Source organism: Paenibacillus sp. SRL342, from assembly GCF_984798905.1.
In genome coordinates this window covers 3,804,635-3,862,305 of sequence record NZ_OZ481790.1, presented here as the reverse complement: position 1 = coordinate 3,862,305, position 57,671 = coordinate 3,804,635, and the positions used below count along the sequence as shown (strand labels likewise).

Annotated in this window: 47 protein-coding genes, 2 pseudogenes and 1 riboswitch (2 of these 50 running past the window's edge); of the genes and pseudogenes, 11 read left to right on the top strand and 38 right to left on the bottom strand. The window is 42.7% G+C overall.

Annotated elements, in window-relative coordinates; translation table 11 throughout:
• A protein-coding gene (locus AC4E8D_RS16870; RefSeq protein WP_221821416.1) for a TetR/AcrR family transcriptional regulator crosses the window boundary here: on the bottom strand, window positions 1-489 show its 5' portion. The gene continues 147 nt to the left of window position 1, outside the view; 489 of the gene's 636 nt are visible here — the first part of the coding sequence; its start codon is at window positions 487-489; the stop codon falls past the left edge of the window.
• Between the two features lie 129 nt (window positions 490-618).
• On the opposite strand from AC4E8D_RS16870, the gene AC4E8D_RS16865 reads away from it, so the two are divergent.
• The gene (locus tag AC4E8D_RS16865; RefSeq protein ID WP_490204970.1) at window positions 619-2,211 is read left to right on the top strand and encodes an FAD-dependent monooxygenase; all 1,593 of its coding nucleotides are present in this window, start codon (window positions 619-621) and stop codon (window positions 2,209-2,211) included.
• An 82-nt stretch (window positions 2,212-2,293) separates the two neighbouring features.
• Here AC4E8D_RS16865 and AC4E8D_RS16860 read toward each other — a convergent pair whose 3' ends face one another.
• A complete protein-coding gene (locus AC4E8D_RS16860; protein WP_221821414.1) occupies window positions 2,294-2,752 on the bottom strand; it encodes a pentapeptide repeat-containing protein in 459 nt (152 codons plus the stop codon).
• A gap of 376 nt (window positions 2,753-3,128) precedes the next feature.
• Between AC4E8D_RS16860 and AC4E8D_RS16855 the strand changes: the two genes are divergently transcribed.
• The gene (locus tag AC4E8D_RS16855) at window positions 3,129-4,685 is read left to right on the top strand and encodes a glycine betaine uptake BCCT transporter (protein WP_221821413.1); all 1,557 of its coding nucleotides are present in this window, start codon (window positions 3,129-3,131) and stop codon (window positions 4,683-4,685) included.
• Between the two features lie 164 nt (window positions 4,686-4,849).
• Here the strand turns inward: AC4E8D_RS16855 and AC4E8D_RS16850 are convergent, their stop codons facing one another.
• From AC4E8D_RS16850 to AC4E8D_RS16840, 3 genes are all read right to left on the bottom strand, one after another.
• A complete protein-coding gene (locus AC4E8D_RS16850) occupies window positions 4,850-5,281 on the bottom strand; it encodes a universal stress protein (RefSeq protein WP_221821412.1) in 432 nt (143 codons plus the stop codon).
• A 5-nt stretch (window positions 5,282-5,286) separates the two neighbouring features.
• Complete coding sequence (locus AC4E8D_RS16845) at window positions 5,287-6,519, bottom strand: CynX/NimT family MFS transporter (protein WP_221821411.1); 1,233 nt, start codon at window positions 6,517-6,519, stop codon at window positions 5,287-5,289.
• A gap of 216 nt (window positions 6,520-6,735) precedes the next feature.
• Window positions 6,736-7,296 (bottom strand): helix-turn-helix domain-containing protein, encoded by a 561-nt coding sequence (locus AC4E8D_RS16840; RefSeq protein ID WP_221821410.1) that lies wholly within the window; start codon window positions 7,294-7,296, stop codon window positions 6,736-6,738.
• A 179-nt stretch (window positions 7,297-7,475) separates the two neighbouring features.
• On the opposite strand from AC4E8D_RS16840, the gene AC4E8D_RS16835 reads away from it, so the two are divergent.
• A complete protein-coding gene (locus tag AC4E8D_RS16835) occupies window positions 7,476-8,420 on the top strand; it encodes an NAD(P)-dependent oxidoreductase (protein WP_490204969.1) in 945 nt (314 codons plus the stop codon).
• A 31-nt stretch (window positions 8,421-8,451) separates the two neighbouring features.
• Here the strand turns inward: AC4E8D_RS16835 and AC4E8D_RS16830 are convergent, their stop codons facing one another.
• From AC4E8D_RS16830 to AC4E8D_RS16740, 19 genes and pseudogenes are all read right to left on the bottom strand, one after another.
• Entirely contained in the window at window positions 8,452-8,937 is a 486-nt protein-coding gene (locus AC4E8D_RS16830; RefSeq protein WP_221821408.1) for a nitroreductase family protein, read from the bottom strand.
• A gap of 16 nt (window positions 8,938-8,953) precedes the next feature.
• Window positions 8,954-9,538, bottom strand: coding sequence for a nitroreductase family protein (locus AC4E8D_RS16825; RefSeq protein WP_313771457.1), 585 nt, complete (start codon window positions 9,536-9,538; stop codon window positions 8,954-8,956).
• An 11-nt stretch (window positions 9,539-9,549) separates the two neighbouring features.
• Window positions 9,550-10,032, bottom strand: a complete 483-nt coding sequence (locus AC4E8D_RS16820; protein ID WP_221821406.1) for a MarR family transcriptional regulator — start codon at window positions 10,030-10,032, stop codon at window positions 9,550-9,552.
• 194 nt (window positions 10,033-10,226) lie between these two features.
• Window positions 10,227-10,416: pseudogene (gene tnpA, locus AC4E8D_RS16815) on the bottom strand (IS200/IS605 family transposase); the annotation flags it as partial.
• A 178-nt stretch (window positions 10,417-10,594) separates the two neighbouring features.
• Complete coding sequence (locus tag AC4E8D_RS16810; protein WP_221821405.1) at window positions 10,595-11,557, bottom strand: glycosyl hydrolase; 963 nt, start codon at window positions 11,555-11,557, stop codon at window positions 10,595-10,597.
• Window positions 11,558-11,592: 35 nt separating this feature from the next.
• Window positions 11,593-13,272: an ABC transporter substrate-binding protein gene (locus AC4E8D_RS16805; protein WP_221821404.1), complete on the bottom strand. Its 1,680-nt coding sequence runs from the start codon at window positions 13,270-13,272 to the stop codon at window positions 11,593-11,595.
• Window positions 13,273-13,337: 65 nt separating this feature from the next.
• Window positions 13,338-14,276 carry a carbohydrate ABC transporter permease gene (locus AC4E8D_RS16800; RefSeq protein ID WP_076210480.1) on the bottom strand — a complete coding sequence of 313 codons (939 nt, stop codon included), beginning with the start codon at window positions 14,274-14,276 and terminating at the stop codon, window positions 13,338-13,340.
• A 15-nt stretch (window positions 14,277-14,291) separates the two neighbouring features.
• Window positions 14,292-15,251, bottom strand: a complete 960-nt coding sequence (locus AC4E8D_RS16795) for an ABC transporter permease (protein WP_221821403.1) — start codon at window positions 15,249-15,251, stop codon at window positions 14,292-14,294.
• A 193-nt stretch (window positions 15,252-15,444) separates the two neighbouring features.
• Window positions 15,445-16,775, bottom strand: a protein-coding gene (locus AC4E8D_RS16790; RefSeq protein WP_490204968.1) for an IS3 family transposase whose coding sequence is annotated in 2 segments (ribosomal slippage) — window positions 15,445-16,394 and window positions 16,394-16,775 — 1,332 coding nt in all. Because the reading frame shifts where the segments join, the coding sequence is not laid out codon by codon here.
• A gap of 126 nt (window positions 16,776-16,901) precedes the next feature.
• On the bottom strand, window positions 16,902-19,073 hold the full coding sequence (locus AC4E8D_RS16785; protein WP_490204967.1) for an alpha-galactosidase: 2,172 nt from the start codon (window positions 19,071-19,073) through the stop codon (window positions 16,902-16,904).
• A gap of 65 nt (window positions 19,074-19,138) precedes the next feature.
• Window positions 19,139-20,710 carry a glycosyl hydrolase gene (locus AC4E8D_RS16780; RefSeq protein WP_260632758.1) on the bottom strand — a complete coding sequence of 524 codons (1,572 nt, stop codon included), beginning with the start codon at window positions 20,708-20,710 and terminating at the stop codon, window positions 19,139-19,141.
• 230 nt (window positions 20,711-20,940) lie between these two features.
• On the bottom strand, window positions 20,941-22,479 hold the full coding sequence (locus AC4E8D_RS16775) for a response regulator (protein WP_490204966.1): 1,539 nt from the start codon (window positions 22,477-22,479) through the stop codon (window positions 20,941-20,943).
• Window positions 22,466-24,268 (bottom strand): cache domain-containing sensor histidine kinase, encoded by a 1,803-nt coding sequence (locus AC4E8D_RS16770; protein WP_221821400.1) that lies wholly within the window; start codon window positions 24,266-24,268, stop codon window positions 22,466-22,468. The genes AC4E8D_RS16775 and AC4E8D_RS16770 overlap by 14 nt, the downstream gene beginning before the upstream one ends.
• 266 nt (window positions 24,269-24,534) lie before the next feature.
• Window positions 24,535-25,494 (bottom strand): NAD(P)H-dependent flavin oxidoreductase, encoded by a 960-nt coding sequence (locus AC4E8D_RS16765; RefSeq protein WP_221821398.1) that lies wholly within the window; start codon window positions 25,492-25,494, stop codon window positions 24,535-24,537.
• Between the two features lie 38 nt (window positions 25,495-25,532).
• A complete protein-coding gene (locus AC4E8D_RS16760) occupies window positions 25,533-26,660 on the bottom strand; it encodes an NtaA/DmoA family FMN-dependent monooxygenase (RefSeq protein ID WP_221821396.1) in 1,128 nt (375 codons plus the stop codon).
• 417 nt (window positions 26,661-27,077) lie between these two features.
• The gene (locus tag AC4E8D_RS16755; protein ID WP_221821395.1) at window positions 27,078-30,881 is read right to left on the bottom strand and encodes a GH32 C-terminal domain-containing protein; all 3,804 of its coding nucleotides are present in this window, start codon (window positions 30,879-30,881) and stop codon (window positions 27,078-27,080) included.
• Window positions 30,882-30,975: 94 nt separating this feature from the next.
• Window positions 30,976-32,568 carry a glycoside hydrolase family 32 protein gene (locus AC4E8D_RS16750; protein ID WP_221821392.1) on the bottom strand — a complete coding sequence of 531 codons (1,593 nt, stop codon included), beginning with the start codon at window positions 32,566-32,568 and terminating at the stop codon, window positions 30,976-30,978.
• A 392-nt stretch (window positions 32,569-32,960) separates the two neighbouring features.
• Window positions 32,961-33,110, bottom strand: coding sequence for a hypothetical protein (locus AC4E8D_RS16745; protein WP_221821389.1), 150 nt, complete (start codon window positions 33,108-33,110; stop codon window positions 32,961-32,963).
• 219 nt (window positions 33,111-33,329) lie between these two features.
• Complete coding sequence (locus AC4E8D_RS16740) at window positions 33,330-34,211, bottom strand: LysR family transcriptional regulator (RefSeq protein ID WP_221821387.1); 882 nt, start codon at window positions 34,209-34,211, stop codon at window positions 33,330-33,332.
• Between the two features lie 176 nt (window positions 34,212-34,387).
• Here AC4E8D_RS16740 and AC4E8D_RS16735 point away from each other — a divergent pair, with 176 nt between their 5' ends.
• Together AC4E8D_RS16735 and AC4E8D_RS16730 are read left to right on the top strand one after the other, a co-directional pair.
• Window positions 34,388-35,182 carry an SDR family oxidoreductase gene (locus AC4E8D_RS16735; RefSeq protein WP_221821386.1) on the top strand — a complete coding sequence of 265 codons (795 nt, stop codon included), beginning with the start codon at window positions 34,388-34,390 and terminating at the stop codon, window positions 35,180-35,182.
• Between the two features lie 28 nt (window positions 35,183-35,210).
• Window positions 35,211-35,552, top strand: coding sequence for a nuclear transport factor 2 family protein (locus AC4E8D_RS16730; RefSeq protein ID WP_221821385.1), 342 nt, complete (start codon window positions 35,211-35,213; stop codon window positions 35,550-35,552).
• Window positions 35,553-35,671: 119 nt separating this feature from the next.
• Here AC4E8D_RS16730 and AC4E8D_RS16725 read toward each other — a convergent pair whose 3' ends face one another.
• The 7 genes and pseudogenes from AC4E8D_RS16725 to AC4E8D_RS16695 form a co-directional block, all read right to left on the bottom strand.
• Window positions 35,672-36,766: a Ger(x)C family spore germination protein gene (locus AC4E8D_RS16725; RefSeq protein WP_221821384.1), complete on the bottom strand. Its 1,095-nt coding sequence runs from the start codon at window positions 36,764-36,766 to the stop codon at window positions 35,672-35,674.
• A complete protein-coding gene (locus AC4E8D_RS16720) occupies window positions 36,763-37,908 on the bottom strand; it encodes a GerAB/ArcD/ProY family transporter (RefSeq protein WP_260632757.1) in 1,146 nt (381 codons plus the stop codon). Before AC4E8D_RS16720 ends, AC4E8D_RS16725 begins: the two co-directional genes overlap by 4 nt.
• Window positions 37,881-39,341: pseudogene (locus AC4E8D_RS16715) on the bottom strand (spore germination protein). The gene AC4E8D_RS16720 and the pseudogene AC4E8D_RS16715 overlap by 28 nt, the downstream one beginning before the upstream one ends.
• A 449-nt stretch (window positions 39,342-39,790) precedes the next feature.
• The gene (locus AC4E8D_RS16710; RefSeq protein ID WP_221821382.1) at window positions 39,791-40,873 is read right to left on the bottom strand and encodes a nucleotidyltransferase domain-containing protein; all 1,083 of its coding nucleotides are present in this window, start codon (window positions 40,871-40,873) and stop codon (window positions 39,791-39,793) included.
• Window positions 40,874-41,029: 156 nt separating this feature from the next.
• Complete coding sequence (locus AC4E8D_RS16705) at window positions 41,030-41,296, bottom strand: CD3324 family protein (RefSeq protein ID WP_221821380.1); 267 nt, start codon at window positions 41,294-41,296, stop codon at window positions 41,030-41,032.
• A 294-nt stretch (window positions 41,297-41,590) separates the two neighbouring features.
• Entirely contained in the window at window positions 41,591-42,676 is a 1,086-nt protein-coding gene (locus tag AC4E8D_RS16700) for an L-dopachrome tautomerase-related protein (RefSeq protein WP_221821378.1), read from the bottom strand.
• Window positions 42,677-42,914: 238 nt separating this feature from the next.
• Window positions 42,915-43,196, bottom strand: a complete 282-nt coding sequence (locus tag AC4E8D_RS16695) for a hypothetical protein (protein ID WP_490204965.1) — start codon at window positions 43,194-43,196, stop codon at window positions 42,915-42,917.
• A gap of 187 nt (window positions 43,197-43,383) precedes the next feature.
• Here AC4E8D_RS16695 and AC4E8D_RS16690 point away from each other — a divergent pair, with 187 nt between their 5' ends.
• Genes AC4E8D_RS16690 through AC4E8D_RS16670 form a run of 5 tightly spaced genes read left to right on the top strand, consistent with a single transcriptional unit; the run spans window position 43,384 to window position 45,650 of the window.
• Window positions 43,384-43,626 (top strand): hypothetical protein, encoded by a 243-nt coding sequence (locus AC4E8D_RS16690; RefSeq protein ID WP_036615405.1) that lies wholly within the window; start codon window positions 43,384-43,386, stop codon window positions 43,624-43,626.
• 11 nt (window positions 43,627-43,637) lie between these two features.
• Window positions 43,638-44,024: a spore coat protein gene (locus AC4E8D_RS16685; protein ID WP_221821374.1), complete on the top strand. Its 387-nt coding sequence runs from the start codon at window positions 43,638-43,640 to the stop codon at window positions 44,022-44,024.
• Window positions 44,021-45,157 carry a zinc-dependent alcohol dehydrogenase gene (locus tag AC4E8D_RS16680; protein WP_221821372.1) on the top strand — a complete coding sequence of 379 codons (1,137 nt, stop codon included), beginning with the start codon at window positions 44,021-44,023 and terminating at the stop codon, window positions 45,155-45,157. Before AC4E8D_RS16685 ends, AC4E8D_RS16680 begins: the two co-directional genes overlap by 4 nt.
• 35 nt (window positions 45,158-45,192) lie before the next feature.
• Complete coding sequence (locus AC4E8D_RS16675) at window positions 45,193-45,342, top strand: hypothetical protein (protein WP_490206490.1); 150 nt, start codon at window positions 45,193-45,195, stop codon at window positions 45,340-45,342.
• Between the two features lie 11 nt (window positions 45,343-45,353).
• Window positions 45,354-45,650 (top strand): spore coat protein, encoded by a 297-nt coding sequence (locus AC4E8D_RS16670; RefSeq protein ID WP_047843175.1) that lies wholly within the window; start codon window positions 45,354-45,356, stop codon window positions 45,648-45,650.
• 164 nt (window positions 45,651-45,814) lie between these two features.
• Here AC4E8D_RS16670 and tenA read toward each other — a convergent pair whose 3' ends face one another.
• The 5 genes from tenA to AC4E8D_RS16645 form a co-directional block, all read right to left on the bottom strand.
• Entirely contained in the window at window positions 45,815-46,477 is a 663-nt protein-coding gene (gene tenA, locus AC4E8D_RS16665) for a thiaminase II (protein ID WP_221821368.1), read from the bottom strand.
• A 113-nt stretch (window positions 46,478-46,590) separates the two neighbouring features.
• Window positions 46,591-46,688: riboswitch (TPP riboswitch) on the bottom strand.
• Between the two features lie 207 nt (window positions 46,689-46,895).
• Window positions 46,896-49,568 (bottom strand): endo-1,4-beta-xylanase, encoded by a 2,673-nt coding sequence (locus AC4E8D_RS16660; RefSeq protein WP_221821367.1) that lies wholly within the window; start codon window positions 49,566-49,568, stop codon window positions 46,896-46,898.
• 298 nt (window positions 49,569-49,866) lie between these two features.
• Entirely contained in the window at window positions 49,867-50,718 is an 852-nt protein-coding gene (locus AC4E8D_RS16655; protein WP_221821364.1) for a PRD domain-containing protein, read from the bottom strand.
• Between the two features lie 17 nt (window positions 50,719-50,735).
• The gene (locus tag AC4E8D_RS16650) at window positions 50,736-52,178 is read right to left on the bottom strand and encodes a glycoside hydrolase family 1 protein (protein ID WP_221821362.1); all 1,443 of its coding nucleotides are present in this window, start codon (window positions 52,176-52,178) and stop codon (window positions 50,736-50,738) included.
• Window positions 52,179-52,237: 59 nt separating this feature from the next.
• The gene (locus AC4E8D_RS16645) at window positions 52,238-54,196 is read right to left on the bottom strand and encodes a beta-glucoside-specific PTS transporter subunit IIABC (RefSeq protein WP_221821361.1); all 1,959 of its coding nucleotides are present in this window, start codon (window positions 54,194-54,196) and stop codon (window positions 52,238-52,240) included.
• Window positions 54,197-54,601: 405 nt separating this feature from the next.
• On the opposite strand from AC4E8D_RS16645, the gene AC4E8D_RS16640 reads away from it, so the two are divergent.
• Window positions 54,602-55,822, top strand: a complete 1,221-nt coding sequence (locus tag AC4E8D_RS16640) for a cytochrome P450 (protein WP_221821359.1) — start codon at window positions 54,602-54,604, stop codon at window positions 55,820-55,822.
• 71 nt (window positions 55,823-55,893) lie between these two features.
• Here the strand turns inward: AC4E8D_RS16640 and AC4E8D_RS16635 are convergent, their stop codons facing one another.
• Entirely contained in the window at window positions 55,894-57,288 is a 1,395-nt protein-coding gene (locus tag AC4E8D_RS16635; RefSeq protein ID WP_490204964.1) for an MFS transporter, read from the bottom strand.
• A 289-nt stretch (window positions 57,289-57,577) separates the two neighbouring features.
• Window positions 57,578-57,671: the end of an SDR family NAD(P)-dependent oxidoreductase gene (locus AC4E8D_RS16630; protein ID WP_313771463.1), read on the bottom strand. 680 nt of this gene lie beyond the right edge of the window; 94 of the gene's 774 nt are visible here — the last part of the coding sequence; the start codon falls outside the window, past its right edge; the stop codon is at window positions 57,578-57,580.

The window sequence follows — 57,671 nt, the reverse complement described above, 5'->3', positions numbered from 1 at the left end:
CATTTCAGGATCGGGCACATGGAGCAATCCGGTTTGTCCAAACTCTGTAAACCTCCTGATAATCCCCTCTTCAGTTGCGTTATCCAGCCTATCAAAAAACGAGTCTGGCAGGTTGGCGGCTTCCACCATAACCAGACGGATCAAAGCCATGTAATCGGACGAACCGTTCGCAGAAGCTACGATTTGTTCGCAAAATAAGATGAGCGCCTGCTTCAGATCCTCGAATTCCAAGAGGTGATCTGAAATCCCTTGCTCAATCATGTCAAGAACCGCCAAACTGGATTCTTCAACAACGGCAAGCAGTAGATTCTGTTTGTCGCCATAATAATCATAAACTGTCCGTTTGGAAACTCCCGCTTTAGCTGCGACCGCATCAACGCTGGATCGATCAAACCCATCGGAAAGAAACAGGTCTCGTGCTGCCGCCATAATTTTAGCTCTTTTGTCTGAAGAGCCTTTGCGGATTTTCTTGTTTTCCGTATGATCCATTCTTACGTGCCCCCTTATAGGTATACCATCAGAAATTAATTAGAGTTCCGTTCTGTTTACAAATTACACTGCACGGTGTAGTATAGCAAATGTAGCATATCAAATCAATGAACAAGGAGGATTCTATTCATGAATAGCAAGCCGTCTTTTGTTGATGTTCTTATTGTCGGGGCAGGACCTACAGGGCTTACACTTGCCTGTGATCTCGCCCGTCGAAACATCAACCATCGTATTATTGAACGAAGCTCCTTATTTAACGTTGCTTCTCGCGCCAAAGGAATACAGCCTCGCTCGCTTGAAGTCGTCGATGATTTGGAGGCCGTCCACTACATTATTGACACAGGTGTTGTGGATTTGCCTGTTCGTTATTATACCGCAGATGGCAGGAGTGTGGACAAGCCGGCTATTACCGTTGCATCCAGCCCCGAACTTGAAACACCCTATCGTGATCCGGTTTGGATTGCTCAATATGATGTGGAAAAAGCATTGCGCGACCGATATGCAGTGCTTGACGGTCAAGTTGAGTTGGGCATGGAAGCCATAAGTCTTGTTCAGGATGAGGATGGTGTAACGATAACCGTGAATACACCACAAGGAGAAGAGCAAATTCGCGCTCGTTATGTAGTCGGCGCTGACGGAGGCAAAAGCAATATCCGCAAATTTATTCACTTACCGTTGGTTGGGGAAACACACGATCATGAGCGATGGTATCTTGGCGATGTACGATTGGAAGGGTTAGATCGTGACCATATCCATATCTGGACTTCTTCGGAGGGGATGGTCGGGGTGACGCCGCTGCCAAAATCCGATATTTGGCAACTGCAGGCTACAATTCCGGAAGACATCGAAGAACCAGAGCAGCCGTCGCTAGAGGCGTATCAAGCCATGTTTGACCGTCGCGCCGGGGCCGACCGTGTTCGGCTCACAGATGCTTCTTGGCTGTCCATCTATCGGGTCAACGTTCGTATGGTCGAATGTTACCGCAACGGCCGGGTCTTCCTTGCCGGCGATGCTGCTCATGTTCATTCGCCGGCCGGTGGTCAAGGCATGAATACGGGGATGCAGGACGCGTACAATCTCGGCTGGAAGCTGGCGGCTGTGATGCGGGGAGCGGACACCGCCTTACTCGACACGTACGATGAGGAGCGCCGCCCAGTGGCTCAATCTGTTCTTGAGGACAGCACGAAGAAGATGGGAGTGGTCATAGGAACGGCGACTGAAGGCGGAGGGTTGTCCCAAACTTTGAGCACCATATCCGACGATCTGACGAGCGGGCTACTCATTTCCTATCGCTCAAGTTCGCTTATCCGTCGTTCTGCTCGAACAAATGCTACCCGTTCATTTCCTGGGGATCGTGCTCCTAATGCTACGGGCCTGCAAGGCACCGGATTTGCAGGAAGTCTCTTTGACCTATTGCGAGGCCCACACTGGACGCTTTTGGCTTTTGCAAGCAGCATCGATCCTTCGCTGAAGAACTTCACCAACAATGAACTCCATATGCATTATATCCTGCCATCCCACGTGGAGGGGGCGGCGGAAGGTATAATAGACACAGCAGGTAATGCCTATCGAATTTACGATGTAACAAATAAAGAACTCATATTGATTCGTCCCGACGGTTACATTGCAATGCGTACCTCCATTGATGATATTTCATCGATTTTGAATTACTGGAATTCCATTTATCTGGCAACTGATTTGGATAGGGCCAGCGGGAAATAAGATTAATCAAGAGGAAATTAAAGAGGGCAACTTTTGTCACCAAAAGCGGCCCCCTTCCTTTCACTTCAATCCATTTTTAAATTTACGCAATGTTACAATCCAGACTACTGAAAAATCGTTCAACAAAAACATCACCATATAGTTTCTTCATATGCGCTGTGTTAAAAATATATTGTTCCATAGGCTCAAGCTTGCGGAGACTGCGTACAAGTACTTTCCGATCATCGTCAGATAGATTAGGGTCATCATCTATCTTCGTCAGAGCATTTTTCACACGTGCGGATACCTGTTCAACATACACATGGTTTTTGGATTTTGGCGGAATACATTGCGTCAGGTCACAGTTCACAAAACGAACATCGTCAAGGATGCAGTTTTCAAAATTGGCAATTAACTTTTGGTGGCCATTTCCCTCAAACGTAATATCCACTAGCTTGCCGGTAAAGGAGCAATTGACGATATTCGCCGCTTGTAAAACCCGGTCATTGAATCTACATTTATAAAAAGTACAGTCGATAAACGTAGCATTCTCCAATGTCATCCCTATCACCCTATCATATCTACAGAATCTTTTTCATTATAATAACCTTATTTTGGAGTTGAATTCTCGTTGGAATCCCCCTCTCATTTTACTCTAAAATGAGCATAGCTAAACAAGAACCTAACTTTAGATGTATGCTTAATATACTTCTAAATCTTAACAGAAATGTTGCTTTGCATGCTGACGATAAAATGGATAGCGCATCAGCGGCTTATCACAATGCCCCATCTAAAAAGGGAACGAATAAACCGACGGGTGTTTCATTACACGGCGGTTTGTTTTAATTTATCAACAGCTAGCTTTCCGAAATATTACAAGTCGGACTAGCACATACTAAGGAACAGTTGGCTAAGCTTACATAACGGAGGGTCTCATCATGGTATTTACAATCACAATTATCATCGTTGTACTGTTTGCAATATGGGGAGCCGTCGCTCCTGCTCAGCTGGCGGATGTGGCTAATGTTGCCTACAACTTCTCTATTCAGAATTTTGGCTGGTTTTATTTGCTAGCGACACTGTTCTTCCTGATCTTTGCTTTCTATCTTGCGTTCAGCCGATTTGGCGGTATTAGGCTGGGGGATGACGATGATGAGCCGGAATATTCTACGGTTTCCTGGCTGTCCATGCTGTTTAGCGCTGGTATGGGCATTGGGCTGGTTTTCTGGGGAGTTGCTGAACCGCTGTCCCACTATTTATCTGCACCGGAGGGCGCGGTACCCGAAACAACGCAAGCAGCAAGACTTTCAATGCGTTATTCCTTTTTCCACTGGGGGCTTCATCCTTGGGCTATCTATACCGTCATCGGCTTGGCGCTCGCTTACTTCCAGTTCCGGAAAGGCTACAAAGGACTGATCAGTTCCACCTTTATTCCGCTGATCGGTGAACGTCTTGCTGCAGGCTGGCTTGGTAAGATCATTGATATTCTTGCAGTCATTGCAACGATCTTCGGTGTTGCAACCTCTCTTGGATTGGGTGCGCTTCAGATCGGTGGGGGTCTGAATTACTTATTCGGTATTCCAAACTCGACGCTGTCCCAGATTGTCATTATCTCAATTGTTACCGTACTGTTTTTGATCTCGGCAACCTCCGGTCTGGATAAAGGTATTAAGATTCTGAGCAACACCAATCTGGTTATAGCTGTGCTATTGATGGTGTTTGTATTGGTGACTGGACCGACTTCTTTTATATTTGACACATTCACGACAACATTGGGCAGTTACATGCAGAATATTATTAACATGAGTTTGAGACTGACACCGTTCTCAAGAGAAACCTGGATTGGAGCATGGACGTTATTTTACTGGGCATGGTGGATCGCATGGGCTCCCTTTGTTGGCACGTTTATCGCAAGGGTATCCCGAGGAAGAACCATAAAGGAGTTTGTAATTTACGTCATGGTTTTTCCAAGCCTGTTCGGATTTATCTGGTTCTCCGTTTTCGGTGGAACAGGACTTCACCTCGAATTGTTTAATGCCGCCCATTTGGCGGAGGCCGTCAAACAAGATACAACAACCGCTTTATTCCTTACACTGGAGCAGCTACCTTTGGGTACGATCATAGCATTTATCGCTACACTCCTGATCATGACCTTCTTTATTACGTCGGCTGATTCGGCTACCTTTGTGCTGGGTATGCTGTCTTCAGATGGCAAGCTGGACCCGAGTACGAGAGTGAAATTAACCTGGGGAATCATGCAGTCCGCCATCGCGGTAGTCCTACTGATCAGCGGGGGGTTGAACGGTCTACAGACGGCCTCCATTGTGGCCGCACTGCCGTTCGCTGTTGTTCTTATTGGTATGTGTTTCTCCCTGCTCAAGGCTCTGCAAGCTGAGGACAGAGAGCGCCGTCAGAAAGAAAAACGGCAGCGCCAAAAACTGAAACGACTGCTGGAGGAACAAGAACACTCGCTGAATGAAATTCCCGGCAGGTAATGTATACTTGATGTTAAAAACAAACAAAAGCCCGCGTCGTTGCGGGTTTTTGTTTGTTTCATGTATTGAGTTTTTGGGATCTGTCATGAATTCTGTTTGAACCCCAGGCGGAATGATTTCTAACACTTATTCATACTATGAACGTTCCCCAGTTCCCGAAGGAGTTAATGTACAATGAGGACTGGACAACTTGATAGCTGTGAAACCTTGTGGCTGACACTTCCAAGCATCATTTCCTTAACGCCCCTAAGCCCACGGCTTCCGATAATAATAAGTTGCTGCTCGGTATCCTTTGCATAATTCAATATTTCATGCCCAGGATCTCCCTTAAGATGAACAGTTTCCGGGTTAATCCCCGCAGACTTTAATTTAGATTTGGCTTGATGCAACTGTTCCAAACTGGCTTTCTCCATTTCGTTCAGTATGTCTTCCAAAAAATTCTCTGGTACATATGTCATGCCATTTGACACATAATCCTGGCTGACATTAACCAAGGTAACTTGAGTTTGTTTATTTTGGGTTATTTCAACGGTTGCATCAAGGAGTTTGTTCGTTATTTCAGATTTATCAATGGCCACCATAATTTTGTCAAACATAGTTATCATCCTTTCCGTGGCAATTCGTAACCATTTCGACTACCTACAACACGATTACTTGCTGCTCCTATACCAACTATAAATAGTAACACGGAAGCCCCAAGAAGAATGAAAAGTGGCAGGTTCCAACTATTTGTTGCATCGTGCAGATATCCTATAAGGGCTGGACCGATTGCGGCAAGAAGATATCCGATCGATTGGGCCATGCCAGATAGTTCCGCTGCTTGATGCGCATTATCAGTGCGTAACCCGAAAAACATCATGGCCAAACTAAAGGCGAAACCTCCACCAATTCCGAGTATGACGATCCACAACAGAATGACATTAGAACTTCCGTAAAGAAGTCCGAGCGTCCCCGTCAAAAGCAAAATGGTTGTGATAACCACTAACAAACGTTGGTTAGACATACGCCCGGCAATAACAGGGACAATAAAGGTAAATGGAAGCATCGCTAACTGCATGATCGAGAGGTACCATCCAGATTGGTTGGAGTCAATTCCTTGCTGCTTTAAAATTTCAGGCAACCATGCGATCAATACATAGAAAACCATAGACTGTATACCCATGAACAAGGTTACTTGCCAAGCAAGCGGGGATCGCCAAACATTCACATCGTTGCTTGCCATTTGTTGACTCGTCTTGGCGGTTTGTTTTGTTTGATTTCTTAATTGGGGTAACCAACAGAGGATTGATACAAAGCTTAGAATCCCCCATATTCCCAATGCTCCCTGCCATTTTAGCCCTGCGTTCATGGCTAGCGGTACACTGATTCCCGATGCGATTGCTCCACATAAATTCATTGAAATGGAGTAAACCCCTGTCATGGAACCAATTTTATTTGGAAAATCCCTTTTGATTATACTTGGCAATAATACATTACATATGGCAATGGCGAATCCAAGAACTGCTGTTCCAATAAACAGATTAACTGCGCCAGATAAAGATCGTATTACAATACCAACAGTCAGAAAGATTAGGGCAATCAAAATGATACGCTCAACCCCATACCTCCGTCCTAATTTTGGTACAAGAGGTGATAACACAGCAAAGGCAAGCAAGGGTACCGTTGTGATCAGGCCTGCTAATGTATTTGAAATATGAACGTCATCCCTTATAAAACCTACTAAAGGACCAACTGAGGTTAAGGGAGTACGTAAATTAGCTGCAATAACAATAATGCCGAGAATGATCAGCGCTACAGAGGATGGCACGAATTTTTTATTTTGTTTATTCGGCATTCTTCATTTCTCCTTCCTGAATTCCTACGTCTTATATTTGCTTCTTGTTGGCTGAAAAACTTTGTTATAACATCCGCGCGAATAATGAAAGTATAGTATAAGATACTTTTATAAACAATAATTATTTTATAACATACTAAAATTGAATAAAAAAATACAACTCTGAATTCCCGTCATGGAATTCGGAGTTGCATTTAATAAGTGGATTTTCGACGACTAGAAACCATATTTTAAGGATATATGGAGCACTGTTTCGTTATTCGTATGATTGGTATAAGCGTGGGGATAATCTGCACGAAAACTGATCGTATCATATTGATTCAATGTGTACATCTCTCCATTAACTTGTAACTCGATGGAACCCGTCATTACTGTCGCAATTTCAGTTGTATTCACATGATGACCTTCAGGGTAATACGAGCTATTAGGCTGTAAGTATGCCCGACACATTTCAATATCGTTGCTTTTAAAGACGGGTTCAATGACCCAATTTTTTTCATCATTAGAAAACCGCAGTCCCTCCCCTGCTCGATACAAACTAACGGGTTTCTCTGATGTGAACAAAGCCAATAGCGGTAAAGATATTCCTTTTGAAATTTTCCATATGATAGCCAAAGTTGGATTTGTCTCACCACGTTCGATATTCCCCAGAGTAAGTTTGCTTACACCCGTTAATTCTGATAAGTCGTCTAAGGTCATGTTTTTTTCTTTTCTATACTTTTTTAATGCACCGCCGATTTGTAATACAATTTGTTTTGACTCATCGATTTCATCCATTTGATATTCTCCTCAACAAAAAAACTATATAGCTAGTATATTGTTTATCAAGATTCTTTTCCATTCCGGTTCAATAGAACGTAATGAAATCTTCTTGATAAAATTGTATTAAAAGGATAAAATGACGAGCATCAACGGTTTTATTTGAAGAATGGTAGCTTATGAAAGGTGGTTTAGCAATGAAAATTCTCATCGTTGGCAATTTTAGCGAGACCTCAAAATCCAATATTGCAGGGAGTTTTCCGCAAGACTGGAACGTTGTAATTGTTCCGCCCGGAAAAGAAATGCTGCATCATATTGAAGATTGCCAGGTAATCATTCCTGAACATATTAAAGTGGACCATAGCCTGCTTTCTAACGCAAAAAAATTGAAATTGGTACAGACGGGTGCAGGATTTGATAATGTGGATGTCCCTGCCTGTACACAGCTCGGCATTTGGGTGGCCAATGCTGCAGGAGTGAATGCACAGGCAGTGGCCGAGCACGTCATGGCACTGTTATTGTCTTATTATAAAAACATACCGTCTCTTGATACTTTCATGAAAAATAAGATGGATGAAAATCAATTGGACTATACAGGGAGTGAATTGAAGGGAAAAACGATTGGAATTATCGGTTTGGGTGCAATTGGAAAAAAAGTAGCTGCGTTTTGCAGGGTTTTTGATATGAATGTACTGGCGTATGCGAGAAATGCCACTGTACAATCGGACGATTTTGTGAAAAAGACGGATTTTGATACTCTTGTAAGCACATCGGACATAGTTAGTGTACATGTACCCTTGAATGAACAAACCAAACAGCTAATTAACAAAGCGGCATTCAAAAAAATGAAAAATACTGCTCTTTTTATCAATACAGCCCGCGGCGGCATTGTCAACGAAAGAGATTTGATTGATGCATTAAAAAACGGGGATATTTCAGGCGCATGCCTGGATGTGATTGAATCTGAACCGCTTCCTATTGACAGTGAGCTCCGGAATCAGGGTAATGTGATACTTACTCCACATACAGCGGGAATGCCTGATGGTCGGAAATTTCATAAAACAAGATATGATTTCTTTATAAAGAATATAAAACGTGTAGAAAATGGTGAGGAGCCTGAAAGCAAGCTCAATCAGTTATGATGTTTTGGTGCAATAAAAATTGATCGCCACCCTACAGCAGTTCAAAATGAAGTTGAGTCTCAGGCAACTCTGTATTCCCTTTCCACTGATTTGCACCGTATCCCAATTCCAGAACCGCAGCAATGCGCTCGTTATTCAGTACACCAAACATTTCAGTACGGCTTGGGTCGTACATCCAGTCATGCAAGGTACAGCGCACACCCAGACTTTGCTCATGAGCCAGCAAGCGGAAATTCTGAATTAGGCAGCAGACAGCTGCAAAGTCCTCTTCCCGCTTATATTGATCCGCCTCTTCCTTCACCAAGACCAGAAGATATGCAGGGGCAGGCTCCTGTAATCCCTGCATGATGTCCCCATACCGGTTATCGGCAAAGATAAATCGCCACGGCTCTCGGAGTCCATCATTTGGCGCCCATACGGCATGATTAAGCAATTCAAGGATGAGGTCGTGCGATACCGGTTGTTCCAAAAACTCACTCGGACCGCCCATGACTCCTTCCAGATCTGACAATTTCATTTTATACCCTCCTCTTCTATGTAGACTGTCCTCGCAATACGGTCCATTTCTGCTCGGCTGGTGTTCTTTTCCGACTTCTTGGCGCTTTGTCGTAATATCCTATATGAAGAATACCAACAAATCGTTCATCCTCACGTAAGCCAATTCCATTGAAGAACGCTTCATGCTGAATCATGGACTCTGTATCCCATAACATTCCTAACCCTCGTTCCCAGCCCAACAGTTGGAAGCTCTGCATCACCCAGCAGGCAGCCGCATAATTGCGGTCATTGGTCAGACGATCCGGTCCTACAGTCGACATAACAATGACGTGCGCAGGAATATCGGTAAATCTCTTTTTAAAAACATCCAGAAGTTTCCCTGGAATCAACTTGCCGAGCTTGCTTTGTGACATCTGTTCCAGCATGCAGTCTACCAACCGTTTGCGTGCTTCTGGAGTTCCGGCATATACTACACGCCACGAGCCAGACTCAACAGACGGTTGAAGCCTTATAGCCTTACGCAGTAATGCTACAATTAACTCCTGGTCCACCGGCGTAGAGTTACATTTACGAATACTCCTGCGCTCCCTGATCAATTCCGCCAGACTCAAATGCTTCACTCTCCTTTGTTCTATCTGGATTCAATATTCATACTGCTGTCTTGAAGAAATTGATGGATTACTTTTAGCTCCGTTTCCGAGTATTTGTCGAGAGTACGATAGAAGCGCTCAGCCTCATGTATATGAAGACGTTCATGCAGTTCAAAGATTTTTTTGCCCTGCGGTGACAACCGGAAATAACTTTCCTTTTTGTTGTCGTTCATTTTCGTCCGTTTGACGAATCCTTCCTCCAGCAGTTTGTTGCCAATTTTGGTGATACTTGCTTTGGACAAATTCATCGCCTCGGCAATACCCGTGTTGTTAATAGGCTCATGCTTGCCTATGCAATCTATCATATGAACCGCGGTCAAATGCTGAGGGATTTTCTCGATACTTTCTCGCTGGGCGATACTTAGGAAATGCTCGATTTCTGTATCCTTGTGGTTCTCATACACATGTAGAAAACGGATAAATTGGTCATAAAGCAACTGTTTTGTTCGATCTTTTGAGATCATTCTTTGATCGCTCCTTATTTACTTGTAAACAAAAATATCATTTAAATAGTAGGGTTTTTCTAAATAAACCCTTATATTTAGTTTACTAGTGAACAATATATCATGAATGATAATGCTTATCAACTTTATTCTCTGGCATTGCAACAACTCTACAAACAAAGACAGAGACCTGCGTTGAACTGAATATCTTTTATTGAGACTGCAATCTTCGTTGGAATCGCTACCAGCATGTGGACATGATCGGGCATCATATGACCTTCTATAATTTCTACTCCCTTGTACTTGCATAAACGTTTTGAAAATTTCGATTAAATCTTTTCTGACTTGATTATAGATTTCTTTCTGTCTATACTTCGGGGTGAATACAATGTGGTATTTGCACATCCACTTTGTGTGTCCAGGCTGTAGCTCTTGTTTGCCAACTGGCTAAAGCCGTAAAAATAAAATAAGGGCGGATATACTCCGCCCTTATTTTTCGTTAGTCTCACGACACACACTTAAACATGCGGTCCTTTTCCTTCGTTTCACGCCTGATCGGCTGCCAAGAGGTGTTTTTGAATATTTAATATAGCTTTGGTAGTTTGTCCAATGTTATAGCATAGTTACAGTGATATGCACTGCGCAGCTCCTCTTTTGTCGTAAACTTCTCCGTCCTACCAAAGTCCTGGGACCAAGTCATAAACCACAGCCACGGGATGCGCGAGGTGGACAAGCTTCTAATACTCGGAATTGGACCAATCTCCCCGATAGCAGCAAGTTTTGGAGTTCGTGTAACACCAACCAGTTCATCATATTCCTTCCGTAAATCCGTATGTTGGTGAGCTGGGGGATACATATCCCTGGAAATAATGTCAACCACGTCATCCCCAACGTAACCTTCGACCAACGGTGAGTTCCACACCCAAATTAAATTATTTAGATTATGATAATGCGTATACCTCTCATACATGATACGGTACAATTGTTTTGCGATTTCCGGGCCTTGACTGCCCCACCAGAACCAAGTGCCTTCCGCTTCATGAAATGGTCTCCACAAGATCGGAATACGTTTGTCGCAAAATTCCCGGAGGATATTGGCCATATGGTCCATATCGGACAACAGGGCTTCATATTCTATGGTTCCTTCCGTAATCGCTTTACTTACGTTAAAATTTGTATGCTCCGAATAGAAGCTTTTATCCCGTCCGCCAAGCGGTGAAAACCAATGCCATGTGAACGTAAGCAAGCCTCTGTTGTTCTCCGTCCACTCCCAGGCTTTTTGCAGCGTATCCTGGTTTTCAGCGATTTCCAGCAAACACTCTTCGCCACTATCGTCATAATTAATGTTTGGAGAATACCCAAGAAGCTCGAATCCGCATAGTGCCGGCCACTTCCCTGTTACTTGATAGATGTAGTTTAATTCTTCTTGCACCATGGTTTGTGTGTGCTGTCCCGTAATGATGCCAGTCCCTTGAATCTCGTGGAAATAGTTGAGCACAGAACGTACTTCTTCCGATGCATTAGGATTGCAAGGTATCGATTTCATCGTATCCTGCCTTTCTGTCTATTCTCAATTACATGCTATTGACCGCTCCACAGTTTAACACGGTCTTTCACATATTGACCAAAAGCCTCTTCCATCTCTTCCACTCCAGCCTTTTCCAATTCCGCCATGTACTCATCCCAGACTTTATCGAAATTTTCCGGTTTGGCCATTACAGCTTCGGGAATTCGTTTCCATGTGATATCCTTCATTTTGGCCATTAATATTGTCGCCTGGCTATCGCTTGGCAAAGCAATATTGTAAACGGCGCCGGCTTTTCTTTCAGGAAACTCTTCTTCTTTTGGGAAAAGATCTCTCCAATGCTCGACTTTGTAAGCGGCCAAAGCATCTTTTTCGGGTGCACTGTAGGTCGCCGTTAAAAGGTCACTGTTCGTTTTCGTATAATAATTGCCTGTAGAGTCCTTAATTCCATCACCATAATGAACCGATAGGTTCCAATACAGGCCGAGACCCGATTCCTTCATGTAAGCACTACCTTCGTTGTCCATCTTTTCTTGAACATCCTTCGGTACAGTTCTTTTTCCATTCTCTACAACGTAATCTTGTCCTTCGATCCCCCAGTTCATCAGAATCTGTCCTTCTTCCGAAGCCAGGTAATCCAAAAATTTGATTGCAGCCACAGGATCTTTGCACTCACTGGAAATCGCGATCCCATATCCTCCGTCAAACCCAGCGGACCAGAAATTAGTATCCTTATACTCTTCAGACAATGTTACTGGATAATGACCGTAAGTCCGGTCAAATTTCCCTGCAGCCTTCAATGCCTGTTGAGCATCACCATAGTCCCATGCAGGGTCGATCAGGCCAAGCACACGCCCAGATGAAACCTTGGATTTGAATTGATCCGTCTTTTGGACAAAACTTTCCTTATCCAATAAACCTATGTCGTTCATATGGTTCAGCCAGCGGAAATATTCTCTTTCCTCTGGACGGCGGAAATGATAAGTTACATCAAAAGTTTCTTGGTCCACATAGTACTCTCCATCATCCGGTGCACCTGTCGTAAAAAATCCCATGTTCGTCACCTGATACATATGCCAGTCATCCGCATTAATGGTTAGTCCGATATTTTTGTTACCATTATCATCTGTTGGGTGTTTAGCTATATAGTCTGTAAGGACCTTCTCGTAGTCCTTTACCGTACGAATTTCAGGATAACCAGCTTCTTTTACAACCCGATGTTGAAGTTGGAAGCCACCGTCGGCTTTGAATTTACGTTCATCGATAGCAGACCAAGTCGGAATGGCATAGATGGCTTGATCCTCCAAACTATATTTGGCACGAACAATCTTATCGCCAAGCATCTTTTTAATATTAGGCGCATGTTCTTCAATCAGGTCCGTCAGATTGAGAACTGCACCGACATCCACTAGCTTGCCAAGATCAGCCTTAGCAGCTATGAGATCGGGAACTTCACCAGTGGCAGCCATGATGGATACCTTTTGCACTGGGTCCCCCACTGCGAATTCAGCATCCAAAACGACACCTGTTTTCTCTGTGATGACTTTTCCTATACGGTCATTCATATTGTTCCAGTTAGGACTTCCATCCTCTGAAAAATAAGTAAGTGTGATAGGATTTGAGCCATCTTGACTTGCTGATTCCCCACCACCACTTCCACTGCAGGCTGCGAGCTGACTGAGCAACAGACCAGCTGAAAGTAGTGTTACTGCTGTTTTTCGGGTTCGCTTTCTCATAAAAACAACACTCCCCATGTTTCAGATAATTTAAGGATACAAAGTCATTTACGGTTAGAGTCTCATCAGCTTTTGACCGCACCTAGTGTCATGCCTTTTACAAAGTACTTTTGCAAGAATGGGTACACAATGAGAATAGGCACAGTTGCGATGATGGTAATCGCCATTTTGACAGCGTCAGGAGACACTTGCGACATCAATTGAGACATGTTTTCCCCACGTATATTGTTCGAGTTTGTGGTGGTACTCTGAAGCACTTTCATGAGCTCATACTGCAAGGTGGTCAGGGAGTCATTGGAACCATTATAAAGGTACGTATCAAACCAGGAATTCCATTGCCCGACAGCAAGGAACAAGGCTACGGTTGCAAGAGCAGGCTTGGTGAGCGGTAGTATGACACGCCAGTAAATGGTGAAATCGTTTGCCCCATCAAGCTTGGCCGATTCTTGCAAAGCATAAGGAATTCCATCAATGAACGAACGGATGATGAATATATTGAAGGCGCTTACGAGTCCTGGCAAAATATACACTGCGAACGTATTGATCAGATCCAGATTCTTGATCAAGATAAAACTAGGAATCAAACCGCCCGACACATACATTGTGATCGCCAGAAATACGGAAACAAATCGTCTTCCCTGAAACTCTCTACGAGCAAGTGTATAAGCAACCATCGAACCGCTTACTAGACCTGCCAGGGTTCCTATTAGAGTACGAAGCACCGATATTTTGAATCCCGTGATCAACCCCTCATAACTAAAGATGAGCTTATAATTTTCAAGAGTGAATTGTCTAGGGAAAATAGAAATACCGCCTCGAACAGTATCTACGGAATCGTTGAATGAAATGGCGAGCACATTCAAAAAGGGATATAGCGTCGCAATCGTAACGACTCCAATGAAAACATAAACAAAGGTGTCAAATATCAAGTCTTGGGGAGATTTTGCGCCTATCTTCGGTCGTTTGGGTGTGACGGAAGAAGTTGTCGGCTCGGATGCTTCCATGTCTGTTCCTCCTCCTTACATAATGCTTTCGTTAGCGAATTTTTTAAAGAGTCCATTCACGACGAACAGCAAAATCACGCTGATGACCGAGTTAAAGATACTAATAGCGGTACCAAAAGAATATCTCCCCATGGATAAACCGTAGTTCAACGCATACAGATCCAACACTTCGGAATAATCGCTAACCATGTGATTACCAAGCAAGAATTGCTTTTCAAATCCGATTCCTACGAGGTGGCCAATCGACATAATAAACAGTACGATGATTGTTGGCCTGATGCCTGGGAGTGTAATATGCCATATTTGTCTCATACGACTGGCGCCGTCTACCCTTGCTGCCTCATACAGTTCAGGACCAATCCCCGAAATGGCAGCCAAATAGATAATGGCGTTCCACCCTGTCTCCTTCCAAACATCGGCTCCGGTCACTATTCCCCAGAACAGTTGACCCTTGGCCATAAATTGTATCGGTTGGTCAATCAAATTCAGCCCCAAGAGCAAGTCGTTTATCGCGCCTCCGTCAGTTGACAGCATTTTGATGACGATCCCGGCGGCCACGACCCAAGACACGAAGTGAGGCAGGTAAGAAACAGTCTGTACGAAACGCTTCATAAACTGAACCCGTACCTCGTTTAGAACCACTGCGAACAATACAGGAAACACGAACCCAGCCACAAGCCCCATAAGGCTCATTGCCAGTGTATTTCTTAGCACCAAATAGAAATGCTCATCCTGAAACAGTGCTTGGAAATGATCGAATCCAACCCATTTTTGATCGAAAAAACCTTTGCCTGGTCTGTAGTTTTGAAATGCCATCGTCCATCCCCACAGAGGCAAATACTGAAATACAAACACCCAAATCACAAACGGAAATGACATCATGTACAGATATTTTTGATTCTTAAAGACTTTCCACTTTTGCGAATTTTTGTGTTTGCGTGTGCGGAACCTTCTCTCTTCTGTTATCGCTTTCATTTCATCCCCCCCTTTCCTCTTTCATCATAAAACGATTGTTATATTGGCGACATATCGGAGATCCAGTAGGATTTCATTCAATAATCTATACTATTTTCAGAAAAGACAATTTTGTTTTCATAAGTTGGTATAATAAAAATCCCCTGCATTAAACCATAAAGTGTACCCTTTGTAAAGGACATTTTGAAAAAAACTAGGCAACTTGTTGAAGCTGCTGTCTGTATTTTACAGGCGGCAGCTTTTTCAAATTCCATTGCCCTCGATAATGATTGTAGTACGTCATATAACTCTTAATTTCTCGTTTTACTTCTTCTAATGTTTCGCATTCTTTGATATTCGTTTCATCCTTAAAATGCCCAAAGAACGATTCTTGGGGAGCATTATCCCAACAATTTCCTCGACGTGACATGGATTGTCTTAATCCCATTTTCTTCACTACGGATTGGAATTGTGGATTCGTATAATGAAAGCCTTGATCGGAATGGATCAACGCATCTTTGGTTAAATGGCGATGCTTCTGTAATTTACGAAGCGTGTTTAGCGCAATTCCTATACTTAACGAAGAAGAAACTTCATACGCTAAAATTTCATTCGTCTGTGCGTCTTTAATCGTCGATAAATACGCACGTTTATTGCCTTTGTACGTTAAATATGTGATATCGGTTAATAACACCTTTCCCGCCTCGCCTGGCTTAAAATTGCGCTGTAATTCGTTTGGACATGTGCGATGTTCTTTCGTTGCTTTTGCCATTCTACGGGCTGGATTAGCCTTTCGAATGGGACAGATGATCTCAAATTTCTTCATGATCCGGCGAATCCGCTTCAAGTTGTACGTCACTTTGTACTGATTTTCTAACGTCATTTTGATTTGGCGTGCTCCTTTTTTTCGTCCACGAAAATGATACGCCTTTAAAATAATTCCCTTTACAATCTCATCTGTTTTGGCTTTAGCTACACGCTTCTGCACTGATTTTTTAGAGAAGTAATTGTAGTATCCAGAACGTGATACTTCCATAACAGCGCATAGATAGCTGATTAACCGTTTCATTTTATACGTTCTGCTCGTCCGATAAATGAGTTCAAACTTCAGCTCTGGTGCCACTTTTATTTCTTCTTCAACATCTGCCTTTCGAGTAGATCGAGTTTTTTTAGCAGTTCATTTTCCGCTCGTAACAATTGATTTTTTGCTTCTAATCGTTCAATCTTTTGTTCTAATGTTAATTCACGTTCCGAAGGGCGACCTGAATTCGTTTTACGTGTATCCTGTAAGCCCTCTACACCTGCTTCACGATACGAAGCACGCCAACGTTTTGCGCAAGAACGAACACGCTCCAAACCAATACATAGGGCATCTAAGCCCGCTGCCTCAAAAATATCTCGTGGCAGTTTCCCCTGTTCATTTTGAGCAATGAAATGGCGCTTAAATTCATCTGTGTACGTAATCGCCTTTTCACTAACAGCAATTACATTTGGATTCCGTTTTAGCAGTTCTTGTTCTTTCTTTGTCAGCAATCTTTTCGTCATAACATTTCCGCTCCAACCTCTTTTTTTTCATTATAAACAAAATACCCTATAAGATGGGCTTTTTTCAAAGTGTCCATCTTATAGGGTACATTTTACCAATGCAGGGGATTTTTATTATCGCCATATTTATTGAGTGGCGCTCAACTTGAACCATGCACTGGTATAATCTCCTGTAAGGGGAGGGATGATCAAGCCTGCTTGCATTAAACGATCCCCGCCGAAAGTTCCCATGTATCCACTCTCTCCACTCTCTCCAGTCACTTCATAAGTATACGAATGATCCAATCCTTTGAGCTGAAGTACATCAGCAGCAGGATTGGGCTTGGCTAAAACTCGAAAGTAAAATACGATAGCTTCGCATCGATTGTCCGAAACGAACATCCAGGAAGTTTCATTGCCTTGGAAAGGGCTCCGAAGTCTAAATAGATCCCCCTGTTGTATGAGAGAACGATGTTCTTTGTACATGGCAACCTGTTCTTTCACCTGGATTTTTTCGGCATCCGTGAATTTGGTCAGATCAAGTTCATAGCCAAAGTTTCCCGACATCGCAACGTCCCCTCTGAATTTAAGCGAGGTATCGCGGTGAACTTGATGGTTCGGCACGGCGGAGACATGAGCTCCGATGGTACTGACGGGATATACCAAACTGGTCCCGTATTGTATTTTTAAGCGTTCCACGGCATCCGTGTTGTCACTTGTCCAAGTCTGCGGCATGTAGTAGAGCATTCCGGGATCAAACCGACCTCCACCGCTGGAACAACTTTCGAATAAGATTTCCGGAAATGCAGTCGTCAGTTTATTTAAAAGTTCATAGAGCCCAAGCACGTACCGATGTGCAATCTCCTGTTGATTCTCGGGTAAAGCCGTTGCGGAACCAATTTCGGTCAACGCGCGGTTCATGTCCCATTTTACGTAAGAAACAGGTACGTTGGTGAAGATTTCAGCCAGTGCATCATACAAATAATCACGGACTTCCGGCCGTGAAAGATCCAATACCAATTGCCAGCGGGCTTCCGTCCGGCGACGGCCTTCAACGTGCAGGCACCAGTCGGGGTGCTTCCGGTACAGATCACTTTCGGGTGAGATCATTTCAGGTTCAAACCATAATCCGAATTGCAAGCCTTGGCGTTCAATCCGCTCTGCCAAATCACGCAAGCCGTTAGGAAGCTTTCTCCGATCTTCAACCCAGTCTCCGAGCGAACTATTGTCGCTGTCACGTTTGCCGAACCAGCCGTCATCAAGCACCAACAGTTCAATCCCCAGATGAGAGCCTGTCTCGGCAATCGCTTCAATCTTTTCTGCAGTGAAATTATAATAAGTTGCCTCCCAATTGTTCACAAGAATCGGTCGCTCCTTGTCCCTATGCACGCCGCGGCATAAACGGTTCCGGTAGAGTCGATGATAGATTCGGGACATGCCTCCGATCCCTTCATTTGAATATACCAATACAGCCTCAGGAGTTTGGAAGGATTCGCCAGGAGGAAGTAGCCAACCAAAATCAAATGGATTCAGGCCAATGCCCAAACGAACAACACCAAAAGCATCCACTTCCGCTTCGGCATGGAAATTACCGCTATACACCAGATTTACAGCAAAAACCTCCCCATGATCCTCATCGGCTCCCGGGCTAACGACAGCCGCAAAAGGATTGTGCTGATGACTGCTCATTCCACGTTTGCTCCCAAGACTAGTACCTCCTGGGCCCAGGGGCCTGCGTTGAAGATGCGCCTCTCGAGCCCAATGACCCGCGAGGTATAACAATTCATAATGGCTCTTGCCATACAAATCAACATTGGCACTAAGCGCACGTAAAAGTTTGATCGTGCTGTGACCGTTGTTCTTAAAGTGAACTGACCTGGTAATAGCACCATCCCTGAAGATACAATATTTCAGAAGAACGGTGATTCCTGCGTACGCATCCTCCAGTTCCAGCTCCAAGGTATCTGCTTCATGGTCTGTTTCCGTATACACATACGGCAGACCATCAAGTGCTGGTTTACCAGCGCCGGTTGAGTACCCTTTGAAGCGTAGCTCTGTAATGCGGCTCCCGTCTTCAAGTAGAACTTGATAGGCAGGCGATCTGAAGTCACCTGTTCCATATTGCGGATATTCATGAGGCATGGAGCCTAGCTCCGTTTTTTCCAGACCTGGTACAAGTTTTTCAAGGTTTCCTTTCTCGGACAATCTTTGTCCCCAATATACCAGTAAAGGATAGCCGTCTATGATTTGAATAACATAACTGGTTACGCGGGATTGCAGATGAAAAATATGCTGTGACTCGTTAATATAAATAGCCATTACATGATTCACTCCTGTTAAACTAGATTGTTCCTGCTCAATAATAAAATGTATCCCTTTTCGATTTAGGGACTACCATACAATCCTTCGGGAAGTTCATCTAGCGTGATTACGTTGTCATGATTGTATACCTTTTTCAAATATTCCTTTGTATTCGTTTTTCCGTCGCGCAGATAATCTCCAGTCCAGGTATTGAAAAAGTTCCAATGTGCGCCGTAAGTCTGGAGCAGATCAGGATCCGGAATAGGCCCGTTTTCTGCAAGCGCTACAAGCTTTTTGTGCTTGCCCAAAAACAAGAGTTCATCATACATGGCAATGTTAGGGCTATGATCGCCCGCTGGATTGTAAACGTCGATACTTACAATGTCGACCATATCATCGCCCGGGTACCACTCCTCCTTCACAGAGTTCCAAACCCAAATGAGATTGTTTAACTGATGGTGATCGGTCAAGCGTTGGTACATTAGTCTATATAATTTTTTGGCAGGTTCGGGCCCTTTGGCTCCCCACCAAAACCAGCCGCCCTCTGCTTCGTGCAGTGGTCTCCAAAGTACGGGAATGTTATGATCCTGTAGCCGCTTCAACTGAACAGCGATGGCATCAATGTCTCGAATTAAAAGCTTGTAATCTTCCGATTCCGGATGATTCAGGGCATATTCTACATCGAAGGTTGTAAACTCGGTATTAAAACCTCGCCACCATTCGTGGCCCGGTTCGTTGCCGCCTATTCCCTTCGGCGCATTCCAATGCCAGCTTAATGATACTATTCCTCCGCGTTCGTACCATTCAATCATCTTCTCCACCTCGTTTGAGGTACTTCCATTTTCAACACGGGATGGAGAATAATCCATCAAATCACTGGAAACCAGCGCAGGGGATTTTCCTGTCTGCTTGTAGATCCACTTCGCATCTTCCAGTGTCTGCTGTCCTGAAATTATCTTCTTTCCATATTGGCTGGTCATAAAATCCAAGAGTGCTTTGGCTTGGGGAGTTGCTTTGGAATTACTTAAGGTATCCATCTTTATATCCTGTTTGGATACGTTGGGCTCTATACGTTTGAGCTTGATGTACTCAATACCATAGTATCCCCACCCCCGTAAGATTTGGATGGAGTTACTGCCTTGGTTCAGAAGCACTTTGGTCACCTTTTTTTCAGCACGGACCTGCCCTGGGTTGGGAGCATTAAGCATCAATTCACCAGCACCTGAACCATTCACTTGAATAGAGGTTGTTTTGTCCCCATTTCCTTCTGGAATGTAATATCCCAAGCTCAACTCATACAGGCCATCTTCCGGTGCTTCAACCTTGAATGCAGCGCTTCCTTTAGCTGAATTATCTTCTTCAAAAAAATAAGAAATGTAACCTTTGCCATCATATAACTTGTCCATTGCTTTGGCAGTTGTCCCGTCCCGTTTCTCAATCCCGTACCCTTCTAGCTGAGCATCTTTAAATGTTACTATTAATGCTTGTGTTTGATTAGGTTCAACAACAAATCCGGGTACCGTAATGGCTGCTTCCACCCTGGAATGAGTGAAACTCGACATGATGATGCCCAAAAAGAAAAAGGCCGATCCTAACATTAAATAGGTTTTATTTGACGCTGCATACCTTATCATTGAACCTGATTTAGTCTTCATTTTATGCCTCCCCTCCATTCATTACATTCCTGTTATCGCTTTCAATTGTTATGGTCCCTCCTTTCGTATCAACTATATTGGCTGAGGAGGCTCTGGGACATATCACAAATCTTAAATCCTTTCATTCTAAAATCCTTTGTATTTTCAGAAAATACATACCTTTTCATAAGGGAATTAAAAAACTCCCCTACTGTTCGTTACTTCCGTTCGTAGAGGAGCATGGTTTAAGGTTATTCTTTTTTTTGATAAAAAGAAGGTGACTCCCCTTCTAGTTTCTTGAATTTGGTGTAGAAATAATTGACGTTTGAATATCCTACCCTTTCAGCCACTTCGTAAACCTTCATATCCTGAGCCAGTAATTCTTTCGCTTTCTGAATCCGTATCCGATCAAGATAGGCGTTGAAATATTCCCCTGTGTAACTTTTGAAGAGTTGGCCCAGATAGGAACTACTGTAGTTAAACAATACGGCAAGCATTTCTAATCTTAGGTTATCCCCATAGTGCCGATCTATATAATCCAGCAATCGCTTCATTTCATTGTCTTTACTATTGTAATCTGCGCATCGAGCGAGCCTCTCCATAACAACAGAAATACGGTCGACGAGATCCTGAATATATCGGGAATGATATACTTCAGCAAGGAATTGGGCCGGGTCTCCTGGATAATCGCTTAAAGACCAGACACGGGAATGAATTTTTCGAACTGTTTCATTAGCAAGATAGAAGAAACGGTCACGGATCTCCTTTTCATCAGCCTGATTAGCTACTTGTTGTAATGCTATTTCGTTCAAAAATGACGAGATTGCACTTGCATGCCCAACATCGACCAGATAATGCAACCTGAAAGCTTCTTCCTCCTTATTTGACATAGATAATACTGAAGAATGGACAGTTTCCTGTCGATAGCTTTCTGGTGTTTCCTCAGTGAGAAGCCTTCCTCTGTCATAGAAAAAACTACGCTCCAAAAGGGATTTTGCTGTTCTAAACGAATGAACAACTTCCTCAAGAGACCGCACGGGCTGCCCTACTGCTATGTCCATTTCAAATCGAAGCTCACCTGATAAGAGCTGGAGATTCTTGTGAAGCTCGGTCCATCCCAATTCGCTAACAGGAGAGTTACTTAGCAATAAAACAATGTATGGTGCAAAATATAAAACGAACCCTTGACGTTCCGAAGTGTAGGTTCTGCTGACTACATTTTTGAAATTCTGAATTTGTTCGCTTTCTTCTGGATCTGAACCTGAGAACCCGATTAAAACGATCTGATACGTAGTCCAGCTGATTTCAAATGAGTCTGACCACTTACTCAAAATGGAATCCTCTGAAGCATGATTACCGGTTAGTAGAGAATAAAGTATCCATTCCGGTGTATTCGTTTTTTGTAACATATTTTTTTTCTGCACGTTTGAGAGCTGTTCATGAATCTTTTGAAGTGATGCTGATAGTTCTTCCTTGTTTACAGGTTTGAGCAGATATGCTTCAACACCGAATTGAAGAGCTTGCCGCGCGTACTCAAAATCGGCGTAACCACTGAGTATAATGACATGACTGATCCAGCCACGGTGACGGATCTGCTGAAGGAGTTCCAATCCGTCCATGCCTGGCATACGTATATCAACCAACAATACGTCGGGAATCGTTTCTTCGAATATTCGGAGAGCCTCATTTCCACCAGCTGCCGTTCCAATCACTTCAAATCCCAATTCCCTCCAAGGTATTAACGTTTGTAACCCCAAACGTAGTTTGGGTTCATCATCAACAATGATCACGGAGAACATCAGGTTCCCCTCCTTCCTTCGGAATACAAAATGTGAAGCAGGTGCCTCTGCCCTCTGTGCTTTCAATTGAAAGCCTTGAACGTGTACCGTAGGTAAGTTCTAATCGGTCGTTCACGTTACGTAGCCCAATACGATCCCCGGCTTCATCGGAGTTCATTAACTGTTTTTTTATCTCATTCATTTTCTTTGGAGGTATACCCGCACCATCATCATGGATTTCTACAAATAACGTCCCCTGATCGTTAACCTTCGTTCGAACAGTGATCAACGTTGGACCCTCTTTGCGATCCAACCCATGGAGTATCGAGTTCTCAACCAAAGGTTGAATGATAAGTGGGGGGATTTCAATGTGTTCGCTTGCTGGGTCGATTTCCATAATGTATTGAAGTCGGTCTTCGTACCGGAATTTTTGAAGTTCCAAGTAACAACGAACCATGTTTAACTCATCTGAAAGTGGGATCTGGCGACTTCCGACCTCTAAACTATTTCGGATCAACACGCTAAGCTGCCATACAGCTTGGGCTAAACCCTCTTCCCGGCGAAGATGTGCTTCCATTCGAATGGACTCAAGTGTATTAAACAGGAAGTGGGGATTGACCTGGCTCGCTAACATCTTAAATTTAATATCATTTTGTTTTTGTAATAGTGTCTGTTTCTGCTGGTTACTCTCTTCCACTTCCAACATTAGTTCACTGATTCGATGAACCAGATCATTGAATTGTCTGGAGAGTTGGCCGATTTCATCTTTTCCATCGAGGTCAAGATAAGTATCCCAGGACACCGTACCTACTCGGGACATGTGCTTACTAAGTCGAAGCAATCTTCTCGCAATAAATGATGCCGAAACATAAACAAGCAAAACTGCGATGATTAGACATCCACCTATAACAAATGTAGCCAATCGTATGATAGCGTTTGCATCATGTAGAATCTCAGACACGGTAAAAACGGAAATGATACGTAGTCCATTCCAACTATTCTGTGGAGTTATGTTTGCTATAACCACCTTCGAATTTTTCCCATCCATAACAGCTTCGTAGCTACCCTCCGTTTGAGACAACATATTACTCCCGGCATGCACAGAGGCAAGGTTTTTACCGTAGAGATCAGGGCGGTTGGCTGCCACAATATTGTTGTTGTCATCCACGATCATCGTTGAGAAAGTCTCTTGGGATAGGATAGAGTTTAGCAAATCAGAATTCACATTAATCACCAAAACACTTTCATTTTTCAACTCATCCAGATTGATTTTTCGAACCAGACTTAGATAATGTCTATGATCACGCTCATCCTGAATATAGTCCCAACCTGCAAGCCCCTTTTGACTCAAGGCGGCTCTATACCACTCAGACTGTTTCGTTTGGTCGTCTGGCTGCATAAATTCCCAATTATTAAGCATTGTTGAATTAGACGTATATAACCGAATTGATTTTATTTCCTTATACAGCCGCATATAATCCCGAATGTCAGTATATTGACGATAGGTTTGGATAACTTCGTTATAACTTTCATAATTGCGGCTTGCTATGGACTTCATTCGGTTATCATTGGAGAGTTGATAGGAAATATCAATAGCTACATTGATAACTTCCTCGGTCCTTTTCTGTACACGCTCCACGTTATTGGTTGCTTGTTCAGCGGCATTCAGGATCATGACTTCCTTCAGCTTGCTTGTTAGATAGATACCACTTATTAAAAGTGGGAGTACGGCCACGGTTATAAAGATCAATGATAGCTTACTTTTAAGTCTGATGTCATTTAGTACTCGGATAAAGCGCATAGCACGGGCCTCTTTCCTATATGTAGTTCCGATAATGATGGATGAAATTCACATATGATTAATATTGTACTATTTCCTTTTTACATAAAGCCAAATCTACTCTTCTCTTTTTGAATAGTCAATGAAACATTTTATATGGGATCGAGAGGGTCCGATTGGTTCGTAGTAGGTCAGAGTTATTTCATATCGAGTTTTTCTAACTAATAATAAACCAAGCAACCGATCATATGATCGGCTGCTTGGTGAGGGTAAGTCTATCAAGGCAATTATTTAAAATCTTGCATTAAATCATCGATGACTGCTTTTACAGTTCTAATCTCTTTAATTGGTGTAATTCCTGTGCCGACAGTAATATAGCCATCGTCTGTATTGCCTTCTAGCATTCCGATCCGCATTCCAATTGATCCACGCATCAATTTTGCTGTTTCTTCACGACTGGCACCTTGTTTATCCATATCGACTAGTTTATTCGCCAATTTAGTAGGTAAAGAACGATAGTATGCTGGTAAAGTACGGAACATTAGTAAATCTTCTGCTGTAGCATCTACAATCATTTGTTTCACCTTTTCTGCTGCTGGATTTTCTTTTGTTGGAATAAACACACTGCCAGCAAACACACCTTCAGCGCCTAAAGCAAATGCGGCACGCACTCCTCTAACGTCTCCAATACCACCAGCTGCCATTACAGGAATATTTATAGCATCTACAATCATGGGAACAATCGAAAATGTTCCAATAACTCGTTCTGGAACCGTACCCCCTTCATCAAATCCAGTCGCTACATAAACATCGATTCCAAATTGTTCTGCAGCTTTTGCATTTTCAATAGTAGGCGTAAGGGGTCTATAAACAATTTTAATATTGTTTTCTTTTAATGGTTTAAAGATTCTTTCATCCAGTATATCATTCACCAGAACAACAGGAACTTTCTCGTCAATAACTGTTTCTATAAGTGGCCATGTGTAAGCTAAATCACGATTCACGATCAATGGAATGCCAAATGGCTTATTCGTTAAAGATTTGGTTTTTTGTATTTCAGTTCTCATTCTTTCCGCACTTATTTCGGGTGAGCGGGTTATATCAACCTGACCGGCATTTGGACCTAGAAATCCTAATCCACCTGCATTGCTTATTGCTGCAACCAATTCGGCATTAGTAACCCAAGACATTGGTCCTTGTATAATTGGCTTTTTAATATCTAATATTTCACATACTCTGTTAGTCATTTTATCTGTTCTCCTCTTGTTAAACGAATTTTATATTATTACTTCGTGTATTTATTTTCTGGGTAAGGTAGACCTAAATTTCCCCGAAGTGTGTCGTCCTCATATTCCTTACGGAATATGCCTCTATCTTGCAAGATAGGAACAACCAATTGGATAAAGTCCTTAAATCCTGCCGGATGATCTTGTCTAATCAGCAAGATATCCATGATGCCTTCTCGATACCAATGTTCGATTTGTTCGGCAACCTGCTCTGCCGATCCTATCAATCCAGGTTTCGGCATTCGATAACTTTTAGGCATCCATGATTCAATTTCCCTTAGCTTTTCCAGGGCTTCTTGTTCCGTTCTACCAACGATCGGGTTGTGAGAAGGCATCATCAACAGGTCATATGGTGAACGCCCTTGATTTTGAACTTTACGTTTAAGTTCATTAGTGAATGCCTTGAGATATTCCAAATCATGTCCTGGTGCCATGATGACTTCGGCATGCTGTGCAGCAATATCCATGAACTCCGGTGAGGTGCCCGCTTGAAAGACCACTGGTCTTCCTTGCCTCGATCGACTGATGTTTAAGGGACCCTCCACGGAAAAGTAATTCCCGGTATAATCTAGCGGATGCATTTTAAGCGGGTCATAAAATATCCCACGTTCCTTATCACGTATAAAGGCATCATCTTCATACGAGTCCCAAAGTCCTTCAACAATCTCCAAAAACTCTTTTTTCATGGGATAAAGATCTGCTTTCTTCAGATGGGACTGACTGTAATTGGCTAATCCTCCAGGATTGGAGGTAATTGCATTCCACCCTGCTCTGCCTTTGCTAATCTTATCAAGGGAAGCGATTTGCCTAGCAACCGTAAAGGGATCAGCGTATGAAGTCGCTATCGTTGCGGTTAAACCAATGGAATGAGTCACCATACTCAATGCAGATAGAATGGATACACCCTCAAACATGCTTAGATAGTGCGGGATCATGCCAGGTCCGATATGACTTACGTCTGCCAAAAAGATCAGATCGAACTTTCCTTGTTCAAGTTGTATGGCTTTCTGTACGTAATACTCAATATTTTCACTGGCATCTGCTGGAATATGAGGGTGTCTCCAACCCGTGTAATTCCATCCCACGCCATCAATAATTCCTCCTAGTTTAAGCTTTCTTTCTTCCATAATTGAATGATCTCCTTTTCACGAGTTCACTTACTTTCCTTGTAGAACACCTAATTCCTTAGCCAATAATTTATGCCCTTTCTTCCGACTCTCTTGATTCGGATAGAAGTCAGCGCTCCGTTACTCCTTGCCCTCTTAAGTTTATTATTTAGCTTGCTAACTATAGGAGTGAAAATATTTGGTTGTGAGCCAATCTTAAGCGTAATCGTTTCGTTTGCAAAGAGGGCAATTTAAATGAACATAGTACATCTTTTTGTACGTATAGAATGAGTCTGTCTTTCAAACCCAAAAGGCCATCCTTTGTTGGATGGCCGTGTGTGCTTTGATAAAAACCTCCAGTTGTCGTCCCCTTTGAGTCTATCCCAACCAATATAATTGGAATATCTATGAGATACGCCATCATGGAATATATCTTGATTATTTCGCTAATATCCATTTTTGTCGATCAAGTGATGGATTCAGTTCACTCAGGAAGAGTTCGGTCCCATCTTCCGATACTTCTAATGCTACTTGATGATGAGCTGAAGTAATATGAACGGATCCGTCTTTGTTCTGGTGAAGGACCCAACGCTGGTTGTTATATCCTAAGTAATGATACAGCTGAAGTTTGTTTTGCCCTATATCCAGATCAAGCGTCTGACCGGCCGTAGTACGAATCGAATACGATCCTGCTTCGTCGCCTGTCGGAACAAATACCCACTTCTGGGTGGAGGCTGCACTTGCATCTTGCAAGGTAACCGGCTCCCCGTTGACAAGGTTAGCTGTGTAAATGGATTTCTGCGTTGCGGCATTTACAAGGCTGGACTTGGTGAGGTTTGCAGGTTCACCGTTGCTCACATTGACGTTCTGATAAGATGCGGAGCCGCCAAATACATGGAGTCCAAAGTGACCTTCTGCAAAAGTACCATCCATGATATCTATGACTTTTTGACTGTCCACGTGAACTATAATATGCGGACCATTCGCTTCTATTTTCACCTTATACGTATGACCTGGCTGAATGAACGTTGGTACTTTTGCAAGAACCTGCCGTTCTTCAAATGCTCCATTGATTTTGTAGAACAGACGGATTGCCTTCATGTTAGGGTCTAGATTCAGATAATAACCACTTCGACCATCTTCGCTAGCCCTGAACAAAATAGAACCTGCCCCCCCTGTTTCACCGAGCATCATGTCTGCTTCATACGTAAAATTCCCAGCCTTCTCTTTGGCAATATAATTCGCATCGCTAAAATATTTACCACGAATCCCATGTTCACTAACTAACCATGAAGCAGCAGACAGATCTTTAGCCCATCCACTCAGGTTTGTCCGGAACTCGCCACCTGAGACTTTAACGAGTACACTAGTGGAAGTTTTGCCATTCGGAGTAGATACGGTGACTGTGGACTCCCCTTCTTTTTTTGCCTTAATAACTGCTTGTGAATTATCTACCAAGTCTATGGCTATTACTTCGTTATTACTGGAATTCCACTTCAGCGGTTGAACGCCTAAACCCGGACCATACTCGACCATCGCCTGCAGTGTATCCGACTCGCCTACCCCCAATTCCCGAACGGTTGTATCCATCTTTATTTGAGCTTTTGAAGGAATGTCCCCATTCCAGACAGAGTCAAGTTGATGCACTTTCAGGGAAATAACGTTCACATTCCCACCTTTCACGTAAAAACTCATCGCTCTACTCGCAGGATCCGGAAATATAACATCTGAGAAGACAACTTTGCCGTCGTTACCAAAGGCTTCAACAGAAGACTCATCCACAAGAATACGCATCTTGATCCGATTATTCTCCATTTGCGTAGCCGCTTCATGTTTCTTGCTGAAAAGGTTAGAAAAATCCGTTTCACCGGATGCAGTTCGGTCCACAAACATACGACTATCGCTTGCCTTATAACCCACGACTGTCTTCTGATTTGCACCCTCACGAATGTTAAAGCCAAACTCGGTCGCTGTACTGGTTTCAGGGATTTCAATTTCAGCTTCAATTTCGTAAGCACCTGAAATAATACCTTTTAGCAGATTCCCGGAAGAAGGACTCACCGACTTGTTAGAAGCAGAGTACAACGGTTTTCGCAGTGATTCCAATTCTTTGATTGGACTTTGCGCCATCCGAATTCCATCTTTGGTTGTTACCAATGATACTTCTCTCGGAATGGTTAGTTCACCTTTCCAATTGGACGTTGGGAAAGCGAACGGATAGTCCCAATTCGTCATCCACGCCATCATCACTGTGCGATGATCAGGCATATTAGCGAAAGACATCGAAGCGTAAAATTCTTTACCAAAATCTGTTCTTAACACCTTACCTGCCGGATTATCGTTCACGAATTTACCATCAGCTGTTAAATGACCGATAAAATACTCGGCATCTGATCCGCCTGTTTTGGGATTCGCTCCTGTACTGATCATCATAACCCACTTCTTCTGTGATGTTCCGTCTACCGGAAGCTGGAACAGATCAGGGCATTCCCATACTCCTCCGCGGACGTAATCCCCATATCCCCAATTATCTGTCAATGTCCAGTCAAGTAAATTCGTTGACGTGTAGAAACGAATATGATCTCCTCCGGATACAACCATAACCCAGCGGTTATTCTCATCATCACGGATCACTTTCGGATCTCGGAAATCCCAATTCCCAGCTTCATTTCCGCTCTTACCCGGGTTCTCAATCACAATCGGGCGTTCCTTCGAATACTCCCAAGTACGACCTTGGTCTTTACTGTATGCCAGACCTATACGCTGGTTCCCATTCGGGCTATCCGGATTAAAGGAAGTATAGTATGCAATAAGGCCCTTACCTCCTGAATCTCCGAATAAACCAGATGCATTTGTCATATCCGCAACAGCCGACCCAGACCAGACATGTCCGTGATCATTCCAGGGAAGTGCAATCGGAAGTCGTTTCCAGTTCAGCATATCTTTACTTACCGCATGCGCCCATGTTCCTCCATCCTGATGGAAGAGATGATATTCTCCTTCGAAGTAGACAAGTCCATTCGGATCACTCGCTGAACCACGTATTGGCGTGTAGTGATATTGTGGACGATATATCTCATTGTAATATTGGCTCAGTTCCGTCACATAAGTATCCTGGAAGTAAGCCGTCCCCTTTTTTACGACGATTCCAGTACTTCCACTCCTGTAGGTTGAATCTTTCACGTCAATCGCGGCCGTAGTGTATCCGTCCAGGAAGACCTGAATTCGATCTCCCTTTGCCTTGATTTCCACATGATGTTTGGCTCCCATCTGACTCGGATAAGTACGTTGCGAACTTGCAATTACGGTCCCTTTTGTATTCGTCAAACTTACACGGACCTGATCTCCTTCCTTCGTAAGAGTAGCTTCATATCCTTCAGCTCCATCGCTTGAAGATCGAAATGCGAGAGCTGCAATAGAATCAGGACGAAGGGTAATATTCCCTTCATAGACCATATCAGTCGCATTTTTATTATAGACTTGCTGTGCTTTGCTCTCCTGTTCTACCGCCCCTCTTTTTCCGTTGATATCAGGCTGCCATGTTCCCTTGCTAGAAAGCACCGTACCCAAATTACCTTTCAGATCGCTCACCACGATGTTCGAAAACAAGGCGGATCCATCCCATACATGGAGTCCAAGCTTTCCGCTTTGATACGAAATGTCTTGAACATCAATTAATGGTTTGTATTGATTGCCCCAATATACTTTTAGCGAGGAACCCACTGCTTTCACTTTGAGATGATAGATTGGCCCCATTTCAACAGAAACTTTACGCTCCTCCTTTAATTTCCCATCTCCATTTCTTGCATCTCTTAACCGAATCAGACCTGCGTCCGGAACAATTTGCAACATGTACGAGCTAAAGCCATCCTCATTAGAACGAAACAACAATGTTGCGTCTGCCTTCGTATCCCTGATCATGACATCAGCTTCATAGATAAAATCTTCGGACACCGTCTCTGAGATGGCCATTACATTTTCTTTAGGCTGTGAAGTTAGCAGGATTCCTTCTGAAGTATCCTCTAATCCCCCTTTTCCTTTCACTTGCCAGCCTATCAAATTGGTATTTAATTTGGATGCGCTTTCAAAAATATCAAGCTCCTCCTTTGCCTGTTTATTTGTTTCCTGATCAGCGAGTACAGCACTAGCCGCAATTGATTTAGATGTAAAAATACCGTTTGAAGTCAGAGCTAATCCGGTTGCCATCAGAAGACATATTGCATATTTAGATTTATCTTTCATTCCATACCCTCTTTTCTAATAATATTGTAAAGTTATTGCCCCGCGGAAACGGGTAAAAGTCCACTTAGCCCTAAATTGGTTTTGGACACCCAGTTCAGTCCGGTTGATTTTCCCAAATGCTTACGAGATCATTGATTTGAAGCGACATGACTTTTAGTTCTCCACCAATGGCATAGAGTTCCAGTCCTCTACTTTCCAAGTCGGGGAAAATCGTGTCTGAAATGATAGTTGTCCCGTTGTTGCCAAAGATCTCTATGCTTGACCAATCAACATAGATGCTCAATCGTATCCGTTTATGCTCTGGCTTCATGAGGGCCTTGTGTTTTGCAGCAAAATCGGGATGAAAATCAACAGTGTTTGACTTCGTCCGATCGACAAACAACTCCTCATTCAAGACATTATATCCGATGACTGTCTCTTGGTTGGAAGAGGTAGACTTTCGCACCTTGAACCCAAATTCTATTGCATTACCAATTTCGAATTCCGCAATAATTTCCATCTTTGCAGCAGAAACAGCAGACAAAACGTTCATATCCGGTTTAATTGTAATGTCTTGTAGAGACAGAATTGATCTTCTAAGTTGATTTAACTCAGTTATGGGTGCTTGAATTAAGCGAAGTCCTTCCGAATACGTCCTAAGTTGAATCTCTCTTGGAATTGACATATGGCCACGCCATTCTTTAGAAGGAAGAGTGGAAGCGTAACGCCAATTATTCATCCAGCCGACCCAAATCTTTCGCCCATCCTCATTCGGGATACCATCCCAGGTCACGGCCGCGTAAAAGTCAGATCCGTAATCTATCCATTGGATTGTTTCGAATGATTCCAATGTTTCATCTAGTGTAAAAACCTTACCATCAAAGTGACCTATAAAATACATCATGCCAGAACCGCCTGCGGGTGGTTCTGAATCGTTTGGATTTACGCCATTTCTATCTCCGACACTTAGTGTCAGAATCCATTTCGTGGTATTGGGGTTCTCATCCACTTGGATTTTAAAAACATCAGGACATTCAAATATTCCACGATGGATGCCAGGAATATCAGAACCGAAACCGCTTGCAAAAGACCAATCCTTAAGATTTGAAGATGTGTAAAATTCTACACGGTCGCTTACAGCCAGAACCATTACCCAGTTTGAAGATTCTTCATGCCAGAATACTTTTGGGTCTCGAAAGTCTAGCGTATCCGTGGGGAATAAAACAGGGTTACCTTCATATTTTGTCCAGGTTCTACCTTTGTCCTTGCTGTAAGCGATGCTTTGAACCTGCGGTTTACCGGGTTGAGCGCTGTTATCGTTATTAGTATAAATAGCTACCAATCCTGATCCTGCTTCGTTGAAGAATCCACTGGTATTGTTCTTATCGACTACCGCACTTCCCGAAAAGATCGCGCCATCTTCCCCAGGCGAGATGGCTGGTGGAAGTTCATCCCAATGTATTAAATCATTACTTACTGCATGCCCCCAATGCATTCTGCCGAAGTCAGGCTGCGTATCATGAGGAGTATATTGGTAGAAAAGGTGATATTCTCCTTCGTAATAAACCATTCCGTTAGGATCGTTAATCCAATTTCCCTTAGGGGAATAATGTATTTGCGGTCTGTATTCATTTTTATAAATAAAGTGTTCTGGATCTTTGCTGATACTATTTTCACCTGATAGATGTACTTTTTTAATTTTATTCACGCTCCCTTAAGCTACTTAGAATCTAAAAGAAGAAATATGCATTCCTTATTAACAAAATAATCCACTCGTTTTCATTTGTCAAAGTATTTTTGTTTAAATGAACACTATTTTTTATGTATATATCTGTTTTAGTTTACATTTACACAATTTATGACTGATTATAGAAAATAAAAATTTTTATTTAAGTTGATCTAATCATTTTTTTAATGCTTTAAACCTAATGGTTTACAAATGTAAAAATGGTTATATCTAAACTTCTCTTTACTTGTTCAACAAAATATCGTTAGTATTAAACCCAATTTTACCGATAAAACAAAAAAGCCGCTAAAATAGCGACTTCAATAGGAGTATATTTTTATTCATGACATGTTCTAAATAAATTTAACGTCTCTTTATGCTTTAACAACTTCAACCTTTTTATCCCCTGCTGACTTCGCCACCTCTAACGTTGTGTTACTTTGGATAGTGATTATTACGCCGGTAGCCAGCATAGAAACGATTAAAGCTGCGCTGAGGGCTGTGGAAATTTTCTTCTTAACCATAATCATACCTCCGATATCTATTATGTTGTAATAAGCGGCTCAAAGAACTATGATGAGCCGAGTGTGACTAGATATTACAATATTTCACTTTTTTGTTGGGTAATCTACCTGTTGATTGTATTATAACGTACTGCCAATCATTTTTCCTTGTGTTCAAATACAATAAAGTATGATTGTTTTCTCAGAAGAATTTCTTTTCAAAACTAAAAAATTTGGCGGTCATTCTCCTTGATATAAAGTATCCACATATTCAATAAACCTTTTCGCAGCTGGGGAAATATTATGATCATCTCTCCACTTTAATCCTATTTCCCAGTACCATCCTTCATCAATGATAGGGATCCAGACCAATTCATCTAACATCAACCCCAGCGTCTTAGGCAGTACTGATACACCTAGACCTGACTTAATAAAACCGGCTACAGTGATTAGGTCCTCCGCTTCATAAGCAGAAGCAAGAAAAAATCCGGTATGTTGGAACCGGGATAAAATCGTTGCTTTTAATCCACAGTTGTTTTTCAATCCAATAAAAGGCTCGCCAGATAGCTCTGCCAAACTAAGAGCGCTACAATCTGCATAACGATGTTGAGAGGGAACAACAATGTATAAAGGAACATTTTGAATCGTCTTCCAGTGATGATTATCCAAAGTAGATTCCCTCGATGTAATCATAATATCCGAAAATCCTTGCTCCAGATGTGCATCAATATCTCCTAAGTTCCCTTGTGTCAATTCGAACCGAACTTTGGGATACTTCAATTGATAACTTCGAATTAGGCTAGGGATTAATTCAACACCGAGAATGTTTAGATAAGACAACGTAATCACACCAGTATCCGGGTTGGACCACTCTTCGATTTCCTTTAGACCATTTTCAATATTATGTAGGGCTCTACCAATCCATTTAGAGAACATAGTACCGTTTCGGTTCAGCTTAATATTTCGTCCATTTCGTTCAAATAAAGGAGCTCCTATTTCGTTTTCAAGCTTGGCAATTGCATGACTTAAAGCGGGCTGAGTGATACCGAGTTTTTTGGAAGCCAAGGTCATATGTTCAAGCCGTGCAACGGTCATAAAGTATTCTAATTGTGTAAGTTCCATTGAGACACCCCTCTATATATATATAATATTCATCATTTTTATTATTATAATAAATTGGACGTTATGAAAGTAGCAAGTGTAGTATTAGTTCTAGCTCCTCTCGAACAACACATTATGGTTTAGAGACAGAGCAATTTCAAATTAATCATTAAATACCATCACTAGGAGGAATAGTTATGCATAAAGAATTTGAGTTCTCTCTATCAGAATTTAAAGGTAAAAGGGTGCTTGTAACCGGAGGAACAAAGGGAATGGGGCAAGCAGTTGTAAAAAGACTTGCAAACGGCGGAGCTACAGTTCTTACTACTGCCCGTTCCCTATCTGCTGACTTACCCAATTCGGTCAAATTTGTTCAAGCAGATGTCGCCACACCTGAAGGTGTAGAGCACATAATTACAGCAGTAAAAGAGCAACTTGGAGGTATCGATATTATTGTCCATTGCGTAGGTGGATCAACGACACCACCAGGAGGCGCACTTGTATTGAGTGATGAGGATTGGCTTCATACATTAAATTGGAATTTACTCGCAGCAGTTCGACTAGATCGTGGTTTAATTCCACTTATGTTAGAAAATAATTCAGGCGTTATTCTTCATTTTACTTCCATTCAGAGACGTTTGCCTTTATATGAAACTACACTGGCTTATGCATCTGCCAAAGCCGCGCTGACTAATTATAGCAAGGGATTATCGAATGAATTTTCCCCTCAAGGAATTCGCATCAATACATTGTCTCCCGGGTTTATTCAGACAGAAGCAGCTGACGCATTAATTGATCGGATCGCAATGGAAACCGGAAGTCGAGAAAGTGCGCTCGAACAACTTATGACTTCACTCGGAGGTATTCCAATTGGCCGGCCAGGATTTCCTGAAGAAGTCGCTGAACTGCTCGCATTTCTGGTCTCAGACCGAGCAGCATCTATTACAGGTAGTGAATATGTCATTGATGGGGGAACTATCCCTACCGTCTAAAAATTAATGAATAAAGGGAGAGAACAATATGGACCTCAATCATTTACCGTCTGTAATTGGCAAATACATTACTGCATCTAACAAGCCAGACCCGGTAGTATTTATAGATTGTTTCTCAGAAAATGCTGTCGTGTTGGATGAAGGGAAAAAGCGAAATGGGAAACAGGCGATTCGGGAATGGAGTGATCAAAACCATTTCGCGGCGAATGTAACGTTAAAGCCAACAAAAGCCAAAAAAATAGGTGATGAAATTGTGTTAACATGCGAGTTGGATGGTACCTACGATAAGACTGGTCTACCCGATCCACTATTATTGAATTATCATTTTGTTATTGTTGACGATAAAATCGTCAGACTTTCCATTTTCTAAAGATATCCAAATGGCTTGTCCGCCACGGGCTGCAGTAATAAGCTCTCTTTGTACATGATTTGAACAAAAAAGATGCCCCCACAATGATGTATTTGATCATCTGGGGGGCATCTTTTGAATCACGACAGCCGTTCAACATTAATCAAAGGCTGTATTTTGATGTCGAAGTCAACATTAATCTTCATATTTTCCCAATATTTCAACCATTGCTCTTCCGTTATTGGTTTAGAAAAAGGCTTAAGTGAATGTGTTCCGACCTCTAAGGGATCCACTTTCAACCGTTGCATACTTTTTAATAATTCTGACGTTTGTTCCTCAAGGTATACCTCAATCTCATGAATTAAATGTTCCAATTCTTCCTCGTTTTGAATATTCTTATCTCCCTGATATTCCTCAATTCTTCCTTTCAGTCCCACATGTAAAGACAAGGATGAATAGTCACTCGATAGTTTCATGCGAATATTGGATCGAACACGTCCTAAACTGATCGATAACTTTGGAATGGCCAAGACTTTTAAGAAATGATCGTTATCCAGAAGTTGAAAAATTTCATCGCTTACGTCTTGAGTGACCATTGTTTCTTTGTCATTTCGGAACAAGGCCGTTCCAACGTAATTGAAATTGTTCTTATCCGCTTGAAAAACGGGAAGAATCGGATCCTTAAGAGGAGAATATAACTTCTTCATAAATTGATGAATATTGACAATGCTCATTTCACCCTGGTTATGCTTCTCGTAATGCCTTAACATCCGATAAAGAAAATAATCTTGGTTTTCTTGCTTCGTCAATTGATTTTTTATGTATTCATCAAAATCCCCTCTAACAACCACTAAATAGACACGCATTGAAATATCGGGATCTACCAATATCGTATTGATCAGCTTTTCAATACCTTCTTCTTTTGCCAGTTTCTCATTGATTAATAATATTCGCAGCTGCCCCTGTTTTAGTTCCCGATAATAAATTAAATTAAACTCCTTGCCTCCCTGCTTTATCAGATCAACTTCCTTGGAGAGAAATCGTTTTTTTTCTTTGATGAGTGGTGGTACTAAAGTGCTGATTTTAAACTTTCCCTCCGTCCCCTTGTCAACCGACCAGAAAACGACCGGAGCGATCTCTTCGATCAGATTGTTTTCGACATATGGAGCAGAGCAGCCGGTTATCCACATAAGGCTTACAATTGCCAATAAACCATAATACTTGTATGGTATCATGCCTGCATACTCTCCTTTCGTTTAACCACAGTGAAAAGGATCGCAGGAACAAGCAAATAAATGAATGCTCCTAGCCAGATTTGAAGGTTCAGTAACATCGTTTGACCCGGAACCGTTTGCCATAACCATTGATCCATTATGATGATACTTATCAAAATGACGAACCAACTCGACAATAATCCAGTCAGGGTTGTACTTGAATTCATTTTTTTCATAAAAACTCTTCCAGCTCCATAAAAACACAACAACAGAATTGAAATGTCAAATACGTAATTAAACATATGGAAAGAGATAAGAATGTACTCGATTCGTTCTAAACCGCTCGTTTGAAGATAGCTCCCCATGTATGCTACCGGAAAGTTGATCTTGCTTAAGAAGTTGGAACCATAGAACAATACCGAAGCTATGAACAATAATGAAAATTCCAAAATCGTCAGCATGTTGCCCATGACAAGATATTTGGTTATTTTTGTGTTGGAGCTTATCCATGGAACAATAAAGGCCAAATACACTGGACCGGAAAATGCCGACCATATAAACAACAAACTCTGCCATGATTGCCCTGACCATTCGGTGGGGATTAGAGGATACAAATCGCGGTAATCTGAAATCGATGAAAAGAAAAAAGGAATAAACATGAGTAAGATCCACGCCCCGCATAGAAAGGCGATAACGACAAAACGCAATGTTTTCTCCATGCCATGTGAAGCCACAAATAAACTGATTGATAGAATAACGAGGATCAGCCACGTTTTATTCATTGATGGATAAATAAAACTATGGAGCATTTCAACGTAACCCAGAGTGATGATTGAAATTTTCAACAGTATTATCAAAAAACCAAGTATCGCGAAAATGTGAACCGTTCGTTTTCCAAAAAGCTGTACAAATCCTTGATAGCCTTTGGCTGCATAACTGGAAGAAAACCATCTGGACAGCATCATCAAATTAAGTTGAGACAGCAGCCCCAAGGCGACAATACCCCAAACCATATAGGAATGGACCAAATAAACGGGCATGATTAGAACAAAATAATGCATTTGCGTACGATTAACCAATAAAAGGAAATGGATGCTACCAAGGGTGGAGGTTTGCTTGAATAAGGATAGAGTCTTCATTTCTTCATCTTCTCCTGTCGCCATTTCTGTAATGGTTTTAGATTACTCGGACGCGTTTTCATCCAAATCAAAGGCCCGCGAATAAAGAGGTCAATCCAATCCTTCCCGTAAAAAGGAGAAAGAGGTGCCAGATAAGGTTGACCTAATGACGTTAGTGCATGGAGATGCGCAAGAATCCCGATTAGCCCGACCACGATTCCTGGCAGCCCAAGAACCGATGCAAGGATAAGAAGAAACACTTGCAACAGAACCATGGATTTTGTCATTTGATAGTTGGGAACTAAAAAGAAAGCAATAGCGGATATACCCATCAAAACAATTAATACTTTACTTGCAAAGCCTGCCTCTACAGCCGCTTGTCCAATGACAATACCACCGATAACCCCTAGAGTTTGACTGGTTTTGGTCGGCATTCGCAAACTTGCTTCTTTGATGATTTCCAGCGTTACGATCATGAAAATTCCTTCCACAAACGGAGTAAAGGGCAATTTGCTTCTCGATTCCAATAATACGAAGAGAATCGGCAGCGGAACCATTTGGTAATGAAATGTCGTTAACGCAACATAAAAAGGAATCATCGTCAAAGAAATAATAAAACTTCCATACCTCATTAAACGTAAAAAACTGGCTACCGGCCAACGAAGGAAGTAGTCTTCTGGTGATTGGAATAGATGGAATAATGTAATGGGACAAATTAAAGCAAACGGTGAATTGGAGACTAATAAAGTCAGCTTACCCTCACCTAAGGCGAAGGCGCAGGCATCCGGCCGATCCGTTTGTAGAAACTAGGGAAAGACCGTATGGTTATGATCTTCAATAAAAGCTGCAAGCTGTGCGGAGTCTAAAAACTGATCGAAATCCACACTTTCAATTTTCTCTCTTGCAATCGAAACAAATTCCGGATTAATTATTCCGTCTATGTACATTAACACAACTTTTGTTTTACTCAGTGATCCGATAGTGAAGCTTTCCGTTTTTAATGTCGTTATAGGCAAACGTCTGCGCAACATTGTAATGTTATTATCGATTTGTTCGCTGAAGCTATCTTTCGCTCCATATATAACAGTTTCCGTTTGGGAAGGTTCAATTGCCCGGCCAAGAGGATTTTCCAACTGTATGCCTAGCCATTGATCGTTGACTGAATCGTATAGAAGAATATATCCTTGCATTATTTTTTGCCCAGCATCTTCGATCGATATAACTTCTGAAACATCAGAATTGATTATGCATGAAGAAAGCGAATTTCCGCCTGATTGATGAAGTGGCTGAATAATCGCCTCGTTTAAACGCTCTTGATCTATTAACGTTTTTATAAATAAAAGATGGACTGAAGCACTCGTACCTATTTTGTGCTCAATGATTTCGGCATCTTCCATATGGTTTAATATCTGTTTTAAATCATCAAGCCATGTAGACTTTTGATGATTTTTCATTTGAGGCTCGTATTTTTCAACCATGGTCTTCTCCTTTATCAAAGTAATAAAATGGTGATAAGGTTAATATCTTGTCCTGTAATCGAAAAATCATACGACCGGCAATGTGTATACTAAGCCTCATCATGTTTGAGAATGAGGGTAAATCGGGATCGGGATTCTTTTATTCGGTGAGAATGCATGTGGTAATCTGTTTTTTTTTCAATGCATATGAAAAAACCTCAGCCGGTAAAGCGAGCTGAGGTCAATAAATTAACGATTAATATTTTTTTAGTTGCTACAACTGTTGGTTTTAATTCTGTTGGCTTTCGCATTAGGTGCTTCGAATACCCTGATTGGAACTACTAGAGTTGCACCTAACTTCTTCATTTAATAATTTCAACCTCTTTATCCCCTGCTGACTTCGCAACCTCTAACGTTGTTTTACCTTCAATTACAGTCCCGTCTCCGCGGACTTATAAATGAATGTAAGGTCAGTGATTCATATAATGGGCATATAGTTGCTCGTAGGTTGTAAAACGTTCGACTTCTCTGCCGACCTTATTATACTCGTCTAGATATTCGTCCATCACTTCAAGGAACTTCTCTTTTATAACTGGTAGATTGCTTGCATCAAAGTACTGCATAAGATCAAATTTCTGAGTTCCTTTCTCTACAGCCATTTCATCAAGATACCCATGTGCTCCAAAGGCCGAAAGAAAGACGTAGGAAGCATTGTTCGTTATAACACTGTTCAAAATTTTATTGCGGTAGTTGCACCACAATTCTTCATATGTTCCCCTCAGATTATCAAAGGTCGGAGCCGGTTTAACAATGAAGTTATCACACATTGTGCTATGTAACCTCGTAACGCTATTCAACATATTAAAAGATGTTATTCGAATATCTTCAATGGTATGAGCTTCGATGATTGACATGTATAAGGATTCGAGATTATCCGGAACATAGCGAAACGAACGTATCTCTTCCAAATATCGCTTGATCCCTCGTTTGATGCACGTGTTATTCATACTCACCAAGGCATTGACTAGATTATACAGAACCTCAGCAGATGCATATCGCACTGAACCGATATCTTCACTAAGCATCGTATCGCTGTATGCTTGCTTAGCCAGGTCGATCCATTTATTTGCTCGATTAAGACACGCTTCTCCTATCGGTTTTGCAAGTGCATCAAGAGCTTTTTGCTGGAAGTTGTTCAATTTCTCCAAATCCTCAGGCTTAGCATAGTAGAGTACTTTGAGCTCGGTTAGGCTTGATACGTTGGGACTCTCCAAGGTGGATTGCTCTTGCAGTCTTGAATCCCATGGCGTGCAATAGATGTCATATCCAACGTCGTCCAAGATGAAGCAGTCGGATATTTCCCATCCCTTTTCTGTATTATTAATGATAATTAAATCAAGATCGCTCTTCTCGTGAAAGTCACCGGTGCTAAATGAACCAGTAAGCCCAATAATGGCGATATCCTCTAGAAAATCTCTTTTTACGCGTTCAATCACCATGTTAATGAGCAGTTCATTTTTGTCCAGCAGCTTCTTCTTTATGATTTCGTTCATTCGTTACACCTCTTTGTATGATCCGGCCGTCCTTCATCACAACAACCTTAACTTGAGTCTATCGACTTAGAGGTACGGTTACTATGCATAAGTTGATTTAAGTCATCTTTGCACAAAATCCGCTAAACCGTCGAAACGACGAGTTAGCGGATTTCATTAGTTCTTTGTATAGACTATTTTCTTTATGCTTTCGCAGGACAAGAAATACCGACCCGCCAACTCCTCTATTCTGACTCCATTGTGGAATAAGGATTTAATCTCAGCGTTTCGAGCAGAGACCCTGCTCTTGCTCTCTGTTTTCTCGCCCCATTTTAGGTGTGCCTCTTTGGGCTTTGGGATATAAACCAATTCCCCTTGAACGTATTTTTGAATGATCCGTAACAATTCTTCCGGAAAAATAGACTCGGCTTTTGAATATTTCATGGGCCTCACTCCTTATTTAATAGATCAATAAGGTGCAAAGCCAGTTCGTAGAATATTACGATTCGTCGTTGGCAATGTGATTATTCCTGGGCTCTATGCAAAGCATTGCCATATCCTTCACTGGCTTTGCATAGAGCCGTGCATGTAAGAATCCTACCCCGATTGTTTTCAATAGCCTCACCTCCATAGAAAATAGATAGTTGCTATTTGCTTATTATATCAGGGCTTGTTGTTAAATTGTTTAATTATGTCTTTTGGGGCTGACACGATTGTACGCGTAAAGTGGGATGTATATCAAAAGGTAGGAGCCGGTAATTCATCAACTTTTATACGTAGTAAACTATAAGGTTTTTGTCGCAGGTCTCTTCCATAATGAAATCTCGCCTGCCTATGTAATTGGTTCACAATTACATATAAGTATTGATCCGGACCGATAGAAAACGTATCTGGCCATAAAACTCGGGGATCATGAGCGATGGTTTCCATGATTCCATTCGGCAATATCTTTCGAATACTATCGTTTTCATAATCTCCAGCATAAACGTTTCCTTTTGCGTCCGTGATCATCCCATCAGATGCACCCTTCTCTCCCCAATACTGCACAAGATCACTTAACTTAAAATCCGGTATCGTTCTGTCTCTTAACGATTCTGTTGAGATCGAGTATAGCTGGCGACTGGTTAATGGACAATAGAATAACATTTTTCCATCTGGGGAAATGGCTATACCATCAGAGGCCAATCGAAACGGAGATGTCGAACCATCCGCGTTTCGATTCATCAAAATTTTACCTTCCACTTTTGGCACAAAATATGGATCGGGTGAGGTTGAGCTTGCTCCATGCAACCGTCTATACGCATTTCCGTTTTCTAAATTTACGACGATAATAGCACCTGGACCATTGGAAGAAGAATCCGTTATATATGCGTAACCTGCTTCTCCTACACGAAAGTCAAATCGGACATCATTCAGATACGTTGTCGGCAAGACGACATCATCTGCAAATGTATATACTTTTCTTATTGTATTTGTTTCTAAATCTACCGCGACTAATTTTGCCCCTCCTTTAATTGGCTCAGAAAAATTTGGTGCAGCCGTGTCCAGTACCCACAGGGTCCCCCTTCCATCTGCAACAACACTTTGAACACTGATGAAGGACATAACAATATTTAATGGGTTGATCAAATTTGTTTCTACATTAGGATAAGGTTGCATCTCACCCTCAACAATTTCCGCTACCGTAAATCTTACGTCATCTCCCCATTTCGGAAAGCAAATAAAGATACGCCCGGTTTCGGATACACTAACGCCTGTAGGCATAGCCCCGTAAAAGGAATGAACGAGTTCCAACTTACCAAAATATTCTTCCATAGGTAACATAGGCTGTATGATGTCCTCCTCAACATAGTTGAATAGATATTACCTATAACTATGTTCAAGACTTTTTCTAATGCCTGGCCCTTAATCATTCTTTTTTAACCTCGATTTTGAAATTGTCCGATACATCTAAAAATACTAAAAAACTTCAGCGTAAGCCGAAGCATGTTGACGTTAACTATATGTGTTCTAGGAAAAATGCTTCCAAAACTCTGCCAAGCTTATCTGTACCAAAACCGTTTTATTGTTGGTCCGGCAGACGTAATGCGTTTGCTGAAGTTAGCGCTTGATCTAAAAATTCCTCTGCTCGGGTCAATTGCTGCCTGGCGACCTCCAACGCTTGTGAATTTGTTGCATTAGATTCACTTAACAAGCTTATTGCCTGATTTAAAGCCGTCTGCACCTCAGAAACCGCGTTAGATGCATGCTGCTCTAGCGTATTACTACCACTCGAGTTAAGTGCATCTTCTGCCGGTTTTCTTGCGTTTTCGGTTGCTAGATCAATTTTGTTTTTATTGGGCACCGTGACTTCTCCTTCCTTCAGTAAAATCATTCATTTAGACAGAAATAAGTATGGGATTGAGATTTTGTTTATATCCCTGCGACTGATGGGAATATTCGGAACTTACCTCTCCGGTGATCCATATTAGTATAAGATCCGATGCATTGGAAAATCTAATCTTGATGAAAAAGGAGGGGATCATTTCTGAATGGCTAATCCAACGCTAGCGCCGCACGAATCGATGGAACTGCATGAAGCGTTAAACTTCAAAACGCTCTGCATCGCTAAGTCGAAACTTATGCAAGGCCTGGTCTTTGACCAAGAGCTAAAAGCATTAATGCAGAAAGACGTAATTCAATCCATACAACAGATCGCTGAGCTGCAAGCAATCTACGCAAGAGCTCCTTTTCAAGCACCCGTTCCGAATAATCCGACACCTATAACACATTAAGGGGAACTCAGATGAATACCGATTATTTAGATCCGATTAATTCATTGAATATGCCGGAAATGGCAGATATGACTTTTGCCATGGACTTCCTTCTTCGTGCCAAGGAGGGGGTACGTAATATGTCCATCGCCCTGACGGAAACGGCTTCACCGGATGTAAGAGCCCTGCTGCATACTCATCTTAAGCAGGGGATTGCAATGCACCAAGAAATCTCAGAGCTCATGATTCGCAAAAAATGGTTTCATCCTTATGAGCTGAACGAACAGTACCAACTCGATCAGCTTTCGGCGAAAAATACGGTGATGATCGGGCAGATGAATCTGTTCCCGGGAGATACGTCACGTAAAGGGATGTTTGATCGGACCCCAGATGAGCATATTGGAGGACATAAAGCATGAAGGCGGTAACGTATCAAGGGGTTAAAAATGTTGTGGTCAAAGAGGTGCCGGATGCGAAGATTGTGAAACCGGACGATATGATCGTAAAGATCACCAGTACCGCCATTTGCGGTTCTGACCTTCATCTGATTCACGGGATGATCCCTAACCTTCAGGAGAACTATGTCATCGGACATGAGCCGATGGGGATCGTAGAAGAAGTAGGTCCTGGCGTGACCAAGGTAAAAAAAGGCGACCGTGTGATCATTCCGTTTAACATCGCATGCGGAGAATGCTTTTTTTGCAAAAATCAGCTGGAAAGCCAATGTGACAATTCCAACGAGCACGGGGATATGGGCGCTTATTTCGGCTACTCCGGAACGACCGGCGGATATCCCGGCGGGCAAGCCGAGTATTTACGGGTCCCATTTGCTAATTTTACCCATTTTAAGATCCCTGAGAACTGCGAACAACCGGACGAAAAGCTAAGTTTGATCGCCGATGCCATGACGACAGCATTCTGGAGCGTAGATAACGCCGGCGTTAAGAATGGTGATACAGTCATCGTGCTCGGCTGCGGTCCGGTCGGACTCCTGGCCCAGAAGTTCTGCTGGCTGAAAGGTGCTAAGCGGGTCATAGCCGTCGACTATGTCGATTACCGCTTAAAGCATGCAAAGCGAACGAACAATGTGGAAATCGTAAACTTCGAACAGGATAAGAATATTGGGAACACTCTCAAAGAAATGACCAAAGGCGGCGCCGATGTTGTGATTGATGCGGTAGGAATGGACGGCAAGATGAGCGATCTTGAATTTCTAGCCAGCGGTATGAAACTGCAAGGCGGCACCATGAGCGCATTTATCATTGCATCTCAGGCTGTCCGCAAAGGTGGTACCATTCAAGTCACTGGGGTATACGGCGGACGTTATAACGGATTCCCACTCGGTGACATCATGCAGCGAAACGTGAATATCCGTTCCGGACAAGCTCCGGTCATTCACTACATGCCATACATGTACGAGTTGGTGACGTCTGGCAAAGTGAACCCTGGGGACATTGTTACGCACGTCATTCCGCTCAGCGAGGCCAAGCGGGGCTATGAAGTGTTCGATACAAAAACGGACGATTGCATTAAAGTCATCTTAAAGCCTTAAATATGAGTAGATACACGGGAGGACAATCTGAATGAATTCCACTTACGCTTTGCATGACTAAATGTAAGACGATGCAAGCTCTGGTAACCGACCCGGAGCTCAAACAAATTTTGAAACAAGATGCGATATTATCACAACAGCAGCTTCAGGAGCTCGGTGGAGTGCTGTCTAAAGCGACTGTATAGGAGATAAAAAAATGAACCCAATATTAGAACACATGACTGGTCTTAATACGCTGACCGATGACGTGATTGCAATGGATTTTTTGATGAACGCCAAGAGCAGCGTCAGAAACTACGCCATGGCTGTGACCGAATGTGCCACCCCCGAAATCAAACAAATTTTGATGAAACAGCTCGATGAAGCCATAGACTCTCATGAAAAGATATCAAATTACATGGTGCAGCATGGCTTATACCACCCTTACCATATTGCAGAGCAAATTCAGCTCGATCTGAAAAATATTCAAACTGCTATGAACATTCCGTCCTGACGCCCTTTTTTCGGTATCGTTGCAGCTCCACGAGAGAAACAAAAGGTAACAAACGAAAGCTCGTATGAAGCAAGGGGGGATAACCTCCCTCTTCAATACGAACTTTTATGCCCTCTTATTGTTTATGGACGCTGCTCTCTAAATTGAATTAACTACCATTGAACTCAAAGCTCCAGCCTCCATGACATCTCCCAAAAATCAAGCTCAAAGCGACTGCACATCACGAAAATATCTTCCATCCGTTGGTACGTTCCCTCGCTACAGCCTTCTAATAACTTATCCGTTAACGTCACAAGGGATTGATTGTTGCTGTTGTATTCAGAGGAAGCATATCCTGTGATCCAATCTCCATAAAAAGGATGATCAGCTGCACCTGGCTTTTGAGCAAGGACTTGACCAATCTCTGCATAGCTCCATGAACAGGCCAGAATGGATACAAGTACTTCTGCTATACCACCCGCATGGGAAACAGAGAGCATATAGTTAGTATAGGCTGCATTTTTCAGTGCAGGTTTTACCTGAAAAACATGATCCTCTGTAATCTCTAGTCGTTCCATATAAGATCGATGAATTTTCATTTCGCCATTCAGGATGTTATCTACATTTTTACTAAAAAACTGCATCAATTTGGGGTCGTGCGACTTGACGATACCTAGTGCAAATACGCGGGCATAATCGAACAGGTACAAGTAGTCTTGCAACAAATAATAACGAAATTGTTCAACCGGTAAGGAACCATCTCCGATCCCTTTCACAAAGGGATGCTCAAGACATTCCTTCCACACAGGCTGTGCCGCCCGATATAGTCTCTCTGAAATAGTCAACATATGTTCCTCCAATTCATAATGTACGTATTTAAAAACAAAAAAACGAAACATCCATAGGATGTTTCGCAGACAAATACACTAAAACAAGAGGGTTCGCATGAGCTACCCAAGTACAGTGTTTCATCGTTGCATCCCTACGTTGGCATTATCCAAATCAGGTAAGGTCGGTTTAACACCCTCTCAGCCGGTTAAGGCTCCCTCGCAAACGGTTGTATGTAGTTGATTACTTTCTTATCCGCATAAAAGAATAAAATAACATCCATTTAGTATATCAAGGGCTGTTTAATACAGTCAAGACAGATTGTATCACGCCTCATCAGCTTGAGTGACGTCTTTAAATGATGAAAACCATCACAACAATGGTTGAGTTTTATCCACTGTTATGATGGTTTCTATTCTTACAATTATTGTCGATGGTTTAATGACCGAGCTTGTTCTTTCCGACAAAAGTGAGTATTCCGTACTGCGAAGTGTTTCTCCAGCTCTCATTGGTCGTATCATTCCATTTGGCTACGTTCTGTTTACCTCCGCCCTGGTTGTCGTTAATTTGAAGATCGAAACCGAGAACATTTCCTGCTTTGGGCGTCAGTGATTGCAACTGGATTCTGGCTTCTACGAGATATCCTTTATTTGTTTTCTTCACAGCACTTACAAGGCGTCCGGGTGAGGCACCCCCTGCAAAGGTTCCCACATTGTCTGCACTGATTCTGAACTGGGCATCATCATATTGAAAATACGGTGTGCGCTGGTGATTCTCGTCCAGGAAAATCTCAACCGAATCCTGATCCCATGGGTTGATGTTATCTGTGATGATGTTTGGATCAGTGACGTCGATCAGCAGGTATAGATACTCACCTGTCCACATTGCCCGAGCGACTGCCTCTGCACCTTCGTTCTCATTCAACCGTTTTACTTCAAATGGTACAGCCTTATTCCATGATGTGTCTTTCTTCCCATCAATCTGAACAATCCCTTGTACAGCTTGTGCAGATTTGGGCATAGGGGCAAGCTGAATCACGCCGTATTTGCTTGTATCCTGTTCCTGAGATTGTGTTCGATCATTCCAGTACATTGGATTATAAGGTTGTGTCCCACTTGAACCGCCATCAGTCACACGGATATCCAATCCGGCTTCATATTCTGATCCGACTTGGATACCACCCCACGGAATGGACAATTCAACCTGATATCCTGCTTTGGTCTCGCGTACACGATATGAACGCTGCTCCACGCCCTCAGCTTTGCCCGACCGCTTAATGATTACGTGTCGGTCATCTGCTTCATATGAAGTGGTCTTGCCATTATTGAGATCAACAAAGATATCTACTCTGTCGTTCACATCTGCCTTCGCATCCTGAACATCCACAAGGATATACAGGTTACTTTGATCCCATAAGGTGCGGAAACTGGCTGATCCCGAAGAGTCGCCCTTCAGTGGAGTAGACACCGCTTTGTTCCAGAGTGGATCTTGTGAATGTTTTTTGATATCCGGTTTACCCGAAAGTGAGACGGCTCTCTGTGTCAAAACAGGCAAGCCTGATTCATCCACGAGCCCCCAGTATGCTTTTTTGGCCTTCAGGGCTGAATCAAACAGCATAGCCTGGTTGTTGTAAGACTTCTCATCTTGGAGTCCCCATAAGGTAACTGAAGAGATGTGATCTTTGTGTTTTTGGTACAAATCCAACAGTTCCTTATATCGATACGCCTGTTTTACCGCAACTTCATCCGACATCTCTTCACCAAATGGAATTCCGCTATCCACATCCAGTTCCGTGATCTGAATATCCAATCCAAGTTCGGCGAACATGTTGATCGTTTTTTCAATTTCCTTGATGGGAGGGGATTCCAGGTTATAGTGGGATTGCAAACCCACACCATCGATAAGCCCCTTATCTTTCAGTCGTTTGACCAACTGAAACATATGCTCTCTTTTCTCAGGGACTTCCGTGAAGTATTCGTTGTAATATAATTTGGCATTCGGATCTGCTGCACGAGCGAATTCATAGGTTTTCTCAATGTAATCCGGACCGATTAGTTCATAAAAGGGACTTTTACGTAAACCGTTGGCATCACCATTGCTATCCGCAATCGCCTCGTTTACCACATCCCAGGCATAGATCTTACCTTTGTATCGGGTCATGACGGTTTCAACGTAATCCTGAATCCGGGCAAGCAGTAATTCTCGACTCGCAGGGTTACCCTGAGGATCTTTGAACATCCACTCTGCTGCATCAATATGCCACAACAACGCATGTGCGCGTACGCCCATACCATGCTCCTCGGCGAACTGAACATATTGATCGGCTGCCTCGAACTCATAAACACCCTCGGAAGGAGACATGTACTTCGGTTTCATCTCATAGGTTGCGGTCAAGCTGTTAAAGTGCTTTGTGAGAAGTTGTCCATATGCGCCTTCCAACTGCCAGCGATACACCGCTGCACCAATGGGGAAATCATCTTGATACAGGTCCTCCAGAGACCGAATACCTTCTTCAATCTCCAGTTGCTCGGCCAGAGTAAATGATACATCATCCACATAGAACGATAACGTATCTACGCTACCTTCAGAGATGTAGGGTGTTTCGATGAACAAATTCAATTCAGTGGGATCATCGCTATACTGAAATTTTCCGGTGATCTTGTGCCATGTATTCCACTCTGCTTTGGCAATTTTCACGCTACCGATCGGGTTCCAGCTTTCAGCAGTTGTTTTTTTATATGTGGTGAGCTGTAGTGTTTGATCCGTGATGGGCTCCTGGGTAAGTCTTACATATGCCGTAATTTCGTACTCTTGGTTACGCTCAAGCAGATCCTTCATGGATAACATCGGTCCATGATAGGAACGCTCACGGTTGGCGATCAGCATACTGGACTGACCTTCGTGTGCCTCCTGCTGTGTCACTGTCAGCCTTTCGTTACCTGTACGTGGAGTCCATCCCTGAAGTGTACCGTCTTCAAAGTTTGTACTCAAATGGCCACCTTCCACTTCCGTAACTGCCTTGGCTGCATGTGAGACATTCGAAAATGGAAGCATGGCAAGTACGAGCACAAGAACCAAGGCTGTTATATTCCATTGACCTAACCGTTTCATACAATTCCTCCTCTTGATCTGGTCTAAGTATTTCTGAACGGATTAACATCCAGATAAATAGATTATAGCTCTTTAGATAGCGCTTACATATAACGAATTTACAATAATTATAATAAAATGTTATCAATTGGTAATTATGATTTTAGGAATCAGAAGTTCGTTAATCATGGAATATCAAAAAGCCGCTACATATTTGCAAAAATAAAAGACCGTTTCCCGATAAAATACGAGAAAACGGTCATAGTTAGAAAATATCTTTCCCGAAAAAGAGTTAAGGGAATACAACTTTAACTTTGCTTTATAATCGTCCATCATCACCCTGTTCCTCCTGGACAATTCGAGCAATGTGAATCATCAAATATAATAATTCCTCGTTCGATATGGAGATGTCCAGCATATTCTGCACGTAGGTTTTGATCATCTCCGCGCATTTGTATTCAAGCGGATGCTCCTTCACCATGTGCTGAAATATAAAATCTTTCGCCGAATTGCCCAGACGCCCTTCTTGTAAACGCTGGATGAAGAATTGCAGGTGTGTGACAAGTCTCACATAATGGATGGAATTTTTGTTCAATTGCATATCAAGGGTGTATTGTATCAGATTAAAAATATCTTTTAACATCTTAACGGATTGCATCGTGCGCTCCATATTCTGTTCATGCGTTTGGGCATTCACGAAATGAAAAGCGATATTCCCTGCTTCTTCTTCCGGCAGTTCAACCCCCAGTTCTAGATTCAGCAACTGAACGGCTTCAAGGCCAAGTTCGAATTCAACAGGGTGAAACCTCTGGATCTCCCATAACATGCGATTCTGTAGTGCTACACCTTTTTTCCATCGTTCAATGGCAAATGACAAGTGATCCATAAGCGTAAAGAAGATTTGGTCGTCAAGAGACAACTTTTCTTTTGCATTGGTAATCAGTTTATTTATGACATTCACATGTTTTTCCGGCATGTTTTCGATGGTTCGTACGTAAGCCTGCGCAGACGGATTATTTTGCAGAATGAATCGTTTTTGGATGTGTTCTTCATCCAGTCGCTCGCCAACTTTGCCTTTGAACGCCAACCCTTTTCCCATGACAATCATCTCTTGCCCCTGTTCATCTTTGGTCAGAAGCAAGCTGTTATTTAATATTTTGATTACTTTCATGCATTCATCACGATCCTTTATTCTTTCGTGACCGCCTGATCCGAATTTCCGATACATCTGCCATTTTGTTTAATGACCTCTTGATACCACGAGAAGCTTTTCTTCTTCAAACGCTTCAAGTCTTTCAGATCCTGTTCACCACGGTTTACATAGATCATGCCGTAGCGTTTCCCATAACCCTGATGGGTGCTTACCACGTCAATAACGGACCAAGGGCAATAACCAATCACATCCACACCATCCGTCAGAGCCAGTCTGATCTGTTCCAGATGTTTCTCAATAAAATCAATCCGGTACGTGTCGTTAATCGTGTAATCTGCCTCGAGTATATCTGGGGCTCCTATACCATTTTCCGTAATTAGAATCGGGAGACCATATCGTTCACATACCTTACGCAATGTTAACCTTAGGCCAATCGGATCGATGACCCAGCCATATTTTGTTTTTTCGGTATAAGGATTCTCCGCGGCTCGGTAGACTCCCTGCTCACCAAGCATAATTTGCTGATCACCCGCACGAGCTGTAACATCCGACGCATCTCCCATACTGGCGGCAATGGTTGCCGTCGAGTAGTAGTTGATTGCTACCAGATCGGGGCTGCCAGACTGGATATCTTCCATGTCACCCTGCTCAATAACCGGCTCGATGCCGCGTTCCTGTACATAACTCCAGAATAATGGATTATACCGTCCCCACACCGATAAGTCGAGAAAACCCCATCCACGAATTGTCTCCCAGTTATGTGCAGCGATTGCATCTGCTGGTCTGGAGGTTGCCTGGTACATGGAGGTCATGTTTAATGCAGGACCAATCTTGCCTTGCGGGAGCATATCATGAAATAGTCGCATCGTTCTGCCTTGAGCCACAAACATGTGATGATTTTGCTGATACAGTTCCTTACTGGAAGGCAGACGTCCGCCTTTTGGTGTACCAATAGCACCGGGATGGAGAATCATTGTATTCTGCTCATTAATGGTCAACCAATATTTCACTTTATGCCCGTAATGCTCAAACAAGATACGCCCGTACTCCACAAAGGCATCAATCGTCCCCCGGTTGTTCCATCCTCCGGTTTTCTCAAGCTCGTAGGGTAAGTCGAAATGATACATGGTCACAATGGGCTCAATACCATGGAGCAGCAATTCGTCAATTAATTGGTGATAAAAATCGAGTCCCTTTTCATTAACAGGCCCTGTGCCTGAAGGCAAGATTCGAGTCCATGCAATCGAAAAACGATATGCTTTGAGGCCCAGCTCTGCAAAAAGCTTCACGTCTTCTCTGAATCGGTGATAGTGATCGCTCGCAACCGTGAAATCGGCGGTTCCAGCCGGATGATCACACATATCGATGACGGACAGGCCTTTGCCATCTTCGTTCCAGGCTCCCTCGACTTGGTAGGCCGAGGTAGAGCCTCCCCACAGAAATTCATTGGGGAATGGTTTGGTGTGTTGATATAACATCTCAAACACTCCTTCATTTTAATGTTGATTAAGATATATGACGGACCATATTAAGCTTGTTACGAAAGGTGGATAATCGTCGCTCCAACCTCCACAGGACTCTGCTTCTCCAGCTTAATGTCCGGGAAACGATCCGAATTGGCGATAATGATCGGGGTTATGACTTCGTAGCCTTCTGCCTTGATGGCGTCGATATCAAAGCGGATCAACAAGTCCCCCCGTTTTACGCGATCCCCTACTTTAATGGAAGAGTCGAAGTGTCGCCCCTTCAGGTTTACGGTATCCACTCCAATATGAATGAGCACCTCTTCTCCATCGTAACCATTTAATTTCACCGCATGTTTGGAGTCCATGAAAGCCGTAACTTCACCTGCGATCGGAGCATACAGTTCTCCTTTGGCAGGAATGATAGCAGCGCCCTTACCCAGTAATCCCAAAGAGAAGACATCGTCTGGTACACGGTCTAGATGGACTAATTCCCCTTGCATCGGACTTGCGATCGTAAGTGGGCGTAATTCATTTTGGGTTGGTCCATTCGCATTTGTTGTTGCAACTGACTGCGTGCTTAGAGTGTTGTCTTGAAAAGACAGCCCGGAAAGTGTCTTGTCATCGTTAACGTTGGTATTGCCTTCTTCTTCATCATCCACTGGATCCTCAAAACCAATGATCCATGTCAGAGCAAAAGTAACGATAAAAGCGATCAGACAAGTCACAATGGCATGAACGATGTTCATCGGATTGCTTCCAATGAAGGCAGGTAACGCGGCAAGACCCGGAGAAACGAAGGCATAACGTACTAATCCGGTCAGACCAGCATATATCCCTGCTACACCACCACCAATCATTGCGGCAATTAAGGGTTTCTTCAGTTTCAAAGTTACTCCGTACAAGGATGGTTCCGTGATGCCCAGTACGGCGGTGAAACCGGATGAAGCAGCGAGCTGTTTCAGTTTTTTGTTTTTTGTTTTTAATGCTACAGCAAGGGTGGCCCCACCTTGAGCAATATTGGACGCGAGCATTCCCGGGCCGTTGATCATTTCATATCCATTTTTGGTTAGTTGGCTAGTTGCAATCGGTGTCATCGCCCATGCAGTGCCTGTTACGATCAGGAATGGTTGCAAAGTTCCCATTAACAAAGGAATCAGCCAACTGGCTCTGGCATTAATCGCTTCTGCACCCATGGCAACCAGATCATTCAGGTACGTTCCGAAAGGTCCAATCGCCACCAATGCAAGTGGTGCTGTAATCAATAGTACAAGCATTGGTTTCGTGAAAAATTTGATCATTGAAGGCGATACCCGATCCGCGAAACGTTCAATATAGGACATGAGCCAAACGACGATAATAATCGGCAGCACGGAGCCCGCGTAATCGGTTAGTCGAACTGGAACACCGATGAAAAACACATCTTTTCCTTCCGCCATCATGGCGCTCCATCCCGGGTGTAACAACACGCCGGCAACTGTCATCGCCAGAATGGGACTAGTTTCAAATTTAATGGAAGCTCCATAAGCCAGCAGAATAGGCATGAAATAAAAAGCCGCGTCCGCAATGGTATTAAGAATATAGTAGTTTTGGCTTTCCGTCGTTACAAGGCCTGTCAGCACAAGTACGGCTAATATCGCTTTGATCATACCCGCGCCAATGATTGCCGGAATTACCGGAGTAAATGTTGTTGAGATCACGCTGATGAATCTGGAGATCCAGCTCTGTTTTTGTTTTGGTCCGTTATTTTTGCCAGAATCCGATTTGGATTCCGCACTTCGGGTAGCAGAACCCATCTGCTGAGTGATAACTCGGTAGACCTGCTGCACCTCATTGCCCACAACGACCTGATATTGTCCACCATTGTTCACAACGGTAATGACACCTGGAAGTGCTTTGAGTTTTTCTGTCTCCGCTTTGGAGATATCGTGCAGTTCGAATCGTAGTCGGGTTGCGCAGTGCGTAAGCCGAGCGATATTATCCTTCTTCCCAACCAATTCCGTAATCTCTTGTCCCAACTTGCGATAATCCATACCAATGCCTCATTTCTGAATTTGGATATAAAAAAGACCAAAACGATATGCCTTCCCCTACTCACATAAGGAAAATGCAAATCATTTTGGTCATGCCTGCTTTACCAGTAACAGCCAAACACTGCTAATATTTAATTCGTTGTAGATGTAAACGTTTACTGGATCATAATATCACACAATAAATTTGTTAGCAATCACTTTATTCGACATTTTTCTGCATTTTGATATGAAAATGTTTCTTCATCTGTGACCCTAAGAGTATCTCTAAATAATTGATATTCAGTAAAACATTTCATTTAATTGCTAAATAAGTGTGATTTATGGTACCTTTAAAACAAATAATGATAGTTTGGCTATCATTATTTGGAGATTTCCACAAACTACATTAAAGGATGGCGAGGAGACATGCAGACTGATAACAGATCGATCGTTATTCATCAGGTATCTAATTTAGAGACACCTGAAGAACTTTGGAATCCATATGCTTATTATGAGTACATGCTGGAGAATCATCCCATCTATTTTGACGAGAAGCAGCAAGTATGGAATCTGTATCGTTATGATGATGTCAATTCCGTTCTAACAGACTGGAAACGGTTCTCCAGTGTTCGTAAACGGAGTGTATCCCCGGTTCCACCGGTAATTACCCGAGTGAACATCAATTCTGTTGATCCCCCTGTTCAACGTGATATTAGAAAGTTAGTCTCTAGTGCCTTCACCCCACGTCAGTTAAAAACCTGGGAGCCTCAAATCGCGGCTATCGTTGATGAGTTAATGCTTGAGATGAAGACGAAAGATGATGTGGACATTGTTCGAGACCTAGGGGTTCCACTTCCTGTTACTGTCATTGCCGATCTACTTGGGGTAGAGAGGCAACACCGGGCACAGATCAAAGCCTGGTCTGACATGTTATTTTTCCCCAATGCCACAGGTAATGAGCAGGAGCAGATGAATGCGAAGTATGCGGCTATGCAAGAATTTAACGAATTTTTGCTCCCCATTGTTCAGCAGAAGAGAAAGCATCCTGCCGAGGACATTATTTCCGATCTCACACTTGCCGAGCTGGATGGGGATCAACTAACCGATGAAGAGGTTGTTACCTTTAGCTTGGGCCTCCTTGCTGCTGGGAACGAAACAACGACTAACATGATAAACAGCCTGTTCTACAGTTTTATGTATGATCAACCCGGAATCTATCAGGATATTGCCGCAGATCCAGAACTGATAGAGAATACTGTTGAAGAATCGTTAAGGTATCGTTTTCCCACGACACTTGATCGTGTGGTAGTAGAGGATACAGACATCCTTGGCGTGCCTATGAAAAAAGGAGATGTTATATTAACCTGGCTGGGTGCAGCCAACAATGACCCTAGACATTTTCCCGAACCTTCCCGCTTTGATATCTACCGTCCCAACAGCAATCGTCATCTCTCGTTTGGCAAAGGACCTCACTTTTGTCTGGGCGCTCCATTAGCCAGGCTAGAGGGCCAACTGGTGCTGAGAGGGTTCACGAATCACTTTTCCAATATTACTGCAAAAATCAAATTTGAAGCGGCAAGCCAGCTCTACCCGGGTACACAGACTCTTCAAAACCTGCCAGCCATCGTAACAACCAAGCTTTTTTGAACTAATTTCATCAAATTAAAAGTGCCCTTACACACAAGCGATTGGCTGTGTGTAAGGACACTTAAATCTTGTTATGCCTTTCTTCTACCTTCAAGCTCTCTAATAATCGTTGGATATTCCTTGTCCAGCTTGTTTTTGTAAAGGAATACTACAAGAAGAATGAATACAACAATGGGGACGTATATATTCAACGCGATGATGGCCTGCTTTGCTCCTTCTCCTTGGGTTGTAGCTTGTTCGACATATCCTCCTAGCGCGAGGAACCATCCAATCATTGCTGTGCCTACTTTTGAACCGAAACCGATGACACTATTCGTTAAACCAACAAGTCTTTTGTTAAATTTCCATTCGCCGTATTCAATCGTGTCTGTGACCATTGCTCCACCTACTGCCATTAGCGGAATTGTACCAAGCGTTTGGAAGATAGAACAGATCAGACCCAATGTAATGCTCTCGGGAGCGACTAACCGAACGGCTGCTCCGAGGAGTCCGATTAATATACCGCCGAGGGCTGTATTTCGCTTGCCATAACGTTTGATGAATGGTCCGGACAAGGCAAATCCGATAATAACCGGAATCAAACCAATAGCACCCATAATGCCGATCAGGCTTACATTGCCCCAAATATATTTGGCATAATAACTTCCTGCTGCCACGCCCAGAGCAAACAAAATGCTAGCGAGAGCCATTACGAAGAACATATATACCCAGTATTTATTGGCAAAGAGTAATTTCAGTCCTTCACGAATCGGCGTTTTATCCTGAAACATGCCAAGCTCATCCAATTGAACATTGTTGTACTTTTCCCTATTGGACAGGAATGAAATGAAAATCCCGATTGCTGCAACACCAGCAAAAATTGATGCGAGCAACGTCCAGTCACTTCTGCTATTGCCCATGGCTGTAACGATTGGAACAAATGCAACGGCAACAACCATACCTGCCAGATACCCGCTGCTTGAACGGATAATACCCATTAAGGAACGCTCGTAACTGTTACGCGTTGTTAACGCCATCAAACTGTTATATGGAATCGAGGTTGGAGTAAACACCAAAATGTAGAATACAAGATTCGTAATAATCGCATATATAATTTTGCCTGTAGAACTTATATCCGGCACGGAAAACATTAAGAATAATGAGATGAACATTGGAATGGTCATCCATAACAACCAGGGACGAGCTTGCCCATACTTGGTTTTGGTCCGATCCACCAGTACACCCATACCGATGTCTGCAAACGCATCCAAAACTTTGGTAAGCAGCATTACCGTACCGACTACAGCGGCAGACACGCCAACGACATCCGTATAATAATACGTGATCAAACCCAACAATCCACTTGAAATGTTTAACCCGAACTGTCCCATTGAATCGCCAATTAACTTTTTCGTTGGTATTTCCCGGGGTGGCTGAGCCGGCGTATTATCTACTTTAATATGCTGCTCGTTCACTGCAACTCCCATAACACTCGCCTCCGTTACTCTTCATGTTGAATTTCTCTTCCTCTTCTATACTTTCATTTTATGTCCTGGCATATATAACAGATATAGCGCATTGTTAAGATCAAATAACGCAATCCAAACAGAAGGTATTCCTGCTGTTTGAACGACAAAAAAACTGACTCAGGTATACTGAATCAGTTTTTGGTCCATCTGTTTTATGCACGATTCTTATGAATAAAATGAACCGAAATAGATCAGGAATCGGCTTTAAAATCGCTAGAACCATGTTCGAAAGACTTGCTGTTACTCCTTAAAGTGTCAATCCACCGTCTGCTACAAGGATAGAGCCTGTCATATAACTGGAGCCGTCCGATGCCAGGAATGCTACGAGTTCAGCCAGCTCC

Coding starts and splice junctions, on each gene's coding strand:
- AC4E8D_RS16850 (WP_221821412.1), bottom strand. CDS start 5,281: ATGTTTGACAAAATTATGGTGGCCATTGATAAATCTGAAATAACGAAC.
- AC4E8D_RS16730 (WP_221821385.1), top strand. CDS start 35,211: ATGGACCTCAATCATTTACCGTCTGTAATTGGCAAATACATTACTGCA.
- AC4E8D_RS16755 (WP_221821395.1), bottom strand. CDS start 30,881: ATGAAAGATAAATCTAAATATGCAATATGTCTTCTGATGGCAACCGGA.
- AC4E8D_RS16635 (WP_490204964.1), bottom strand. CDS start 57,288: ATGGGAGTTGCAGTGAACGAGCAGCATATTAAAGTAGATAATACGCCG.
- AC4E8D_RS16710 (WP_221821382.1), bottom strand. CDS start 40,873: ATGAACGAAATCATAAAGAAGAAGCTGCTGGACAAAAATGAACTGCTC.
- AC4E8D_RS16645 (WP_221821361.1), bottom strand. CDS start 54,196: ATGGATTATCGCAAGTTGGGACAAGAGATTACGGAATTGGTTGGGAAG.
- AC4E8D_RS16745 (WP_221821389.1), bottom strand. CDS start 33,110: ATGGTTAAGAAGAAAATTTCCACAGCCCTCAGCGCAGCTTTAATCGTT.
- AC4E8D_RS16680 (WP_221821372.1), top strand. CDS start 44,021: ATGAAGGCGGTAACGTATCAAGGGGTTAAAAATGTTGTGGTCAAAGAG.
- AC4E8D_RS16735 (WP_221821386.1), top strand. CDS start 34,388: ATGCATAAAGAATTTGAGTTCTCTCTATCAGAATTTAAAGGTAAAAGG.
- AC4E8D_RS16705 (WP_221821380.1), bottom strand. CDS start 41,296: ATGAAATATTCAAAAGCCGAGTCTATTTTTCCGGAAGAATTGTTACGG.
- AC4E8D_RS16660 (WP_221821367.1), bottom strand. CDS start 49,568: ATGAAACGGTTAGGTCAATGGAATATAACAGCCTTGGTTCTTGTGCTC.
- AC4E8D_RS16835 (WP_490204969.1), top strand. CDS start 7,476: ATGAAAATTCTCATCGTTGGCAATTTTAGCGAGACCTCAAAATCCAAT.
- AC4E8D_RS16860 (WP_221821414.1), bottom strand. CDS start 2,752: ATGACATTGGAGAATGCTACGTTTATCGACTGTACTTTTTATAAATGT.
- AC4E8D_RS16840 (WP_221821410.1), bottom strand. CDS start 7,296: ATGGATGAAATCGATGAGTCAAAACAAATTGTATTACAAATCGGCGGT.
- AC4E8D_RS16640 (WP_221821359.1), top strand. CDS start 54,602: ATGCAGACTGATAACAGATCGATCGTTATTCATCAGGTATCTAATTTA.
- AC4E8D_RS16865 (WP_490204970.1), top strand. CDS start 619: ATGAATAGCAAGCCGTCTTTTGTTGATGTTCTTATTGTCGGGGCAGGA.
- AC4E8D_RS16820 (WP_221821406.1), bottom strand. CDS start 10,032: ATGATCTCAAAAGATCGAACAAAACAGTTGCTTTATGACCAATTTATC.
- AC4E8D_RS16800 (WP_076210480.1), bottom strand. CDS start 14,276: ATGGAAGCATCCGAGCCGACAACTTCTTCCGTCACACCCAAACGACCG.
- AC4E8D_RS16650 (WP_221821362.1), bottom strand. CDS start 52,178: ATGTTATATCAACACACCAAACCATTCCCCAATGAATTTCTGTGGGGA.
- AC4E8D_RS16855 (WP_221821413.1), top strand. CDS start 3,129: ATGGTATTTACAATCACAATTATCATCGTTGTACTGTTTGCAATATGG.
- AC4E8D_RS16810 (WP_221821405.1), bottom strand. CDS start 11,557: ATGAAATCGATACCTTGCAATCCTAATGCATCGGAAGAAGTACGTTCT.
- AC4E8D_RS16805 (WP_221821404.1), bottom strand. CDS start 13,272: ATGAGAAAGCGAACCCGAAAAACAGCAGTAACACTACTTTCAGCTGGT.
- AC4E8D_RS16725 (WP_221821384.1), bottom strand. CDS start 36,766: ATGATACCATACAAGTATTATGGTTTATTGGCAATTGTAAGCCTTATG.
- AC4E8D_RS16785 (WP_490204967.1), bottom strand. CDS start 19,073: ATGGCTATTTATATTAACGAGTCACAGCATATTTTTCATCTGCAATCC.
- AC4E8D_RS16760 (WP_221821396.1), bottom strand. CDS start 26,660: ATGGAAGAAAGAAAGCTTAAACTAGGAGGAATTATTGATGGCGTGGGA.
- AC4E8D_RS16670 (WP_047843175.1), top strand. CDS start 45,354: ATGAACCCAATATTAGAACACATGACTGGTCTTAATACGCTGACCGAT.
- AC4E8D_RS16655 (WP_221821364.1), bottom strand. CDS start 50,718: ATGAAAGTAATCAAAATATTAAATAACAGCTTGCTTCTGACCAAAGAT.
- AC4E8D_RS16770 (WP_221821400.1), bottom strand. CDS start 24,268: ATGCGCTTTATCCGAGTACTAAATGACATCAGACTTAAAAGTAAGCTA.
- AC4E8D_RS16685 (WP_221821374.1), top strand. CDS start 43,638: ATGAATACCGATTATTTAGATCCGATTAATTCATTGAATATGCCGGAA.
- tenA (WP_221821368.1), bottom strand. CDS start 46,477: ATGTTGACTATTTCAGAGAGACTATATCGGGCGGCACAGCCTGTGTGG.
- AC4E8D_RS16740 (WP_221821387.1), bottom strand. CDS start 34,211: ATGGAACTTACACAATTAGAATACTTTATGACCGTTGCACGGCTTGAA.
- AC4E8D_RS16830 (WP_221821408.1), bottom strand. CDS start 8,937: ATGAAATTGTCAGATCTGGAAGGAGTCATGGGCGGTCCGAGTGAGTTT.
- AC4E8D_RS16720 (WP_260632757.1), bottom strand. CDS start 37,908: ATGGCGACAGGAGAAGATGAAGAAATGAAGACTCTATCCTTATTCAAG.
- AC4E8D_RS16845 (WP_221821411.1), bottom strand. CDS start 6,519: ATGCCGAATAAACAAAATAAAAAATTCGTGCCATCCTCTGTAGCGCTG.
- AC4E8D_RS16765 (WP_221821398.1), bottom strand. CDS start 25,494: ATGACTAACAGAGTATGTGAAATATTAGATATTAAAAAGCCAATTATA.
- AC4E8D_RS16780 (WP_260632758.1), bottom strand. CDS start 20,710: ATGAAGACTAAATCAGGTTCAATGATAAGGTATGCAGCGTCAAATAAA.
- AC4E8D_RS16690 (WP_036615405.1), top strand. CDS start 43,384: ATGGCTAATCCAACGCTAGCGCCGCACGAATCGATGGAACTGCATGAA.
- AC4E8D_RS16795 (WP_221821403.1), bottom strand. CDS start 15,251: ATGAAAGCGATAACAGAAGAGAGAAGGTTCCGCACACGCAAACACAAA.
- AC4E8D_RS16700 (WP_221821378.1), bottom strand. CDS start 42,676: ATGTTACCTATGGAAGAATATTTTGGTAAGTTGGAACTCGTTCATTCC.